This is a genomic window from uncultured Thiodictyon sp. (assembly GCF_903946935.1).
In the GTDB taxonomy this organism is placed as follows: Bacteria; Pseudomonadota; Gammaproteobacteria; order Chromatiales; family Chromatiaceae; genus Thiodictyon.
Genome location: NZ_CAJAXH010000203.1, coordinates 1 through 50,102, shown reverse-complemented (window position 1 = coordinate 50,102; position 50,102 = coordinate 1). Strand labels below are relative to the sequence as shown.

The 50,102-nt window shown below is 64.9% G+C and carries 40 protein-coding genes and 1 pseudogene; 24 read left to right on the top strand and 17 right to left on the bottom strand.

The genetic code is table 11. From position 1 onward, the window contains the following. The first annotated feature begins 448 nt into the window (after positions 1 to 448). The 3 genes from QZX93_RS17340 to lptF are packed head-to-tail and all read left to right on the top strand — an operon-like array spanning position 449 to position 2,596. Entirely contained in the window at positions 449 to 931 is a 483-nt protein-coding gene (locus tag QZX93_RS17340; protein ID WP_295392872.1) for a cyclic nucleotide-binding domain-containing protein, read from the top strand. 31 nt (positions 932 to 962) lie between these two features. Next, positions 963 to 1,445 carry a cyclic nucleotide-binding domain-containing protein gene (locus tag QZX93_RS17335; protein ID WP_295392873.1) on the top strand — a complete coding sequence of 161 codons (483 nt, stop codon included), beginning with the start codon at positions 963 to 965 and terminating at the stop codon, positions 1,443 to 1,445. 38 nt (positions 1,446 to 1,483) lie between these two features. Continuing rightward, positions 1,484 to 2,596, top strand: coding sequence for an LPS export ABC transporter permease LptF (gene lptF / locus QZX93_RS17330; RefSeq protein ID WP_295392874.1), 1,113 nt, complete (start codon positions 1,484 to 1,486; stop codon positions 2,594 to 2,596). A gap of 1,359 nt (positions 2,597 to 3,955) precedes the next feature. Here the strand turns inward: lptF and QZX93_RS17325 are convergent. The 7 genes and pseudogenes from QZX93_RS17325 to QZX93_RS17300 form a co-directional block, all read right to left on the bottom strand. Further along, complete coding sequence (locus QZX93_RS17325; RefSeq protein WP_295392875.1) at positions 3,956 to 5,197, bottom strand: DEAD/DEAH box helicase family protein; 1,242 nt, start codon at positions 5,195 to 5,197, stop codon at positions 3,956 to 3,958. Further along, complete coding sequence (locus QZX93_RS27445) at positions 5,187 to 5,930, bottom strand: N-6 DNA methylase (protein ID WP_366760612.1); 744 nt, start codon at positions 5,928 to 5,930, stop codon at positions 5,187 to 5,189. The genes QZX93_RS17325 and QZX93_RS27445 overlap by 11 nt, the downstream gene beginning before the upstream one ends. Next, positions 5,884 to 6,672, bottom strand: a pseudogene (locus tag QZX93_RS17320) (class I SAM-dependent DNA methyltransferase); the annotation flags it as partial. The gene QZX93_RS27445 and the pseudogene QZX93_RS17320, both read right to left, overlap by 47 nt. A gap of 179 nt (positions 6,673 to 6,851) precedes the next feature. Further along, positions 6,852 to 7,661 carry an ABC transporter permease subunit gene (locus tag QZX93_RS17315; RefSeq protein ID WP_295392877.1) on the bottom strand — a complete coding sequence of 270 codons (810 nt, stop codon included), beginning with the start codon at positions 7,659 to 7,661 and terminating at the stop codon, positions 6,852 to 6,854. Continuing rightward, complete coding sequence (locus QZX93_RS17310) at positions 7,658 to 8,566, bottom strand: ABC transporter permease subunit (RefSeq protein ID WP_295392878.1); 909 nt, start codon at positions 8,564 to 8,566, stop codon at positions 7,658 to 7,660. The genes QZX93_RS17315 and QZX93_RS17310 overlap by 4 nt, the downstream gene beginning before the upstream one ends. A 231-nt stretch (positions 8,567 to 8,797) precedes the next feature. Then, on the bottom strand, positions 8,798 to 9,931 hold the full coding sequence (locus tag QZX93_RS17305; RefSeq protein ID WP_295392879.1) for an ABC transporter ATP-binding protein: 1,134 nt from the start codon (positions 9,929 to 9,931) through the stop codon (positions 8,798 to 8,800). A 19-nt stretch (positions 9,932 to 9,950) separates the two neighbouring features. Next, positions 9,951 to 11,060: a polyamine ABC transporter substrate-binding protein gene (locus QZX93_RS17300; RefSeq protein WP_295392880.1), complete on the bottom strand. Its 1,110-nt coding sequence runs from the start codon at positions 11,058 to 11,060 to the stop codon at positions 9,951 to 9,953. An 815-nt stretch (positions 11,061 to 11,875) separates the two neighbouring features. On the opposite strand from QZX93_RS17300, the gene hisB reads away from it, so the two are divergent. The 9 genes from hisB (at position 11,876) to QZX93_RS17255 (ending at position 18,074) form a co-directional block, all read left to right on the top strand. Then, entirely contained in the window at positions 11,876 to 12,481 is a 606-nt protein-coding gene (gene hisB, locus QZX93_RS17295; protein ID WP_295392881.1) for an imidazoleglycerol-phosphate dehydratase HisB, read from the top strand. 179 nt (positions 12,482 to 12,660) lie between these two features. Next, entirely contained in the window at positions 12,661 to 13,413 is a 753-nt protein-coding gene (gene hisA / locus QZX93_RS17290; protein ID WP_295392882.1) for a 1-(5-phosphoribosyl)-5-[(5-phosphoribosylamino)methylideneamino]imidazole-4-carboxamide isomerase, read from the top strand. A 23-nt stretch (positions 13,414 to 13,436) separates the two neighbouring features. After that, positions 13,437 to 13,832, top strand: coding sequence for a phosphoribosyl-AMP cyclohydrolase (hisI, locus tag QZX93_RS17285; RefSeq protein ID WP_295392883.1), 396 nt, complete (start codon positions 13,437 to 13,439; stop codon positions 13,830 to 13,832). A 62-nt stretch (positions 13,833 to 13,894) separates the two neighbouring features. Beyond that, positions 13,895 to 14,464 (top strand): Uma2 family endonuclease, encoded by a 570-nt coding sequence (locus QZX93_RS17280; RefSeq protein ID WP_295392884.1) that lies wholly within the window; start codon positions 13,895 to 13,897, stop codon positions 14,462 to 14,464. 77 nt (positions 14,465 to 14,541) lie between these two features. After that, positions 14,542 to 14,868, top strand: a complete 327-nt coding sequence (locus QZX93_RS17275; protein WP_295392885.1) for a phosphoribosyl-ATP diphosphatase — start codon at positions 14,542 to 14,544, stop codon at positions 14,866 to 14,868. A gap of 169 nt (positions 14,869 to 15,037) precedes the next feature. Beyond that, positions 15,038 to 15,328: a twin-arginine translocase TatA/TatE family subunit gene (tatA, locus tag QZX93_RS17270; protein ID WP_295392886.1), complete on the top strand. Its 291-nt coding sequence runs from the start codon at positions 15,038 to 15,040 to the stop codon at positions 15,326 to 15,328. 70 nt (positions 15,329 to 15,398) lie between these two features. Further along, entirely contained in the window at positions 15,399 to 15,737 is a 339-nt protein-coding gene (gene tatB / locus QZX93_RS17265) for a Sec-independent protein translocase protein TatB (RefSeq protein ID WP_295392887.1), read from the top strand. Positions 15,738 to 15,857: 120 nt separating this feature from the next. Further along, a complete protein-coding gene (tatC, locus tag QZX93_RS17260; protein WP_295392888.1) occupies positions 15,858 to 16,937 on the top strand; it encodes a twin-arginine translocase subunit TatC in 1,080 nt (359 codons plus the stop codon). 156 nt (positions 16,938 to 17,093) lie between these two features. After that, entirely contained in the window at positions 17,094 to 18,074 is a 981-nt protein-coding gene (locus tag QZX93_RS17255; protein WP_295392889.1) for a LysR family transcriptional regulator, read from the top strand. A 43-nt stretch (positions 18,075 to 18,117) separates the two neighbouring features. On the opposite strand, the gene QZX93_RS17250 is transcribed toward QZX93_RS17255, so the two are convergent. Next, complete coding sequence (locus QZX93_RS17250; protein WP_295392890.1) at positions 18,118 to 18,678, bottom strand: cation:proton antiporter; 561 nt, start codon at positions 18,676 to 18,678, stop codon at positions 18,118 to 18,120. A gap of 305 nt (positions 18,679 to 18,983) precedes the next feature. Beyond that, entirely contained in the window at positions 18,984 to 19,439 is a 456-nt protein-coding gene (locus tag QZX93_RS17245) for a cache domain-containing protein (protein WP_295392891.1), read from the bottom strand. Between the two features lie 456 nt (positions 19,440 to 19,895). On the opposite strand from QZX93_RS17245, the gene QZX93_RS17240 reads away from it, so the two are divergent. The 3 genes from QZX93_RS17240 to QZX93_RS17230 all read left to right on the top strand — a co-directional run bounded on the left by QZX93_RS17240 (position 19,896) and on the right by QZX93_RS17230 (position 22,847). Beyond that, on the top strand, positions 19,896 to 21,368 hold the full coding sequence (locus tag QZX93_RS17240; RefSeq protein WP_295392892.1) for a hypothetical protein: 1,473 nt from the start codon (positions 19,896 to 19,898) through the stop codon (positions 21,366 to 21,368). A 62-nt stretch (positions 21,369 to 21,430) separates the two neighbouring features. Next, the gene (locus QZX93_RS17235; RefSeq protein WP_295392893.1) at positions 21,431 to 22,204 is read left to right on the top strand and encodes a c-type cytochrome; all 774 of its coding nucleotides are present in this window, start codon (positions 21,431 to 21,433) and stop codon (positions 22,202 to 22,204) included. A gap of 115 nt (positions 22,205 to 22,319) precedes the next feature. Then, a complete protein-coding gene (locus tag QZX93_RS17230; protein WP_295392894.1) occupies positions 22,320 to 22,847 on the top strand; it encodes a YceI family protein in 528 nt (175 codons plus the stop codon). A 286-nt stretch (positions 22,848 to 23,133) separates the two neighbouring features. Here QZX93_RS17230 and QZX93_RS17225 read toward each other — a convergent pair whose 3' ends face one another. Continuing rightward, the gene (locus QZX93_RS17225; protein ID WP_295392812.1) at positions 23,134 to 25,281 is read right to left on the bottom strand and encodes a M1 family aminopeptidase; all 2,148 of its coding nucleotides are present in this window, start codon (positions 25,279 to 25,281) and stop codon (positions 23,134 to 23,136) included. Positions 25,282 to 25,434: 153 nt separating this feature from the next. On the opposite strand from QZX93_RS17225, the gene QZX93_RS17220 reads away from it, so the two are divergent. Next, positions 25,435 to 26,595, top strand: coding sequence for a ChaN family lipoprotein (locus QZX93_RS17220; RefSeq protein WP_295392811.1), 1,161 nt, complete (start codon positions 25,435 to 25,437; stop codon positions 26,593 to 26,595). Here the strand turns inward: QZX93_RS17220 and QZX93_RS17215 are convergent, their stop codons facing one another. Next, a complete protein-coding gene (locus QZX93_RS17215; RefSeq protein WP_295392810.1) occupies positions 26,596 to 27,036 on the bottom strand; it encodes a YcgN family cysteine cluster protein in 441 nt (146 codons plus the stop codon). Between the two features lie 541 nt (positions 27,037 to 27,577). On the opposite strand from QZX93_RS17215, the gene QZX93_RS17210 reads away from it, so the two are divergent. Together QZX93_RS17210 and QZX93_RS17205 are read left to right on the top strand one after the other, a co-directional pair. After that, positions 27,578 to 28,699 (top strand): diguanylate cyclase, encoded by a 1,122-nt coding sequence (locus QZX93_RS17210; RefSeq protein WP_295392809.1) that lies wholly within the window; start codon positions 27,578 to 27,580, stop codon positions 28,697 to 28,699. A gap of 449 nt (positions 28,700 to 29,148) precedes the next feature. Beyond that, entirely contained in the window at positions 29,149 to 30,918 is a 1,770-nt protein-coding gene (locus tag QZX93_RS17205; protein WP_295392808.1) for a PAS domain-containing hybrid sensor histidine kinase/response regulator, read from the top strand. Positions 30,919 to 31,077: 159 nt separating this feature from the next. Here the strand turns inward: QZX93_RS17205 and QZX93_RS17200 are convergent, their stop codons facing one another. From QZX93_RS17200 to QZX93_RS17190, 3 genes are read right to left on the bottom strand one after another with little or no spacing between them, the layout of a single operon-like run. Then, positions 31,078 to 32,907: a hybrid sensor histidine kinase/response regulator gene (locus QZX93_RS17200; RefSeq protein ID WP_295392807.1), complete on the bottom strand. Its 1,830-nt coding sequence runs from the start codon at positions 32,905 to 32,907 to the stop codon at positions 31,078 to 31,080. Positions 32,908 to 32,938: 31 nt separating this feature from the next. After that, positions 32,939 to 33,400 carry a response regulator gene (locus QZX93_RS17195; RefSeq protein WP_295392806.1) on the bottom strand — a complete coding sequence of 154 codons (462 nt, stop codon included), beginning with the start codon at positions 33,398 to 33,400 and terminating at the stop codon, positions 32,939 to 32,941. Then, positions 33,397 to 35,700, bottom strand: a complete 2,304-nt coding sequence (locus QZX93_RS17190; protein ID WP_295392805.1) for an ATP-binding protein — start codon at positions 35,698 to 35,700, stop codon at positions 33,397 to 33,399. The genes QZX93_RS17195 and QZX93_RS17190 overlap by 4 nt, the downstream gene beginning before the upstream one ends. Positions 35,701 to 35,989: 289 nt before the next feature. Between QZX93_RS17190 and QZX93_RS17185 the strand changes: the two genes are divergently transcribed. Both QZX93_RS17185 and QZX93_RS17180 read left to right on the top strand, forming a co-directional pair. Further along, a complete protein-coding gene (locus QZX93_RS17185; RefSeq protein WP_295392804.1) occupies positions 35,990 to 37,132 on the top strand; it encodes a histidine kinase dimerization/phospho-acceptor domain-containing protein in 1,143 nt (380 codons plus the stop codon). Further along, positions 37,126 to 39,141: a CHASE domain-containing protein gene (locus QZX93_RS17180; RefSeq protein ID WP_295392803.1), complete on the top strand. Its 2,016-nt coding sequence runs from the start codon at positions 37,126 to 37,128 to the stop codon at positions 39,139 to 39,141. The genes QZX93_RS17185 and QZX93_RS17180 overlap by 7 nt, the downstream gene beginning before the upstream one ends. Positions 39,142 to 39,328: 187 nt before the next feature. Here QZX93_RS17180 and QZX93_RS17175 read toward each other — a convergent pair whose 3' ends face one another. From QZX93_RS17175 to QZX93_RS17165, 3 genes are read right to left on the bottom strand one after another with little or no spacing between them, the layout of a single operon-like run. Continuing rightward, positions 39,329 to 40,765 carry a sensor domain-containing diguanylate cyclase gene (locus QZX93_RS17175; protein ID WP_295392802.1) on the bottom strand — a complete coding sequence of 479 codons (1,437 nt, stop codon included), beginning with the start codon at positions 40,763 to 40,765 and terminating at the stop codon, positions 39,329 to 39,331. Positions 40,766 to 40,787: 22 nt separating this feature from the next. Continuing rightward, positions 40,788 to 41,237, bottom strand: coding sequence for a hypothetical protein (locus QZX93_RS17170; protein WP_295392801.1), 450 nt, complete (start codon positions 41,235 to 41,237; stop codon positions 40,788 to 40,790). A gap of 23 nt (positions 41,238 to 41,260) precedes the next feature. After that, the gene (locus QZX93_RS17165) at positions 41,261 to 41,926 is read right to left on the bottom strand and encodes a cobalamin-dependent protein (RefSeq protein ID WP_295392800.1); all 666 of its coding nucleotides are present in this window, start codon (positions 41,924 to 41,926) and stop codon (positions 41,261 to 41,263) included. 140 nt (positions 41,927 to 42,066) lie between these two features. Here QZX93_RS17165 and QZX93_RS17160 point away from each other — a divergent pair, with 140 nt between their 5' ends. The 4 genes from QZX93_RS17160 to QZX93_RS17145 all read left to right on the top strand — a co-directional run bounded on the left by QZX93_RS17160 (position 42,067) and on the right by QZX93_RS17145 (position 50,009). Beyond that, the gene (locus QZX93_RS17160) at positions 42,067 to 46,608 is read left to right on the top strand and encodes a CHASE domain-containing protein (RefSeq protein ID WP_295392799.1); all 4,542 of its coding nucleotides are present in this window, start codon (positions 42,067 to 42,069) and stop codon (positions 46,606 to 46,608) included. Positions 46,609 to 46,772: 164 nt separating this feature from the next. Continuing rightward, positions 46,773 to 47,261: a DUF2147 domain-containing protein gene (locus tag QZX93_RS17155; protein ID WP_295392798.1), complete on the top strand. Its 489-nt coding sequence runs from the start codon at positions 46,773 to 46,775 to the stop codon at positions 47,259 to 47,261. A 314-nt stretch (positions 47,262 to 47,575) separates the two neighbouring features. Next, a complete protein-coding gene (locus QZX93_RS17150; RefSeq protein ID WP_295392797.1) occupies positions 47,576 to 48,760 on the top strand; it encodes a Fic family protein in 1,185 nt (394 codons plus the stop codon). A gap of 838 nt (positions 48,761 to 49,598) precedes the next feature. Continuing rightward, a complete protein-coding gene (locus QZX93_RS17145; RefSeq protein WP_295392796.1) occupies positions 49,599 to 50,009 on the top strand; it encodes a formylglycine-generating enzyme family protein in 411 nt (136 codons plus the stop codon). Positions 50,010 to 50,102 lie beyond the last annotated feature (93 nt).

The following is a 50,102-nucleotide window of genomic DNA, read 5'->3' as shown; positions in this document are numbered from 1 at the left end:
GCCACCGCCTCGACCGCCCGCAGACGGTGCAGCGCCTTCTTCGTCATCTCGATGGTCTCCTCCGGCATCACGCCCCCTCGGTTGCCCAAAGGGGACATCTCTACATTGCACGGAGGGGACATTACTACTTTGGGTTAACAGTGCGCGACGCGCCCCTGGCCGAGCGACTCAAATTCTTGCAAAATGTGTCAGCAATAGGGAACTTTCACCGGCACTGCCGTCGACGGCGGCGGTGCGCTAAACTGCGGCGGCCACGGGGACCCGTGGTTACCGTGAAAGTCGCGCCGGGAGCGCGCTCCAATATGCCCTCCCCATTGGGGGAGGGCGGGGTGGGGGAACGGCTAAGGCGTCCGCCACTTTCATCTTTCGGGGTGCGCGGGCGCCATGGCCGTTAGCCGGATCGTCCGTCCGCCGTCTCCTTCCCGCTGCAACCACAGGCGACTGCTCGATGAATGAAGTGAACAAGTTGGAAACGCTCCAAAAATCGCTCCTGGCCGCCGATCTCGAGGAGGCCGACATGGCGGCACTCGCCGACCCGATGGGGGTGAGGACGGTGCCTGACGGTGAGATGCTGGTCGCCGAAGGGGGGGCGTGCCGGACACTGTTCGTTCTCGCCGCGGGCGCGCTGGATGTTTGCCGGGGGGCGGGCGGCACCGAGGAGATCATCTATCAGATGAAAGTGGGCGAGTGCGTCGGTGCCCGTGCCTTCGTCGACGGTTCGCCCTACATGATGGGGCTGCGTGCGGTAGGCGAGAGCAGCGTCCTGACCTTGGAGCCCGAGGCCTTCGAGGCGCTGGGCGAGCGCCATCCGCGGCTCATGTACCGGGTGATGCGTGCGCTCTTCCGTATCACCCACATCAACATGACACGGGTGTATTTCGAGGGTGCCGAGTTGCGTAATTATTTGTTGAAGACTGGCGGGCGCTATTGAGTGCCCGCTTGGAATAGCTGAGTACATACCGATGAATCAAGTAGATAAGCTGGAAGCGCTGCGCGCCTCCCACCTCGCCGCGGAGCTCGATGACACCGAGGCGCAGGCACTCGCCGGGCAGATGGGCGTCACTGCACTGAGCGACGGTGAGTTGTTGGTCTCCGAGGGGGACGACAGCCGCACGCTGTTCCTGGTCGCCGCGGGCGCAGTCAATGTTTCCCAGATCGTCGGCGGTCACGAGGAGGTGATCTATCAGATGCGCGCCGGTGAATTCGCCGGTACCCGGGCCTTCGTCGACGGTTCGCCGCGCAAGGCCGGGTTGCGCGCGGTCGGTGAGTGTACCGCTTTCACCCTTGAGCCTGCCGACTTTGAGTCGCTCGGCAAGCTTCATCCCATGCTGCTCTATCGGGTCATGCGCGCACTCTTTCGCATCACCCATACGAACCTGACGCGGGCCAACCAAGAGAGCACCCAACTGCGCAATTATATGCTCAGGACTGGCGGGCCCTATTGAGGGTTACTGGCCGCCCGGCCGCCCGGCGCCGCGCCCTTATGCTCCCGCTCGTCGACCGCTATCTGTTCAGCGAGGTCGCCAAGGCGCTATTGGCGATCTTGATCACGCTGATGTTGATCGTCACCAGCATGCTGTTTCTGCGGACCCTGGAAGAGGTGAGCCTGGGGGCGTTGAACGCCAACCTAGTGCTGCGGTTTCTGGGGTTGCAGCTGGTGCGCGATACCTCGACCCTGCTGCCGCCATCATTCTTTCTGGCCGCCCTCGGGGCGTTGACCCGGCTGGCCCGCGACAGCGAGTTGGTGGCGCTCAATGCCTGCGGCATCGGGCCGCGGCGCCTCTATCGGGCGCTCTTGCTGCTGGCGCTCCCGGTGGCCCTGGTCACCGGCTGGTTCGCCCTGATTCTGCAGCCCTGGGCGTCGGCTGGGATTGCCGAGATCCGACTCGCGCAGAAGGATCAGGCCACTCAGGTCGCCGGGTTGCAGGCCGGGCGCTTCTATGTAGAGGAGGACGGCCAGTCGATCATCTATGTCGGCTCCATCGCCAAGAGCCGGGAGCTCGAACGGGTGTTTATTCTGTCGCGACAGGGGAAAAAACCCATTTTAGTGGTAAGTGATAGCGGCCACCATCGGCTTGACCAGAAGACCGGCGACCATTTGATCACGCTCACCGATGGGCACCGTTTCGACGGCAATGCGGGTGAGGGCGATTACACGATCGGCCAATTCCGTGAATATCAGTTGCGGATCGACGGCCAGGGGCCGGAGCCGACCCAGGTGAAAAAGAATTCCACCACCCCGTCCCGGACCCTGTGGGCCTCCCCGGACCCGGCGGCCCAAGGCGAACTCCAGCACCGCATTGCCGCGCCGCTGGCGATCTTCACCCTCTTGCTGATTGCCGTTCCGCTAGTCGCTATCTCACCGCGGCAGAAGACTACCGGCCGTCTCGTGCTCGCCTTTCTGGCCTATTTCACCTTCTTCAACCTACAGCAGTTGGCGGAGACCTGGCTGGAGAACGGCACTACTCCGCTGTGGTTGACCAGCTTCTGGTATCAACTCCTGGTCGTGGCCCTGGTGTATCTGGTGATGCTGCCCGAGACGCCATGGTATCGGGGCCTGCGTGAGCGCTTCCGGCAGCGAGCCCCGACGGGGTGATCGCGGCCTGGGGCCGTCCCGGCGCCCGTAGGAGCGGCCCCCCGGCCGCGTCAAGGCCGATGGCTGCGGCGATGGCCCGCTCAGTAATATTGCCGGATATAGTTATACGCCTTCTCGAACAGCTCCTCGTCGGCGTGCAGCTTGTATTTGAACAGCGCCTTACGCAGCGCCTTCTTCACCTCGCGTTCGCCCGCCTGAGTGTCTTGCCAGCCGGGGAAGCGCACCAGGCGCACGATCTCATCGATATCGGTGACTACCCGCTCGACCATGATCGGCGTGTGCGCCGTCTTCACCTCGTTGAATAGCTCGGTCAGCGCCGCCTTGCCGCGATCCTCGTCCTGCGCGGCCGGTACCTCCTGCTCGGCCTGTAACAGCTCCCTGGCCAATTGCAGCAGTTGCTTCAGGAACTCCACGCTGTTCAGCGCCCCGGACTCGAAGCGGTCTTTCAATGCATCCAGGCGCTCAGAAAGCTGTTTGAACTTTGGATTCCCTTGATGCTTGCGCATCCGCCGATGCAGCTTGATCTCGATCTCTTTGGCGGTCTTGCGGTCGGGATTGGCGAGCACCGCCTCCAGCAAGTCCGCATCCAGCACCAGGGTGTCGAGGTCACCGCGGATCGCATCGACATGCACATTTTGATGGATCAGCTCGATCGTCTTGGCGCCCAGCGAATGCCAGATCAAGCGGCCGTGACCGCCGGCGGGCTGCACCGACTGATAGACCTGCGATAACCACTTGTAGTCGCTCTCGAAGGGGCCGAGCACGCTATCCGGTGACAGCGCCTCCCAAAGCCTGTTCAGCACGCTAAATTGTGCCGCAAACCGATCACGAGCCTCATTGTTGGGCAGGCACTGCTGTGCCGCAATCAGGCCCTCGTAACCCTGCTGGGAGCGATCGATGCAGGGGAGGAAGGCCAGACACCGCTGCATCGCCGCCGGCAGCTCAACTTTAAGCTCCTGGATGTTGCTGACCACCTGTTTGATGCCTTGGTCGCCGAACTCCAGCGCCGCCGCCACGTCATCGAAGATCCCCAGATAATCGACGATCAGTCCATGGGTTTTCTGCTCCGAATAGGTACGGTTCACCCGGCAGATGGCCTGCAACAGCGTGTGGTCGCGCAGCGGCTTATCGCGATACATGACCTGCAGGATCGGCGCATCGAAACCGGTGAGCAGTTTGGCCGTGACGATGATCAGCTTGAGCGGGTCGGCCGGGTCGCGGAGGCGGTCCAGCAGGCGTTCCTCCGCGTCCCGGCCGCGGTCATAAAGGGCATATTCCGGGTGCTCCTTCTTCTCGGTGGCCTGCACCGACATCACGATCTCGGACGCCTCCGGGGGCAACAGCCGGTCCAACTCGGCCTTATACAGCAGGCAGGACTCGCGATCGAAGGTCACGATCTGGCCCTTGAATCCATTGGGTTCGACCTTGCCCTGGAAGTGCGCGACCAGGTCCTCGCAGACGCGGCGGATACGCTCGGGCGTATTCACCAATACGGCCATCTTCGCCGCCGTCTTGGGCCAGGTTGTCGCGATCCAGGTCGGACAAGCCGCCGGTCAGCGCCTTGAATGCCGCATCGATGGCCGCCTTATCGATATGCAGGTCCACCAGGCGCGGCTCGAAATGCAGCTTGAGGGTCGAGCCGTCACGGATCGACTCCTCGAAGCCGTAGCGGCTCAAATAGCCCTTCTCATCCTCGTCCGCCCCGAAGGCGTAGAAGGTATTGCGGTCGGAGCGGTTGATCGGCGTGCCGGTGAGGCCGAACAGAAAGGCATTGGGCAGGGCCTCGCGCATCTTGCGGCCCAGGTCGCCCTCCTGGGTGCGGTGCGCCTCGTCCACCAGCGCGATGATATTGCCACGCTCGTTCAATGGGCCGCTTGCCTCGCCGAACTTGAAGATGGTCGTAATGATGATCTTGCGCACATCCTGCGCCAGCAGTTGTTGCAGCCGCTCGCGCGAATCGGCCTGCTCCAGATTCGGGATATCGGCGCGGGTGAAGTCACCGGTAATCTGGCTGTCGAGATCCACGCGGTCCACCACGATCAGGACGGTAGGGTTCTTGAGTCCCGGGTGCATTCGCAGTTTCTGCGCCGCGAACACCATCAGCAGCGACTTACCCGAGCCCTGGAAGTGCCAGATCAACCCCTTGCGGGGGAAGCCGGCGAGTACCCGATCAACAATCTTATTGGCCGCCTCGTATTGTTGATAGCGGCAGATGATCTTGATCCGGCGCTGCTTGCGGTCGGTGGCAAAGAGTGTGAAATTGCTCAGGATGTCCAGCAGCACCGCCGGGCGCAACATGCTCTGCGCCGAGCGCTTGAGCGTCTGCAACGGATGGTGCTGATCCTCTTGGCCCCTCCCCCCTTGTGGGGGAGGGTTGGGGAGGGGGGTATCATGCGCATGCCAAGGCCCCCAACCCTTCACCGGCAGCCCGATCGAACCATAATGATATTCCTTGCCCTCGGTGGCCACCGAGAACACATCTTTGGGGTTGAGGCCGTAAGCGGTTTCCGGCTCTTTGATCGCATTGGTTGGGACTGGCTGGACTGGGCCGGCGAGTAGGTCGCGGAGATAGGCTTCGACGGTGTTGGATTCAGTAAACATTGTTACCTCCAAGAAGCTTCTCTAGCGCCTGTTTTTTCAGTGCCAGATTAGCGTTTTGCCGATTTCTAACTTCATTAAGTGAGTTTCGTAAAGACGCTAGTTCATTGCTTGTCGCTATCTGGTCACTAATCGACATCGCCGGTATAAATATCTTTTTTAGGTCTGAGCCAGTAATGCCGGCTATAGTCGTGAAGCTCCTAATTCTAGTGATTTGCTGCGCTCCTTTTGGGCTCCGCAGCCATTCAAAGACAAATTTTGGTACTGCTTTTTCGGGGTCAAGCGTTACGCGAATAATAGATGACTCAAATATTACTGGCTCTGATAGGTCGCTCACCATTGAGCACTTTCCGGCTCCCTCGAGAACAATAGATCTTCGACCAAAAATCAGGTCGCATTGGTCTACCCAGTCCTGCTCGATCATTCGGGCGCGCATTGCCTGTTCCTCGTTGCGGAACAGTACACCATGCGGCCAGAGTACGGCGCACCGCCCCTTGGGCGTCAGGCTGGCCAGAATATGCTGCTGAAAGGCATAATCGGCCCGGCCCTGCGGCGGCGTGCCGAGAAAGTTGCGGCCCCATGGGTCCTGGGTCCAGGCGGCACGGTCCCATTGCTTGATCGAATAGGGCGGGTTGGCCAGGATCACGTCGAACGAACTGGCGCAGCCGGTCTCCGGCGCAATGACGCGGGTTGGCCAGGGTATCGCCCCGGATGATCTCAAAGTCTTCCACACCATGCAGGAAGAGGTTCATCCGGGCGATGGCCGAGGTCGTCAGGTTCTTCTCCTGTCCGTACAGCTTACCCCATAGCCGCTTCACGTCGCCGTGCCGATCCTTCACATGCGCCACGGCGGCGAGCAGCATGCCACCGGTGCCGCAGGCCGGGTCGTAGATGGTTTCGGTTTCGCGGGGGTCGAGCATATCGATCATCAGCCGCACCACGCTGCGCGGGGTGTAGAACTCACCGGCCTTCTTATTGGTGGCGTCGGCGAACTTCTTGATCAGATATTCGTAGGCATCGCCGAGCAGGTCGGAGGTCAGGTTACGATTGCCAAAAGGCAGTCGGGAGAAGTGTTCGATCAGGTCTTTCAGCAAGGCATCGGACAAACGATCCTTGTTCGACCACTGGGCGTCGCCGAAGACGCCATAGAGGCTATCGGGATTCGCCTTCTCGATCTCGCGTAGTGCCCGTTGCAATGCCGTCCCCACATTGCTCGCCTTGGCGCGGACCTCGTCCCAATGGCAGTCTTCTGGGATCTGGAAACGGTGCGATTCCGGGAACCAGGCCAGTTCTTCGTCGCCGCTGTCGGCGACCATGTCATCATATTCCTCGTCCCAGACGTCGCAGATGCGTTTGAAGAAGAGCAGCGGGAAGATGTAGGTCTTGAAATCCGCCGCATCCACCGGTCCGCGCAGGATGTTCGCGGACTCCCAGAGATGGCCTTCCAGTTGGCTCAAGTCGATCTGTTGTGCGGTCATTGTACTTTTCCTCGTCCCCCTGCTCCGCGATTGGGCCGGTATTCCATGGGGCGGTTTCCCGTAGCCTAGATGCAGCGCAGCGAAATCCAGGGTTCATTGTGCTTTGCCTTTCCCGCAAGTCCGTACCCGGATTGCGCTAGCGCTCCATCCGGGCTACGCCGGTCATGCGTCGTATGCTTTCAATGCCCCTTGGCCGCCGGCCGCTGTCGCAGCGAGAGCCCGGCGATGATGACTGCCACCGAGACGATCAGGACCACGATGGAGGCGAGTGCATTGATCTGGGGCGAGACGCCCATGCGGACGCTGGAGTAGACCACCATCGGCAGTGTGGTGGAGCCGGGGCCAGCGACGAAGGTCGAGATCACCAGGTCATCCAATGACAGGGTAAAGGCGAGCAGCCAGCCGGAGAGCAGCGCCGGGGCGATCAGCGGCAGGGTAATGCTCATATAGACCCGCAGGGGGCGGGCGCCCAGGTCCATGGCGGCCTCTTCCAGCGAGCGGTCCATTTGCGACAGGCGCGAACGTACCACCACCGCCACATAGGCCATGCTAAAGGTGATATGGGCGATGGTGATGGTGGTGAAGCCGCGCCCGTCCGGCCAGCCGATGGTCTGCTCCATGGTCACGAAGAGCAGCAGGAGCGACAGGCCGGTGATCACCTCGGGCATGACCAAGGGCGCGGTCAGCAGCAGTTGAAAGACCGTCCGCCCGCGAAACTTTCCGTGTCTTACCAATGCATTGGCCGCCAGGGTGCCGAGCACGACCGCAAAGCAGGCATTGGTGGCGGCGATGCGCACACTCAGCCACGCAGCGTCCAGCAATTGCTGATTCTGCATCAGCTCCAGATACCACTTGATCGAGAAGCCCGACCAGACCGTGACCAGCCGCGATTCGTTGAACGAATAGACGATGAGCAGCAGCACCGGGATATACAGAAAGGCGAAGCCCAGGCCCAAAAAGGTATAGAGCTTCCAGCGTCCGCGGTTCATAGTTCATCCCCTCCCATGCGGCTCTCCAGGCGCTGCATGAACACGAAAGGCACCACCAGCAGCCCGAGCAGACAGATGGCGAGTGCGGCGGCGAGCGGCCAGTCCTTATTGCCGAAGAACTCGGTCCACAGCATCTTGCCGATCATCAGGCTGTCGGGGCCACCCAACAGGTCCGGGATCACGAATTCGCCCACCACCGGGATGAAGACCAGCATGGAGCCGGCGACGATACCGGGCAACGACAGCGGTAGCGTGACCTTGAGGAAGGCCTTGAAGGGTCGGCAGCCCAGGTCCGCCGCCGCCTCCAACAGGCTGAAATCGAGCCGGGTCAGGTTGGCAAACAGCGGCAGGATCATGAAGGGCAGATAGGAATAGACCACCCCGATATAGATGGCGGTCTGGGTATGCAGTATGGTTAAAGGTTCATGGATGAGACCCAGCCACATCAGAAAATTATTGAGCAGCCCGTTGGGCTTGAGTATGCCGATCCAGGCATAGACACGGATCAGGAAGGAGGTCCAGAAGGGCAGGATGATCAACATCAACAGGATGACCCGGCGCCGCTCCGGCGAGGTGGCGATGGCATAGGCCATGGGGTAGCCGATCAGCAGGCATAGGACGGTGCAGACCAAGGCGATCCAGAGCGAATTGAGGAAGGCCGCCAGATAGAGTTCGTCGGTGAATACCGTCACGAAGTTCTGGAGATTGAGCTTGATCTGCAAGACCCCGTCGTCCACCCAAGACATGAGATCGGTATAGGGCGGCTGGGCGAGGGCCGTCTCCGCCATGCTGATATGCAAGACGATGGCGAAGGGCAGCAGGAAGAAGAGCCCCAGCCACAGATAGGGCGTGCCGATATTCAGTGCCCGCGACAGGTGCCGGTCGTGCAGATGGTGTTTAGTCATGAACACCATGCTATTACCCCCCGCCAGGAAGAGGGCTCACGCCAAGGCGCCAAGACGCCAAGAAGAGAATGACTACGGGTAGCCGCGGTCGCGGCTATTCCTGCATCCGTCCGGCTGTGGCGGCCAATGGGTATGCCTATAGGTTTCTGTCGCTTGCGCAATTTTTCTTCCCTTGGCGTCTTGGCGCCTTGGCGTGAGACTCTTCTTGTTGCATGTGGCGCGTGGTCCGTGTCATTCGGTCAGGACCACGCCGCTGGTCGGCGACCACTCCATCGCCACCTCCTGCCCCCAGGTCAAGGCCTGCTCGGTGCGTGGCTGGATATTGGTGAGGGTCATCTCCACCAGCAGCTCGGGGCTCACCCGCACCCGGTAGATCGACACGTCGCCCAAATAGGCGATGTCCTCCACCACCCCCTTGACCTGATTGACTCCGTCCTCCCGATAGGTCTGACAGATTTGGAGCTTTTCCGGTCGGATGGCCACCGTGACCGGGGTGCCGATGGCGTGGGGGTGGGAGCAGCGCATGTGCAGCCGCCGTCCCAGCTGGGTTTCCACCAACACCCGGTCGTCCTGAATCTCCGCCACCCGGCCATCGAACAGGTTGACCAACCCGATGAAGTCCGCAACAAAGCGGTATTCGGGATATTCATAGATGGTGGTTGGGGTGTCCACCTGGAGGATCTGCCCAGCATTCATAACGGCAATGCGGGTGGACATGGTCATCGCCTCTTCCTGATCGTGGGTCACGGTCACGAAGGTGATGCCGAGTCGCTCTTGCAGATTGACCAATTCAAACTGGGCACTCTCGCGCAGTCGCTTGTCGAGTGCGCCGAGCGGTTCGTCCAGTAGCAACAGCTTGGGGTGTTTGGCCAGCGTGCGGGCCAAGGCGGCCCGCTGGCGCTGGCCGCCGGAGAGTTGGTCCGGCTTGCGCTTGCGCAATTCGCCGATCTGCAACAGACCGAGCATCTCACCCACCCGTTCCGCGCGTTCCTTGCGCGGCATCCGGTCCTGTTTCAGACCAAATTCCACGTTCTGCTCCACCGTCATGTGGGGGAACAGGGCATAGGACTGGAACATCATATTGACCGGCCGGGAATAGGCCGGCAGATCGGTCACGTCCGCCCCGTCGATATAGATGCGCCCCGTGGTGGGGCGCTCCAGGCCGGCGAGCATCCGCAAGAGGGTGGACTTGCCGCAACCGGAACTCCCCAGGAGCGAGAAGAACTCGCCCTGAAAGATGTCCAGCGAGACATCATCGACCGCATAGACGTCATCGAATTTCTTGGTGACATGGTCGATGCGCACATAGGGCGCGGCCTTGGGGTCCTGCCAAGGCTCCAGCGTGCGCCGTTCGGGGTTCGTCATGTTGCTCTGGTCCCGCTGCTCAACGCTCGGCCTTGATGCGCGTCCACCGCTTATTCAGGTCGCGCTGCGCTTTGTCGGTCGGCGTCTTGAGTACGATGAATTTCTCCTTGACCGCAGCCGGGGGATAGATGCCGGGATCGGAGCGGACCGCCTCGGACACCAAGGGCGTGGCCGCGGTATTGGCGTTGGCATATTTTACGTGGTCGGTGATATGGGCGATCACGGCCGGCTGCAGGATGAATGCAATAAAGGCGTTGGCGGCGGCCGGATTGGGTGCGTCCTTGGGGATGGCCAGCACGTCGGTTGCCAGTACGGCGCCCTCCTTGGGGATGCGAAAGCCCACGGTGACGCCCTTGTTGGCCTCTTCCGCACGGCTCCTGGCCTGGAGTACATCGCCGGAATAGCCATGGGCAACACAGAGGTCGCCATTGGCCAAATCGCTGATATATTGGGACGAGTGGAAATAGCGCACGTTCTTGCGGGCGGCTCTTAAGACCTTTTCCGCGGCATCCAGGTCGGCGGCGGTGCGGCTGTTGGGGTCGCGGCCAAGATAGGCCAGCGCGGCGGCGAAGGCCTCGGTCGGGTCGTCCAGCATGCTGATGCCGCAGCCTTTGAGCTTTGCCGCCTGGGCGGGGTCGAAGAGGACGGCCCAGGTATCGGTCGGGGTGCCCTCGCCCAGGGCGGCCGTGACCTTGGTCACGTCGATCCCCAGTCCGGTGGTGCCCAGCAGATAGGGAACGAGATGGGCGTTGTCCGGGTCCAGTTCCTTCAGGCTCGCCATCACCGCCGGGTCGAGGTTGTCGAGCCCCGGCAGCTTGGACTTGTCGAGCGGTTGGTAGAGCCCGGCCTTGATCTGGCGGGCGCCGAAGGGCCGCGAGGTCGGGAACACCACGTCATAGCCGCTGCTGCCGGCGAACAGCTTGGCCTCCAGCACGTCGTTGTTGTCATAGAGATCCAGGACCGGCCGGATGCCGGTCTGCTTCTGGAACTCTTGCAGGGTGTCGGGCGCAAAATAGTCGTTCCAGTTGTAGATATGCACCGTCTCCTCGGCGTTGACGGGGGCGGTCAGTGACAACAGGCCTGCACACAGTGCAGGCAGGGCGAGGCGCAGGGCGTTGAACTTAGGCACCGGAGGTCTCCCAAGGCGAAGGGTTTAACGGGTGTTGTCGGCACTGACGCCCGGGGGTTTGGGTCGTGTGCGCGCACGGTCGCGATGCTACTGCAAAACCAGGCGCGGGAGTATCGCCCGAGGGACCATTTTCCGGTCTGCGGCGGCGCCCCGGTGTTGGCCGGTCCCGGACCTCGGTGCGAGGGGCGGCGTCTTGGCGGCGGGCGTCTCGCGGATGGTCGACAGGACGTTGACACCATTCGTCTGTCAGCCCGACGGGGATGGCGGCTCGCGATCAGCGCCGGAGCGAAATCAACCTTCATGGACGGCTCCATACGATCACGCGCGTAAAGCCATCCAGCTCGATGGATGCACCCGGGAACCAGAATTGAGGGGTTGCGCTGTACAGGAGGATTGCCGTTGGATTGGGGTGCCAGTGTCCGCGCACGGGGCCGCCTAGCAGCCTGTCGGACTTGATGGCGTAACCGATTGATTAAACAGGAAAACGACTTTTTGGCGCAAAAGAGGAAACTCTTTGCATTCAATCGGTTGCATCACTAAGTCCGACAGCCTGCTAGCTGGCGTTGAGTCAGCCATTGTTGCAAGGGCGGAAAGGTTTCCTCATCCAGGTCCTCAAGTCGTGCGGCATCATAGAGATCGCGTAGTCGGCGGGTGTCAAGGTCTGCGATGCTGGCGTCAAGTAGGGGTCTGAGGTCGAATGCTTGCTGTAATCCCGGGTGCCGGCAACCGGTCGGGTAGGGCCGCGCCCGCGACCTGTGGTTAAATAGCCGGTCTGCGCGCCCGCCGCGATCGCCTCAGGCCGAGCCCTAACATCCATGACAGCCGACACCAACCACCGCACCGCCCGGGTGGTACGCAACACCCTGGAGACCCGCATCCAGGTCAGCCTGGACCTGGACGGGACCGGCCGGTCCAGTTTCCAGACCGGGCTGCCCTTTCTGGACCACATGCTGGACCAGGTGGCGCGTCACGGGCTGATTGACCTGGAGGTGGCGGCCGAGGGCGATCTGCACATCGACGCCCATCACACCGCCGAAGATTTGGGCATCACCCTGGGTCAGGCCCTGAGTCAGGCGCTTGGCGACAAGAAGGGCATCCGCCGTTATGGGCACGCCTATGTGCCGCTGGACGAGGCCCTCTCACGGGTTGTCATCGATCTGTCCGGGCGCCCGGGGCTTGTGTTTCACTGCGACTTCACCCGCCCACTGATCGGTGCCTTTGACGTCGACCTGTTCCACGAGTTCTTCCAGGGCCTGGTCAACCATGCCGGGCTCACCCTGCACATCGACAACCTGCGCGGGACCAACGCGCACCACCAGGCCGAGACCATCTTCAAGGCCTTCGGTCGGGCGCTGCGGATGGCGGTGGAGCCGGACGCGCGCATGGGCGGTATCCTGCCGTCCACCAAGGGCGCGCTTTAGTCCTAACGGCTCACGCCAAGGCGCCAAGCACGCCAAGTGCCGACGATTTTTGTCGCGACTGAACTCACGGCGAAGGTCAGCTCCCAAGGGCGTATTTTCTTGGCGATCTTGGCGCCTTGGCGTGAGACGACATAAATGTCCGGGCGAGTCCCCGGCCCAGCGATTTTGAGGTAACTGCCTTGCTCCTGATTCCCGCCATCGATCTCAAGGACGGCCGCTGCGTGCGCCTGCGCCAGGGCCGCATGGAGGACGAAACCGTCTTCTCCGACGACCCGGTGGAGATGGCCGGGCGCTGGGTGGGGCAGGGCGCGCGGCGCCTGCACCTGGTGGACCTCAACGGCGCCTTTGCCGGTGAGCCGGTCAACGGCGCGGCCATCCGTGCCATCGCCGCGCGCTATCCGGACCTGCCGATTCAGGTCGGCGGCGGCATCCGCGACGAGGCGACCATTGCCGCCTACCTGGCCGCCGGGGTGAGCTTCTGCATCATCGGCACCCAGGCGGTGACCGAGCCCGCCTTTGTCGCGCGTGCCTGCCGTGCCTTCCCCGGTCACATCATCGTCGGGCTGGACGCCAAGGACGGTCAGGTGGCCATCAAGGGGTGGGCGGAGATTACCGAGCACCGGGTGGAGGAGCTGTCCAAGCGCTTCGAGGGCGATGGCGTCACGGCCATCGTCTACACCGACATCGGACGCGACGGCATGATGACTGGCCCCAACATCCCCGCCACCCGCGCGCTCGCCGCGGCGGTGGCGATCCCCATCATCGCCTCGGGCGGTATCACGGATTTGGATGATATCCGCGCCCTGGCGCAGGCCGCCCGGGTGGAGCACGGCCCTGGTATCACCGGCGCCATCACCGGCCGTGCCATCTACGAGGGCACGCTCGACTTCGCCGCCGGGCAGCGCCTGGCCGATCGACTGGCCGCCGCCTAATCCGTGAATCAGGGGCAACACCGATGAGCGACGCCTGGCTCGACAGTATCCAGTGGGACGCGCATGGCCTGGTGCCGGCTATTGCGCAGGAAACCGGCACCGGCACCATCCTGATGATGGCCTGGATGAACCGCGAAGCGCTGGCCCTGACGCGCGAAACCGGCCATGCCGTGTACTGGTCGCGCTCCCGCCGCACGCTCTGGCACAAGGGCGAGGAGTCCGGCCACCAGCAGGTGGTGCGCGCGTTGCGCATCGACTGCGACGCGGACGTGGTCCTGCTGGAGGTGGAGCAGAAGGGCGGCATCGCCTGCCACACCGGCCGGCACCATTGCTTCTTTCGGGAATTGGACGCCGCCGGCCAGTGGGTGGAGATCGCGCCGGTGCTCAAGGACCCGGACGCGATTTACCATAAGGTCTGAGCCAGCGGGGTGGATTATCGGCTAGTATCCGGTCAATCATCCCCCGCGCGTGACCGACACCCATGAGCGCCATTGCCCACACCCTCGCCCGCGTCCATCGTCTCAGCGTGGCGGACTACCACCGCATGGGCGAGACCGGCATCCTTGGGCCGGAACTGCGTACCGAGTTGATCGATGGGGAGATCATTGAGATGCCGCCGATCGGCCACCCCCATGCCGGGACCGTCAAGCTCCTCGCGAACCTCCTGAAGGAGGCGGTTGGCAGCGCTGCGATCCTGGCCGTTCAAGACCCGGTTTGGCTCGACGACCACTCCGAACCCCTGCCCGACATCGCGCTCCTGCGCCCCCGCCCGGACTATTACCGCAACGGACATCCTGGCCCGGCCGACGTGTTGCTGTTGATCGAGGTCGCCGACAGCAGCCTGCGCTACGACCGGGAGGTCAAGCTCCCCCGCTATGCCCGCGGCGGTATCCCCGAGGCCTGGCTGGTCGACTTGGGTGGCAATCGGCTCCACATCTACCGCGCTCCGGGTGCTAACGGCTATGCGGATGCGAGTCGACCCGCGGACCTCTCAAAGGTGCCGCTGCCCTTCGCTGGTGGGTTGGCCGTCGATCTCTCCGCGCTGTTCTGAGGCTCAGGCGTCGTTCAAGCGCTGGCGTTCGGGTTAGACTAGCAACCCCCGCCACTTGCCATTTGCCGCTGAATCACATGACCGATATCCTCGAACGCCTGGCCGACGTACTGGAGGCCCGCAAGCAGGCCGACCCGGACTCCTCTTATGTCGCCGGGCTCTATGCCAAGGGGCTGGACTCGATCCTGAAGAAGATCGCGGAGGAGGCGACCGAGACCGTCATGGCGGGCAAGGACGGGGAGGCGGACAAGATCGTCTACGAGGTGGCGGACCTGTGGTTTCACAGTCTGGTGTTGCTGGCCCATCAGGGGCTGCGGCCGGCGCGGGTGCTTGACGAGCTGGATCGGCGCTTCGGGCTGTCAGGGATTGCAGAGAAGGCCGCGCGGGGCGGCGAGGGCCACTGACCAAGGCGCCCGCCAGGTTCATCGCTCGGGGTGCTGCGGGCGCCCTGGCCGTTCGCCGGGCATACCGGCCCCGCGGCGATTTGGAGTATGATCGCGCACCTTCGGCGGGACTTGGGGCGTTAGCTCGGGACCGTCGGTCAATCAACCTGACTTTAGACCGGAGAAATCTATGGGCCTTGGTGGCATTAGTGTTTGGCAGATGCTGATCCTGCTGGCGGTCGTCGTGCTGGTGTTCGGCACTAAGAAATTGAAGAACGTCGGTCAAGACTTGGGCGACGCGGTCAAGAGTTTTCGCGGTGCCATGGCCGCTGGCGACAAGGGCGCCGAACCCTCAGACCCCGCGCAGATCGAGCCGGCCGCGCCGCGGCCGGTGGTCACGCCGTCCGCGCAGGCCAAGTCCCAGGCGGGCGCGGCGCCGGCTGCCGGGCGTGACCGCAAGACCGAGTGGCCCAACTCCTGAGCGGGTACTGGGACTGCGGCCCGACCGGTTTCCACACGCGTTCTGATCGGTACTCGCGCAGGGGTTCGCCATGTTCGATATAGGCTTCTCTGAGCTCGTGATGGTGGCGGTGGTCGCCTTGCTCGTGATCGGCCCGAAGGACCTGCCGCGCGTGGCGCGGATCGCCGGGCTTTGGGTCGGGCGGGCGCGCCGCAGCCTGGCCGTCGTCAAGGATGAGATCGACCGCGAGTTCAAGGCCCAGGAACTCAAGGAGATGCTGCAAAGGCAGGCGTTGAGCAACCCGGTCGAGCACATCATTGAAGAGACCCGCCCGCCGTTGCGGCCAGCGCCGGACCCGGCGCCGGAGCATCCCGCCTCGGGCGCCGATCTGAGTCCATCGCGGCCTGCTGCGGACGCCCGTAAGGGCTGAACACGCGCGCTTAACCTTGCCCACGAACGACGCCTGACGCGCGAGTCGGCAGGTGTTGTTCGCGCACTTAATCCAGGCGCCGCCCCCCGCGGACGCCCCCGACCAGCCCCGAGACCCGTCATGGCCCTGCCCATTGAGCCCGATGACCCGGGCGCCGAACAGCCCTTCATCTCCCACCTGATCGAACTGCGCGACCGGATGATCTGGATGCTGGTGGGCGTGGGTGTTGCCTTGGCGGTGACCTTCCCGTTCGCCAACGACATCTATACCTATGTGGCCACACCGCTGATCGCAAAGTTACCGCAGGGCAGCCACATGATCGCCACCCAGGTGATCTCGCCCTTCCTGGCGCCCTTCAAGCTGGCGCTGATGGCGGCGGTGTTCCTGGCCATGCCCTGGCTGCTCTATCAGCTCTGGGCCTTCGTCGCCCCCGGGCTCTACCGCCACGAGAAACGCCTGGCGGTGCCGCTACTGGTGGCCAGCGTCGTGTTGTTCTACGTCGGCATGGTCTTCGCCTACTATCTGGTGTTCCCGCTCATCTTCGGCTTCATGGCCGCGACCACCCCCGCGGGGGTCTCGATGATGACCGACATCACGGCCTACCTGGACTTTGTGTTGGCCCTGTTCTTCGCCTTCGGGCTGGCCTTCGAGGTCCCGGTGGCGACCATCCTGCTGGTGGCCATCGGGGTTACCACGCCCGCGGCCCTGGCCGCCAAGCGCCCCTATATCGTCGTCGGGGCCTTCCTGGTCGGGATGGTGCTGACGCCGCCCGACGTCTTCTCCCAGACCATGCTGGCGATCCCGATGTGGTTGCTGTTTGAGCTCGGGGTCTTGTTCTCCCGCGTCCTGGTGCGCGACCGGGCGGCCCGTGAGGCGGCCGCAGCCACGAACGCGGCGGCGCAGGACGCGGGCGCCAGTCTGGTCCCGCCGACGCCGGAGGCGGATGACTTTGGCCCCCCGCCGGGCTGGCGGCCGCCGAGCGATGCGCAGCACGAGTCCGAACTGGACCATGCCGATGCCGCGCTGGTGCCGCCGCGCGCGGCGCCGGATGCGGTCGATGACAAGATCCGCCGCGCCAACCGGTTACGCGAACTGGAGAACCCGCTCGCCGCCCGGAAGTTGCTCTACCAGGTCCTGGAGGAGGGCGACGCGGCCCAGCGCCAGGTGGCGCGTAACATACTCAACGAGATCGACAGTTAGGGTGGGGCGCCGGGACGTCGGAGCGCCCGGGGGCGTTGGCTGCCCGGGCGCCCATCCTGACGTGTAAAATGTCACTGGACTGTCACGGATTGCTTTTCTCAATGGATGCTATGGGCTAGTATCACCGCCACCACTTCGGACCGAGCGCAACGCACCATGGCCTCCGGATCTCAGATCCATTACAAGCAGAATCGATTAAAGCAACTCAGGGCCTTTTGTCACGCCGCCCGCACCGGCAGCGTCAGCGCCGCCGCGGACAAGATCTTCCTCAGTCAGCCGACCGTCTCCTTGCAGATCCAGGCCTTGGAGCGGGAGTTCGATACCGTACTCTTCGAGCGGCGCGGACCCAAGATCCGTCTGACACCCGAGGGGCAACTGCTGTTTGAGATGGCCGCCCCGCTGGTGGAGGGTATGGACCGGCTCCATGACGCCTTTGCCGTGCAGTGCGGGCGGGTCGATCAGGGCGCGCTCAATATCGCTGCCGGCGAGTCGACCATCCTCTATATCCTGCCGGAGCCGGTGCGCAGCTTTGTCCAGCAGTACCCTGGCATCGAGCTTAAGCTGCACAACGTGACCGGGCGCGACGGGCTCGCCATGTTGCGCTCCGATGAGGTCGATATGGCCGTGGGCTCGATGTTGGAGGTCCCGGACGACATCAACTACCGGCCCTTCGTGACCTATAGCCCGACCCTGATCACCCCGCTCGACCACCCCTTGGCGGGGCGTGAGTCGGTCACCCTGGCGGACATCGCGCCCTTCGAGATGATCCTGCCGCCGCGCCATCTCAGCACCTGGCGCATGGTGGATATGGTGTTCAAGCAACACAACCTGGCCTATCGGGTTACCCTGGAGGCCGGCGGTTGGGAGGTCATCAAGAAATATGTCGAGTTGGGTATGGGTATCTCCATCGTCACCGATGTGTGTCTGACCGGGGATGAGAAGCTGGCTCGGGTGCCGCTCAATCAGTATTTCCCCAAGCGCAGCTACGGCATCGTGCAGCGGCGCGGCAAGTTCCTCTCACCCCAGACCAAGGTCTTCATGAAGATCCTGGACAAGGCCTTTGCCGACCGGGTGGTGGAGCCCCTGCCGCAACAGTCGGGCGAACATCCGGTCTGGGACGATGCGATGCTCGGGTGATCTATGATTTGCGTTCATTTGCGGATGAATATTTTTTCTGTCGCTAATCGCGGCGCAGGGCGTCGGTGGCTTGAGCAGGAGTGCGGCGGCGGCGAGTAACAGTGCAGGGATCGGCACGTCCGGGGCCATCGCCAGATTGAACTGGGTACCCACCGCAAAGAAAATAGAGTACCAGGAAGAAGTCCCGTACCGGGCGCAGGCTGTCGGCGATATATTGCGCAATCGGGCTGGAGGCCATGGCAATGCCGACGATCAGCGACGCGGTGGGCGTAAAGCCGACCAGCCGCGCGATACCCCCGCCGATGAGCAGGAGCGCCGCCGTGCTGCCTAGGGTCACCAGGGTGGTGCGACGCAGGCTGCGGACCAGGTCCTGGGGGGTGAGATCGAGCCCCAGCAGGAATAGCAGGAACATGATCCCCACCTGGGCCGAGTCGGCCACCGGGGAGGTGCTGCCCACCAGATTGAGCCCCCAGGGGCCGAATAGGATGCCCAAGGCGATATAGGCCACCAGCAGCGACTGGCGGGCGGCCAGCGCGGCGGTGGCGAGGATCGCCGCCCCGGTGAATACCAAGAAGAAGGTGAAGATGATCGGATTTTGGCTCATGGTTGCCTGCTCGTCCGAATATCTCACGCCAAGGCGCCAAGCCCGCCAAGAAACACAACAGGGTAACTGAAGTGACCCGATATCCCGCCGGATGCATCCCCCTGCGCCGACCGCGCATTGAAGAAACTTGGCGAGCTTGGCGCCTTGGCGTGACCGCTACTCTTTCTGGGGGGTGTCGACTAATGGACTGTTTTATCTGGGATCTTGGCGCCTTGGCGCGAGACTCGTGAGACATCCGGGCGAGCGCGCCCGAGACGACAGGCGCTCGCGGTGAGTCCATTCACCGGAAGTGTTCGCCGCGCTGGCTATTTGTAGGCGCCGACCCCGCAGAAGAAGCCTTCCTTGTTGGACATCACATAGCTGGTCTTGGCCTTGATCTCGTCCGTGCCCGGGTAGGGCCATTGGTAGTCCACCCAGCCCTCGCCCGAGGTCTTGACCTTCGCAATCATATCCTTGAACAGGGTGTCGCCGTATTTGTTGAAGTCGAGTAGGTTCTTGCCGACCAACTCGGGCTTGACCGCGTGCGAGAGCATGACACCGTTCATATCCATGCAGAAGACATAGAGGTCTTTCGGCTTGTACTCGGCGGTGGAGAAGGCGGCGAAGGCCTTGTCCTTGCCCTCGGTGTCGACTGCCTTCTGGGCCTTCTGGGAGAGTGCCTTGGCCTCGTCCGGGGTGGCCGTATCGGCCGCCCAGGCGGGGGCGGCTGCCAGTACGCCGCTGCCGGCGACGATGGCGAGTGCGATCAGGGTCTTTTTCATTAAGGTTTCTCCTCGTTCTGTCGATGATGATGAGGCGCATAGACGATAGCCTAACCCGGGCGCTCGCGCTAGACCCGATCGTCTCAGGCGTGCGGCTCACGCTGACTCAGCGCGCCTGTGAGGTGCCTGACTCGATGGTAATTGGGTGTATTAGCGAATGCGAATATTAGGTTGTGATGATTGCGAGTGCCCGGGCTGGGATGGGCAAGCCCTTGACTCGATTGTTAAGCAAATTAATATTTACGGCCTGTTTCATCCATGTTAACTTTCGTCCACCTGTCCCCGTCAATGTTGACTATAGTAGATGGGTATCGGCGCCGTGGCGGTTGGCCTGTGTCTGCTGTGTGGAGAAGGCCCTCAGGCAGCAGACCCCCAACCTCGGCTTGGTGGGCGATTGATATGTCAGCCTACGGCAATAATGGCTATAACGAATCTAAGCACTCTGGAGGACCTTCAATGGGCTTATCCCGCACCCTTTTCAAACGAGCGTGTTTCAGGCCGCGGCCGATACTCAAGGCCGCGGCCGCACTCGCGCTCTTTCTACCGACCGTCAGCCAGGCCCTGCCGATCTTTGCCAGACAGACTGGCAACAATTGCGTGGCCTGCCATGCCGGCGGTCAGTTTCCGGAATTGACGGCCTATGGTCGCATGTTCAAGGCGACCGGTTATACCATGGGTAAGCGCGTTGCGCTCCCATTGGCGGTAATGGCGCAGGCCAATATGACCGATACCAATAAGGCCAATGGTCCGACGCGTGGGCTCGACTTTCCCAAGAATGGCCAACCGATGTTTCAGATCCTGAGCCTCTTCGCCGGCGGCAAGATCCTCGACAACCTCGGTTTGTTCGCGCAGGTGACTTACGACTTCTACAATCACCGGAAAAATACTGCGGCCGCTCCGGTGGACGGTCCCGGGACCGGAGGCTGGGTCGGGCGTTTCACGGTCGACAATATCGACCTGCGCCTGGCCGATCGCATCGTCAGCCCGAACCAGGACCTCATCTACGGGATGAGCTTAAACAACAGTCCGACCGTCGAGGACCTCTGGAACAGTACCCCAACCTGGGGTTTCCCCTACCTGGCCAGTACCATCGCCATCGCGCAGCAAGTCGCCCCCTTGGTCAACGGTCTCGGGCAACAGGTGGCGGGGCTGACGGCCTACGGCTATTGGAAGCAGACCGTCTATGCGGCGGTCGGCGCCTATACTGCCGCCAATGGCGCGCTCTCGGTTTTTAGTCAGGGTGTCGATAGGACCGCTCGTACCCAGATTGCCGGGACCGCCCCCTATTGGCGGCTGGCGTTGACCCATGCCTCCGGGCCGCACGATTTCATGATCGGCACCTACGGGATGATTGCCAATGCCTATCCCGACCCGATGAATATGAAGGGCCCGACCACCGCCTATAGCGATATCGCGATCGACGCCCAGTATCAATATATCCTCGATCCGCATGCGATCACGATGCAGTTCAACTATACCACCGAGAGCGTGCGCTGGGACGGTGCAACCTGGGCCAATTGGGTCGCCGCGCCGGACCCCACGCTGGTGTCGCATCGCTCCGCCCGGCTCAATCAGCTCAATCTGAAGGGTACCTATGCCTATGATGCCGGTAAGTGGGGCACCTTCTCCGGGACCCTCAACTATTTCCAGGTCGATGGTCAGCGCGATATCAATTGGGGTCTGGGCGGCTTCTTCGATCCCGTCACCAACACCAATTCGGCCACGCCGATCACCGGCTCTCGGGCCAACGACCCGGGTACGCGCGGCTGGATCGCCGAACTGTCCTGGAAGCCGGTCCAGTATGTGCGTCTGGGCGTTCAGTATTGGCTTTACAACACCTTCAACGGTGCGTCCAGGAACTATGACGGCAATGGGCGTCGGGCATCGGACAACAATACGGTGTTCGTCTATCTGTGGGGTATCTACTGATGGCCGGGCAAACACTGAGACCCCATCGTCCCTGTTTGCGCCCGACTGCGCCGGAGCCCTCTATGAAGCCTTTACTCTTGGTTATCGCGGTGGTGGCCATGGCGACCTCCGTGGGTTGTGTGAATCTCAAGCGCTCGCGCGACCTGGGCAATCCGAATATTGCACCCGAGGTCACGGCGGTCCAGGTCTGCTCCAATTGCCACGGGGTAGATGGCAACTCCAAGTCGCCGAACTTCCCGCGCCTGGCCGGGCAAAAAAAGGACTATCTGGTGACCCAATTACTGAATTTCCAGAGCCATGCCCGTTCCGATCAGGCCGCGCGCGACTATATGTGGGGTGTGGCCGGTTTCTCTGGGTGTAATTCGGGTAGCTACTGGGATAGGGTCTTTAAGTGTCCGGGCGGCCAGGGTCGTTCTTTGGACAGCTTCTGGGGTGGCGTGATCGGGGCGCACGGTCTGACCAAGGACCAGATCGACGGCTTGGCCGACTATTTCAGTCAACAGCCGGTCATCAAGCACTCGGGCCTCCCGGACTTTCAGGAGATGTTCATGGGGCGGGCCAAGCGGGAGCAGTCGCTCGCCGCGGGTAAGGCGATCTATGAGAATGGCATTGCGGAGAAAAAGATACCGGCCTGTCATGTCTGCCACGGCCCCGATGCCCATGGCCTCGCGGCTTTTCCGCGCACGGCCAGCCAGCACAGCGCTTACATAGAGAAGCAGCTCGCCATCTTTAAGTCGAACGTCGGCCGCCCGCATACGCCGATGGAGCAGGTCGCCCGCGACATCTCCAAGAAGGAGATGCGCGACGTGGCGCTTTATCTGGAAAGCCTGCCATAACGGGCTGGACATCGAGTTCATTGGTCGCGGTCTGCACTGGGCAGCCGCGGCCTTTTTTTCACAATGCGACGCAACTTCAATCGAGGACGCATCGATGAATAACACTTTGGCCGCCGTGGCCCTGGCCGGCGCTCTGGCGGTTCCGGCAGTCTCTGCCGAGACCTACACCATCGACCCGGAATATACCGCCCCGTCTTTTGAAATCAGCCACATGGCGACGACGACCCTGCATGGTCGGTTCAACAAGACCGAGGGTAAGATCGTCCTGGATCGGGCCAATCACCGGGGCTCGATCGACGCGACTATCTATACCAATACCTTGGATATGAGCTCGCCAGCCTGGACCGCCCATATGCTGGAACCGGAGTTGTTCAATGTCGAGAAATATCCGGTCGCGACCTTCCACTCCGATAACCTGGTGTTTAGCGGTGGGGTGCCGGTGGCGGCCAAGGGGGAGCTGACGATCGTCGGCATGCCGGTGCCGATCACGTTAAAGATCACTGGCTTTCGCTGCGTCAAGGAGAGGTGTTTCGCTAACGCGACGACCACGTTGCAGCGCTCCAGGTTTGGCATGACCAAATACACCGAGGAAGTCAGCGACGAAATCAACGTGCAAGTGCCGGTTGCGGCATTCAAGAACTGAGGCCGGCGTCGCGGCCGGGGGCCGCTCCTACACCCGTAGGAGCGGCCCCCGGCCGCGACTTGCGCCGTGGCAGAGATTAATCCAAAAGGAGCGGTTTGGCCGCAAATGAACGCAAAGAAACGCAAAATAAAGCGGTAGATTATTGGTTTTACTCGGGCAAACTCGGCGCACCCGCCGGGTACCCGGCTTGCTTCAGCGAGCAACCGCTTACCTATTGTATTTATTTGCGCTCGTTTGCGTTCATTTGCGGCTAATCTTTCTTAGCGTGATTCCCGCGGGTCCTTGATCATTGCCGCTGGACCTCGACCAGACTGGGGCGTGGCACCGGCGCGAGCAGCGGCCGCGAGTCGCCGAACCAATGCACCAGGGGTGAGTCGCCGGACGGCCATTGCCCCTTGACTCGATTGTCCGGCGCCGCGCCCACGAAGACCAAATAGCCGTACTTGCCATAATGGGGAACCTTGCGGGCGAGTCCGGGCAGGGCGGCGGGGTCGTCGGTGGCCAACAGGCCCTGCGGCGCCCCGTCCGTCATGCGGGTGAGGACCAGGCTGGTTGCGGCATCGCTAGCGACCGCACTCCCGGCGATGTGCGCGCTGTGCCCCGCCGGGTCCAGGCTGAAGTCCTGGGTGCCGGACGCGAAGTCATGGATGAAGCGATTCTCCCAGCCCAGCAGCCATATCGCCCGCTCTGGCGGGAGCGCGCCCAGGTCCTGGTCGAGCGCCACCTGCCAGCCCGGGTGTCCCGCCTGCCAGGCCGTGGCCAGGTCGCGATAGGCGGCCAGCAGTTTGGGTTCAGCCTTGCTCGGGAGCAGGATGAGGCCTTCCTCGGCGCCGAATAGCCCGCCGAGCGCCACCGGCGATTCTCCCGGTTCCAGGGTGCGGAAGCAATCGAACTCGGGGTCGATTGCCAGGCGCACCGGCGCCGACTGTAATTCGATGGCGAAGGGTCCCTCACGCCCCGTGAGTTCCACCAGGGTCCGTTGGGGCGGCCCCGCCAACTGATGGACCACTACCGGCACCGTCAGCGGGAAGGGCGCCTCGCGCTGGGTCTGCATGACCCGGCCGCTCACCTGATAGCCGGTGGGCGTGCGTTCGGCCTGCACCGCGGCCAGGGCGAGCCGCACCGCCCCGGTGCGCGTGGTCCAGGCCGTGAAATAGTCCTTGAGGTCGCGGCCACTGGCCGACGCGAAGGCGCGGCGCAGGTCCGCGTAGCCGGCGGCCCGAAAGCGGTTGTCGGCATAGAAGCGCTTGAGCCCCTGGACAAAGGCCGCGTCGCCCAGTTGTACGCGCAGGTTGTGAAAGAACATGGCCGACTTGCCATAGCCGATCGCCTGGCTGGCCTCGCCGTGGCGGGCGCGAAAGGCCGTGAGCGGGAAATCCGCCGCGGTATGCACAAAGTCCGCGTAGGTCTGTAGCGTGTCGCGGCGGTAGTCGGCGCCCTGGCCCGCGCGCTCCTTCATCAGATGGTCCGCCAGATAGGTGGTCAACCCCTCGCACCAGTTCCCGGTACGTTCCTCGACAAAGACGCCGTTGCCCCACCAGTTGTGCAGGACCTCGTGTGGATAGGAGGTCGTGACGATGAATGGCAGTCGCAGCACCTTTGGCCCCAGCAGGGTGAATGAGGGCATGCCATAGCCACTCTCCCAGAAGTTTTCGACCAGGGCGAACTTGGCGTAGGCATAGGGGCCGATCAGCCGGCTGTAGAGGTCCAGATACTCATTGGTTGCTGCAAGATAACGCGCGGCCAGGGGTTGATCGGGCTCGCGCAGCCAGACCTGAGCCCGGCCCTCTGAGTCGCGATACAGCGTAAAGGGGGCGGCGACCAGATAGATATCGTCCTGGGGCTGGGTCTCGGTCCAGGTGGAACCCGCGAACCCCGCGCGCTCCGGTCCGGCCCCTTGCGAGACGGCCCGCCAGCCCGGGGGCAGGGTTACGCGCAGGTCGAAGCGTTGCAGGGTGCCGGGGACGCGCGGATACCAGCCGCTGCCGCCGTCCAGGAAGACCCCGTCCGGGCCGATGGTGCCGAGGCTCCCCTGGCGTTCCCGGCCCATGCCCTCGCGAACGGCCGCCAGGCCGTGACGGATCGTCCCGCCGTAGGCCAGGGTCACCGTGCCCTTGGCGGCGGGTGCCAGGTGCAGCCGCAGGACCGCCAGATGCGTGTCCTCGGGCTGGGGCTCCAGCGGCTCCAGGGTGGCGTCCGCGGACAGCACCCGCGGGGCGAGACCCGCATGGAGTACCAGATCGACCGCGTCCAGTCCTGGCGGCAGGGTGAGCTGGTCGGTCACGCTCAGGGTCCCGGCCGCGGGGTCGAGCGTGACCTCCATGGCGTGGTCTACGACCGGCGTCTCGGCCGGGAGCGCGCGCGGCTGGAACAGGGCCAGGGGGAAGGCGGCAATCAGGGCGAGCACAGGGGCGGGCGGCAGAAATGCATGCATGGTGGCTGGTCCGGGTGTGGTGCGTGCGGCGACGTTGGCGGCGGTCGGCGATATTGGGCCATAATCCGGCCTGTGTGACCGTTCTGTCACCGCAATGATGCCGCCCATCGCGGGCCAATACTAGCGAGGATTGCCGTGGCCGCCGACCGATGCATGCCCCCCACCGCCCTGGCCGTCGCGCTGGGTCTGCTGTCCGCAACCCTGCCCTGGGTTGGCGCGAGCGCCGACACGCCCGCCGGGCCGGCCGCCGCGGCGCCAATCGAGGCCCCCACGCGGGTCTTAGACACGCGCGCCCTCACCGATTTGGACCAGCTGCTTGATACCATCGCCGAGCGGCGGGTGGTCTTCGTCGGCGAGCATCACGACCGCGCCGCGGATCACCGCAACCAGCTCAAGGTCATTGAGGGTCTGCACCAACGGGGCGTGCAGCTCGCTATCGGCATGGAATTTTTCCAACAGCCCTATCAGGCGCCGCTCGACGCCTATATCGCAGGCGAGATCGACGAGGCGCAGATGCTGCGCCAGACCCAATATTTCGACCGTTGGCGCTTCGACTACCGACTCTACCGGCCCATTCTGCGCTTCGCCCGGGAGCACCACATCCCGGTGATCGCCCTGAACCTGGAGACCGAACTGACCCGCCGGGTGGGGGATGTGGGCAGCGCGGGTCTGACCCCGGCGGAGCGCGCGCGTCTGCCTGCTGCCATCGACCGCACGGACCCGGCCTATGAGGCGCGGATCAAGGCCGTGTTCGCCCAACACCCCATGCCGGACAAGAGGTCTTTCGAGCGTTTCATGGAAGTCCAGTTGCTGTGGGACGAGGGCATGGCGGAGCGCGCCGCCCGTTATCTCACTGAGAACCCGCAGCAGACCCTGGTGGTCCTGGCCGGTGCCGGTCATATCGAGTATGGCCAGGGCATCCCTAAGCGACTGTTGCGCCGGGCGCCGGTGTCCGCCGTCACCCTGCTCAACGCGGGCGATGGCGAACTGGACCCGGCGGCGGCGGACTATCTGCTCTTCACCCGGCCGGTGGAGCTGCCGGCGGCCGGGATGCTCGGCGTGCAACTGGGTGAGCCGGGCGAGGAGCCTGGCCCGCCGGTCGTCGACTTTGGGCCACACAGTGGCGCCCAGGCGGCCGGCCTCGCCATGGGCGACCGGATTGTGCGCGTCGCCGATCAGGCGGTGGCGGGCTATGCCGATATCCGCATCGCGCTACTCGACCGCCAGCCGGGGGAGCGTCTCCCGGTCGAGGTGCGGCGCCTGCGTATCGGCGGCGGGGATGAGTCGCTCACCTTCGAGGTTGAGCTTCATTAGCTACTTGATCCAATCGATCAGATTCATCAGCGGGTCCTCCCCGGTCTCTGGCCCGATGACCCGGCCGCGCACGCTTTGGCCGGCCTTCGCCACCGACTCCGGGTTACCGGTGATCAGCGGGTGCCACCGCGGTAGCGGTCGGCCCTCGGTCAAGCGGCGGTAGGCGCAGGTCGTGGGCAGCCACTTTGGGGGATCGAGCTCCGCCATGGTCAGGGTGATGCAGTCCAGCACCTGTCGCGCGCGGTTGGGGTAGTCCCGGCAGCGGCAGGTGTCGATATCGAGCAGGGTGCAGGCCACCCGCGAGTAGACGATCTCCCCGGTGTCCTCCGCCTCGAACTTTTCCAGACAGCACTTGCCGCAGCCGTCGCACAGCGACTCCCACTGTTCGGCGGTCATCTGCGTCAGCGGGGTGGTTTCCCAGAAGGGGGCGTCTTGGCTCATCGGTGGCGGTCTCGGTGCGGGCGGACCCTGCATCTTGCCCGAGTCGCGGCAGGAATTGAACCTGGGAGCGCCGACATTCTGTCGGCCAACCGCCGCCGGCGGTTCGCGGTGACTCGCAAAGGGTCTTGTTTTCGCGAGGACCCAACGGCGCTTCGCGCCGTCGCCGACAGAATGTCGGCGCTCCCAGGCTGGCGGGGGTTGGTGTCTGCGAATACTTGCCCAGCCTCACTGGGGTGCGGCGGTCCCGGAGCCGCAGCGCTTCGCGCCGCATGAATCAGTGGCCGGAACGATGACCGACGCAGAAAGCTGCTTGCTGTCTGGCCGCGTTTTTCAACACGCCGCGTAGCGACGTACGTCCAGGGCCGCCGCCAGCAAGGGTTGGGACTGCACCACGGGGCCTGGCCCACCGGCAGCGACCGAGCTGACTGTTTGCTGACAATTCCGCTCAGGTCTTGTCCAGCCGCCCGCCCTTAGGCTGTCCCCCAAGATCGCGATCAAGCGCGGCATGCTCACCCGAACAGAGCGTCAGGAGGATCAGTCAATGTATGTCGATTCAATGCGTGACCGCGATGCCCCCAGTGTCCTGAAAGAGCGCATCCCGTGGGCGGACAACCCTGTTGTCGGTGCGACACGCACCAAGGGCGCGCGCGGCAATCGGGTGCCGCAACCGTTGGCGGCGACCGATGCCGATTGCAGTTCTTGCCACTACCGCGCCTTCTTCCAGTCGCTGGTCGACGCCATCCCGGACCCCACCTTGGTCTGCGACCATGACGGCATCGTGCGCTGGATCAACCAGGACGCCAGGCGGTTCCCGCTGCTGGCGCAGCTTGCGGTGGACGCGCCCCTGCGGCTCACCCCGGGGGTGACTGCGCCCGACTTGGGGGAGTCGGACCCGCTGGTCCTGGTGGCGCATCTGCGGACCCGGGTCGCCGCCGATGATATCCCAGTGCTGCTGCTGCTTCACCGCCTGGACCCCGCCGGCGGCGATCTCTACGCGGAGCTGCATGCCAGGGCGCTACGCGGGTTGGCAGACAGCAACGTGGGTATGATTCTGCGCCTGCAAGACGTGACGACCCGGGAGCTGGAGCGGCGCCATTTGCGCCGCCAGGTGACTCATTATGGTGAACTGGCCCATCGTGACAGCCTCACCGGCATCGCCAACCGACGCCAGTTTGAAAAGAGCCTGCGTCGTGCCATCAGCGACGCGAGCCGAACCGGTGAACGCCTGGCGGTCGTCTTCCTGGATCTCGACGGCTTCAAGGCCATCAACGACACCCGCGGTCACGCGGCCGGCGATCAGGTGCTGTGCCAGGTGGCCGCGCGCCTGCAAGGACTGGTGCGTCGCCCGGATCTGGTCGCGCGGCTGGGCGGGGATGAGTTCGCGCTCTTGGTGCGCGATACGTCCGGGCAGGCCGGGGGGCTCGAACTGGGCGAGCGCCTGCTGGCGGCGCTCTGTGTACCCATGGCGCTGGCCGACGGCATGGCTGCCATCGCGGCCAGTATCGGCGTCAGCCTGTTTCCGGAGCATGGGTGCGATGGCACGACCCTAATGCACCGGGCGGACGGGGCGATGTACGCGGTGAAGCGTCGCGGCAAGCGCGGCGTGTCGATCGCGCCGATGAGCGCCGCCCCGGAACTGAACGCGGGCAAGCCGGATTGCTGATCCTGGAAAGAGCGGTTCTCACGCCAAGGCGCCAAGGCGCCAAGCTCGCCAAGTTTTTTCAAAATGTTATCGGCGTTCGGCGACTCACCCGCCGGGTGATGCCGATGCTGCCCCCATCTCTTTGTTTTTATTGCGTCTTGGCGCCTTGGCGTGAGCAATTGACAACGCGAACCCAGGGCGTTGCCCTGGGCTGGTCTGTTCGACCCCGTCGGCGGCGGCTGGGGCCGAAGTTCCTGTCCTGTCCAAGACGCTTGGCATAGAATGGACCGGCCGCCCCTTCCAGGCGAGCGGTCCCGCCGCTCGCCTAGGTATCGCAAGGATGTCGCCACGGGCCGGACATAGCACCGCGATCGGCAGGTTTATCCGATCATGCATCGACTCCCACCCCTTCACCCACGCCTCCATCCCTCCATCCCTCCCTCCCGCCCTCCCCCCTCTAGGAGCCTCCGGTGTCTACTTTGAACGACGCCCCCGATCATGTGCTGACCGACCTGCTCGCACACCTGCGTCGCGAGGGCGCCGATCCGGCCGATGTGGTGCAGGAGCTTCAGGTTCATCAGATCGAGCTGGAACTCCAGAACCGGGAACTGCGCGCCGCCCAGCAGGCACTGGAGGAGTCGCGCGACCGCTATGTGGACCTCTATGATTTCGCGCCGGTCGCCTATGCCTCGCTCACCCGCGAGGGTCGGATCACCCAGATGAACCTGACCGCCGCCGCCTTGTTGGGCGTGGAGCGGGGGCGGGGGCCGGACCTGTTCCTGAGCACACGCCTGGCCGACGCGGATGCCCGCGTCCTGGTGAGCAGCCTGGGGCGGGTGCTCGCGAGCGGCGAGGAGGAGACCATCGAGGTCGGTCTGGGCCGCCCGCCGGCCCCCCGGCGCGACCTGCAACTGATGATCAGGCGCGAGCATGCGGGCGCGGACGGGGGGCCCCCCACCGCGCGCGCGATCCTGTTGGACATCACCGCGCGGCGCCAGACCGAGGCGGAACTGGCCCAGTATCGGCAAGACCTGGAGTCCTTGGTGGCGGCGCGCACCGCGGCGCTCCTCGTCGCCAAGGAGGCCGCCGAGGCGGCCAACCAGGCCAAGAGCGCCTTCCTCGCCAACATGAGTCACGAGCTGCGCACCCCCATGAACGCGATCATGGGTATGAATAGCCTGGCCCAGCTACGCGCCACCGATCCCAAACAGATCGATCAGCTGCACAAGGCCAACCGGGCGGCCCAGCACCTGCTTACCCTGATCAACGACATCCTTGACATCTCCAAGATCGAGGCCGACCGTCTCACCTTGGGGGCCGCGACCTTCAACCTGGACACGGTGTTGGCGGACCTGACCAATCTGATCGGCCACGACGTGGCCGAAAAGGCGCTGGAACTGGCGATCGACATCCGCCCAGCGCTCGCGCACCGGGCGCTGCAAGGCGACGCCGGGCGTCTCGGACAGATCCTGCTCAACCTCGCCGGCAATGCCATCAAGTTCACCGCGCATGGGTCCATCATGCTGCGCGTGAGGCTGATTGAGGAGACCGCCACGCAGGTGGTCCTGCGCTTCGAGGTGCAGGATACCGGCATCGGCATCGCCGCCGCGGATCAGCCCCGGCTCTTCACCGCCTTCGAGCAGGCCGATAACTCGCCGACCCGCCAGTACGGCGGCACCGGTCTGGGACTGGCGATCAGCCAGCGGCTGGCCCAGCTCATGGGCGGCACCCTGGGGGTCGACAGCCAACTCGGGACCGGGAGTACCTTCTGGTTTACCGTCCGTCTGGCCAAGGGTGAGGAGGTGGCGGCGGCGCCCGCGCACCGGTCCGAGCGCTCTGCTTATGACCAACTGCGGACCCGTCGTACCCGTGCCCGCGTCCTGCTGGTGGAGGATGAACCGGTCAATCAGGAGGTGATGCAGGAGCTGGTGGCCGATTTGGGGTTGCAGGTCGATATGGCCGCCGACGGGGCGCAGGCCGTGGGGATGGCGCGGCGCACCGACTACGACCTGATCCTGATGGATGTGCAATTGCCCGTGATGGATGGGCTTGCGGCGTCTCAAGGTATCCGCCAGTTGCCCAATGGCGCGCGGGTGCCGATCATCGCCACCACCGCCAGCGTATTCACCGAGGACCGGGCGCGCTGCCTGGCGGCGGGCATGACCGACTTCCTCACCAAGCCGGTCGACCCGGATGTGTTGTATACGACCTTGCTCAAGTACCTGCCGTCGGGCGACTGACGATCCTGTACAGGGCCAGGGTCACGCCAAGACGCAAGAAGAAACAAAGAGATGTGCGCAGCATCGGCATCACCCTGTGGCTGAGTCGCCGAACGCCAATAACGTCTTGAAAAACCTTGGCGAGCTTGGCGCCTTGGCGTGACAACTACTCTTTCTAGGTTAATCCGTCCAATCGCCGGGCAGTGCGAGCGCGCGCGCCAGACGGCACAGCCCGGCGTGCGCCCGCGTGAAGTCATAGCAGGCGATGGCGCGCCCGATCTCGTTGGCCGCGGACGCGTGTTCGCTGCCGGCCATGGCCCGCTCCAGCCCCGCCACGCGCTCGATCGCCGCCGTGTCGTGATCCGCCAGCAGCCGGGCGAGGTCGCGAAACAGGCGATGTCGCCAGTTGCCGGCGGGGTCGGGGGCCGGGGTGGCCGCCGCCGTAGTGTCCAGTCGGGCGAGCCCCGCCAGCACCCGCTCGAGCTCTCCATCCAGGCTCGCGAGCCGCTGGGCGATCGCCTCCGGTTGGCCGTGCCGGGTGGCCTCCTCCAGGGCGGCGGCCAGGTCGCCCAACGCCGCGGCCCCCAGGGTTCGGGCGCCGCCCTTGAGGCTATGGGCCAGGCGGGTCGCCGTGGTCCAGTCACCAACGCCTTGGGCCGCCCCAAACCGCTCCCGGAAGCCATCCGCCCGACTGTCGCGCAAGCGCGTCAACAGCGTCACAAAAAAGGCCGGCTGCCCGCCGGTCTGCGCGAGTCCGGTGGCGGTGTCGATACCCGCTAACTCGGGTAGCGCCGGGTCCGGCCGCGGGGTCTCGGGGGCCGCCGACAGGGTGCGCGTCGCGCCGCGCGGACGGACCCACTGCACCAAGGCCGCATACAGCTCGCCCAAGTCCACCGGCTTGGCCAAGAAGCCGTTCATCCCCGCCGCCAGGCATTGCTCCCGGTCACCGGCCATCGTATTGGCGGTCAGCGCGAGGATGGGCAGGTCCCGGTAAGCCGCCTGGGCGCGCAGTCGCCGGGTTGCCTCGAAGCCATCCATGACCGGCATCTGGCAGTCCATCAGCACACAGTCCGGTATCGCCCGCGCCACCGCGCGTAGCGCCTCCTGGCCATTCACTGCCAGGCGCACCCGCAGACCGGCCTGCTCCAAGAGCTCGCGCATCACCTCCTGATTGAGCTCGGCGTCTTCCACCAGCAGGATGTCCGCCCCGCCCAGCTGGGCCAGGGCGCCGCGCCCCAGGCGCTGTGGACGCAGCGCCGCCGGGGCCGCAGTGTGGGGTGCAAAGCAGGCGGTGAAGGTGAAGGTACAGCCGTGCCCGAGGGCGCTCTCCAGCCAGATCCCCCCGCCCATCAGTTCCACCAGACGCCGGCTGATGGCGAGCCCCAGACCGGTCCCGCCATAGGTCCGGGTGGCCGAGGCGTCGGCCTGGGTGAAGGGCTCGAACAGGCGCGCCTGGTCGTGCGGGGCGATGCCGATGCCCTCGTCGGAGACTGCAAAGCGCAGCGTCACCCGGGTGTCCGCCCGGTCGCCGGCCGGCGGGTCGGCGACGACACTCACCAGCACCCGGCCCCGCTGGGAGAACTTGATGGCGTTAGCGACCAGATTGGTCAGGACCTGGCCGAGGCGCTGGGCATCGCCCAGGAAGGCCCGTTCGGCCAGCTCGGGTGCGACTTCGGCCGCCAACGTGAGACCCTTCTCCACTTGCGCACCCAGGCGCAGGATCCTCTTGCTATCGACCTGACCGGCGGTTCCGGTGACTACCACGACCGGGCAGTAGGGCAAGTCCGGACCACCCAGGGCCGCCAAGATCTCCGGGGCCTCATAGTCCGGCAGGCGATAATCGAGCAGCACGCAATCCGGTGGCCCCGCCGGGTCTTGCAGACAGGCGCGCAGCCCGGCCGCCCCGGTCGCCGCCTCGGTCAAGTGGAAGGCCCGTGGCGCGCCGGCCAGCAAGTGCCGGATCACCTGCCGGTCCTCCGGGCTGTCGTCGATGATCAATAGGCGCAGCATCTCAACTCGCGTCCGACAGTTTCTTGTGCGTTCACGGCCCGTCGGTCGGCGGGAGCGTGACGGTGGCCAGCCAATAGTGGATCAGGCCGAGCAGCTTTTCTACATAGTGTTCGATCTTCAACGGCTTGCAGAGATATCCGGCGGCCCCGAGACGATAGCAGGCGGCGATATCCCGGGGGTTGCTGGAGGTCGACAGGACCACGATGGGGACCGCCGGCGGGCGTTCGCTCGAGCGCACTGCCGTCAGTAAATCGATGCCGTTCATGCCCAGCAGATTCAGATCGAGCAGCACCACGCAGGGCAGTGAGTGCCCCTGAGTGGACACTGGCTGATCGGGCGACGGGGGCGCCGGACACAACTGCAACAGCGCCTCCTCGGCGCGGACGCAGCGGATGATCTCGCCGCTGAAGCCGGCCTTCTCCAAGGCCCAGGAGGTGACCTCGAAATCCTCGTCCGAATCCTCGACGATCATGACAGGGCGCGTTTGGTTCATTGGTCTAGGTCCACGGTGGCAGGATCGGCGGCCAGGGTAAAATAGAAGGTCGATCCCTGGCCCGGCACGGACTCAACCCAGATGCGTCCGCCGTGGCGTTTGACCACCTTCTGCGCGATGGTCAATCCGACCCCGGCGCCGCCGCCATAGTCGTCACGCCCATGCAGTCGGCGAAAGAGCGCAAAGATGAGCGCACGTTGGGCCGGGGCGATGCCGATGCCGTTGTCACGCACGAAGAACACCGGTGGGGTGCGGTCCGCCAGGCAACCGATGTCGATCCGCTTTTCGGCCTGGTCGTTGTACTTGATCGCGTTGACGATCAGGTTTTGGAAGACCACGGACACGCGCGCCCGATCGCAGGCCACGGCCGGCAGGTCCGGCTGGATGCCGATCGCGATCTGCTCGCCGGAGAAGATCGCTTGGATGATCTCGGCGGTTTCCGCTACTAAGGCACCGATCGGGCAGGCCTCCAACTCGGGCGCGTTGCGCAAGACCCGCGCATAGCGCAGCAAGGATTCCAACAAATAGTCCATACGACCGGTCAGGCGCAGGATCGTCGCGAGCCGCTGCCGGCCCCGGTCGGACAAGTGCGCGGCGTCTTCCATCTTCAATAGATCGGCGAAATTGTGTATGCCTCGTAGCGGTTCACGCAGGTCGTGCGAGGCGGCATAGGCAAAGGCATCGAGATCCAGGTTGCTGCGCTCCAGCTCCGCGTTCATTCGCTCCAAGACCCGGGTGCGCTCGGCCATCGCATCGAAGATCGCCTGCCGTAAGCGTTTTGCATAATCGCGTTCACAGTCCAGCCAGGGGCGCGACTGGCCCCGGACGGTCTCTTTCCAGACGGCGAACGAGGTGCGTGGACGCAGGCGAATTTCCCGGTCTTGGGTGTCGATCTCGACCGGTTTATTGGGATCGCCGGCCCAATGGATCTGCGCCAGTGCCTCCGGGCGAAACCAGATCGCCAGATCCGCATCCGCGCGGGCGAGTCGAATGCTCAGGACCCCGCTGGCCTCGGCACTAAACGCTGCCGCCGGCGGGAACGCTTGGGCCAGATGGTGGGTAGAAAAAACCACCTCATCCTGCTGGGCCAGCCAGTCCGCGATCAGTCTGACCTGTCCCGCCGATGGGGTGTTGCCGAGCAGGGTCGCCTTCCCGTCGATGATCAGCGCCGCCCCATCGGCATCGATCGCCGCCAGCAGGTTGGTGTCGCCCGCAACCAGCGCCGCGTGATAGGGCTCGCTCGCCGCCATCGCGTCGGCGAGTTGGTGCAACACCCGATCGAGCCGCGCCCGGTAGGCGGCATGGTCCAGGTCCTCCCGATGGCCCATGAGTTGCGAGGCGACCTGGGTCAGCAATTCGATCGGCACCCGCTGTTCGTAAGTGAGATAGCGCGGTGTACTGTGCTGCATACAGGAGATCAGGCCCCAGAGCGCGCCGTCCTTGAGCAAGGGCATGACCAGGGTGGCCTTGGCCCCCATGTTGCGTAGATAATCGCTATACATCACCGAGACGCTACGCAGAAACGAATAGCTCAGATCGACCGGCTGCCCGCCGGTTGCCGGCAGTGACTGCGGGAGTAGTGGCACCGGCACATAATCCACGTCCGGGAGGTGGCGCAGCGCACTGAGCGCAAACATCCGCCGGGCCGGCGCGGGGATGTCGCTGGCCGGGTAATGCAGGCCCAGATAGGCATCGAGCTGCGGGGCGCGCACCTCCGCCACGACCTCCCCGCTGCCGTCCTGGTCGAAGCGATAGGCCATGACCCGCTCAAAACCGCTCAGTGTGCGTATCCGCTCCACCAGGACCGCGAGCAAGCTGTTAAGCGAGGGGGTACGCTGTAACTGCCCGACCATGTCGGGCAAGCCGAAGAGTATCTCACTGCGCATGCGCTCGCTCGCGTCGCTCCCCCGCTCCAGTTCCAATAGCACCAGGCCATCGTTGCGATGACCGAACAGGTGCAGGCGCCGATCCGGCAGGTAGAGCAGATGGGCGAGCGCATCGGTCGGATCGGCCGCGTCGAGCCGGGTGCGCAGCGTGCGCGCGTCTGCCTCGCCTAACAGTTGATCGAGCGTTTGCCCAATCACGGGTGCGTCCGGCAGGTCCAGAAAACCGGCGGCGTTGGCACTCGCCTGGATCGCCAACAACGTCGGCTCGGCCAGCACCAGCAGCGCCCCGTGGGGCTGGATGGTCGTGACCAGGTGGATCGGCTCGCGATCGCAATTGGAAAGGTCCAGCGTCTGCGCCGTGACCTCGCCGGGATCGGTCGCGGCGGCGCCGCTGTTGGGCGATGGTTCAAGCATCGTGCATTGCCTCTGGGTGCGTGGTTCAGCCCGGGAACCGGTCGATTGCGGCCACCTGGATCTGGGGGTGACGGCGCCGAATACACTGACGCGGCCAAGTATAACCAGGTTATCGTCGCCGCGGGCGGCGTCGGGCTGGGCGAAGACCTGGAGATCCTCCAGCCGGTGCCGGGCGGTCTGCGCCAGCGCCCGGGCGTCCGCAGCGCGAGTCAGGCGAGCGGCGATAGACCCAGGCGTCCGGTCGCCCTATGCTGATACACCCACCGCACTCCCAATCCATGGAGTCACCATGCCTTCCCTCAGCGACCAGACCGACCGCACACGCACTGGTTTGCTCATCGTGATAGGCATCGCGTTGCTGCTGCCGATCGGTGCGCCGGCACAAAAGCGCGTGCTGCGTGTCATCGGTGACGAAAACTTCCCGCCCTCTCTGTTTCTCGACGCGGCAGGCCAGGAGGAGGGCTTACTGGTCGATGTCTGGAGGCTCTGGGAGCCCGCCGATTATGAGCGTTACGTGTACTATGCGCTACCGGGCGTCGGCGGCGTGGTCTGGGACGGGGTCGCGCTCGACGTCACCGACGCGCGCGACGCCGAGGCGAAGCTCCAGCAGAGCGAGGAGCGCTTCCGCCGCAAGGATGGGGCGTCCTATCCGATCGAGATGACGGTCTATCTGCACCCTTGCGCCAGCGGGGATTGGTTCATCAGCTTTTTTGAAGACATCACCGCACGTAAGGCGGCAGAGGCGGCGTTGATCGTCGCCAAGGACGCGGCGGAGGCGGCCAACCGGGCGAAGAGCGCCTTTCTGGCCAACATGAGCCACGAGATCCGCACGCCGATGAACGCCATCCTCGGATTCGCCTATCTGCTGGAGAACGAGATCGTCGCACCCAAGCCGCGCGAGTGGCTGGTCAAGGTTACGAGCGCCGCCCAGAACCTTTTGAATCTACTCAATGATATCCTCGACCTCTCCAAGATCGAGGCCGAACGCATCGTCGCCTTGACCGCCAATGCCATCGAGGATGATCGGCAAGCCTGTCTGGCGGCGGGGATGAATGACCATATCCCCAAACCGGTGAACCCGGGCCGGCTCTACGGTCTGCTGTTGCAGTGGCTGCCGCGCGGCGCCGCACCGGCGGCGGATGCGGCCAGCGCTCAGGGTCAGGGAGCGGGTTTGCTCCGGGATGGCGTCGCACCCGCGGGCGCGACCACGCCACCCCTCACCCACGCCGAGCAGGCAGCCGCTCGCGCCCTCCTGGAGCGTATCGAACAACTCCTGATCCACGGCGACCTCGCGGTCAAGGAGACCCTACGCCGGGAACACGCCAGCCTCAGGGCGCTGCTGGGGGATGCCGCACACATCCTGACGCAGCAGGTCGCTGCCTTCGATTTCGAGGCCGCGCTGCTGACCTTACGGGAGGCCTCAACATGGTGACAGCCGAGGGTGGTCGCCCCCCGACCCTGCGGGGTTGGCGGGCGTGGGGGCTGCGCCTGTTGCCCTGGCTGATCATGGGGGCAACGCTTGCCATCACCGGGCTGCTATGGCTGGAAGGGCGCAACCAGCAAATGGAGCATGTGCGCCGCGATGTCAGCCAGGAGGTGGCCAAGGTGCGCACCCGCATCGAGGGCCGTCTTCAGGCCAACGCGCAGATCCTGCGCGGGGTGGCCGGGCTCTTTGCGGTTAGCGATCGCATCGACCGCGAACAGTTTCGCGACTATGTGGAGTCGCTGCGTTTGGCGGCCCGCTACCCGGGGATTCAGGGGGTCGGTTTCGCGCGCCTGATCGTGCCGCAGGACCTGGCGGCCTTTGTTCAGGAGGTCCGGGCGGAGGGCTTTCCAGACTATGAGGTGCATCCGCCCGGCGAGCGGGCGAGCTATACCGCTATCGTCTATCTGGAACCCTTCGACTGGCGCAATCAACGCGCCTTTGGCTATGACATGTTGTCTGAGCCGGTGCGCCGGGCCGCCATGGTGCGTGCCTGGGAGCAGGGGCAGTTGAGCATTTCAGGCAAGGTCAGGCTGCTTCAGGAGACCGAGCAGGATGTGCAGGCCGGTTTTCTGATCTATCTCCCGGTCTATCGGCGCGGCCTGCCCCATAATACGGATGCGGAGCGCCGTGCCAATCTGCTGGGCTGGGTCTATTCACCGCTGCGCATGCAAAACCTGATGCAGAGCTTCCTGCAACGCGACTACCCGGAATTGGCGCAACGGCTCGGCATCGCCATCTATGACGGAACGGCAACGACCGCCGATGGGCTAATGTTCGCCTCACAGTCGCGCCTCGCCGTGTCGGCGGGGCGCTTCCAGGAGACCCTGCCAATCGACCTCAGCGGTCATCGCTGGACGCTGCATGCCCAGACCCTGCCGGCCTTCGATCGTCAGGTCCAGCGCTTCACCGAGCGGGATTGGATCGTCCTCGGGGTCGGCGGTGCGCTGAGTATCGCCCTGTCGCTGCTCGCCTGGGTGCTCATCAAGACCCATATACGGGTCGCTGCGGCCCTGTGCGAGACGCGGCTGGCGCATTGTGAATTGCTGGAGAGCCAGGAGCGCCTGCGGCTTATTTTCGACGCCTCCGAGGTGGCTATTTTTCTCACCGATTTAGAGGGCTGTATCACTCAGGCCAATGAGCGTATGGCCGAGATGTTCAATTGCCCCATGGGGCAGTTGATCGGCAGCGACTATGTCAGTCACATTCACCCCGCCGAGCGCGCGATCGGTCGGCAGCGGATGCGCGAATTGCTGGCCCAGCAGACCGCCGAGGTCAAGTTGGAGCGACGCTATTGGCGCGAGGATGGGAGCGAATTCTGGGGCCTGCTTGACGGACACCTGGTGCGGGATGGGCAGGGTCAGCCGATCGGTTTGATCGGGGTGATCGCCGATACCACGCAGCGCAAGGAGGCCGAGGCGCGGATCCAATTCCTGGCGCATCACGATTATCTGACCGGTCTACCGAATCGCGCACTGTTTGTCGAACAGATGGAACAGGCCCTGGCCCTGGCGCAGCGCTATCGCCGCCAACTGGGGTTGCTCTTTCTGGACCTGGATGGGTTCAAGCCCATCAACGACCAATATGGCCATCACGTGGGCGATGAGGTGCTGCGCGAGGTGGCCGCGCGGCTGCGCGATAAGGTCCGGGCGTCCGATACCGTGTGCCGGCAGGGCGGCGACGAATTCGTGATTCTGGTGCCTGAGTGTCCCGGCCGGCACCAGCTCGAACAACTGGCCCAGGTCCTGGTGGGGGTGGTGGGCGAGCCCTATGAGGTCTTGGGGGCGACCCTGAGTGTCACCGTGAGTATTGGGATCGCCATCTATCCGGACCACGGCGAGCAGGTCGATGACCTGCTGCGCAGTGCGGATGCCGCCATGTATCTGGCCAAGGCCGCCGGCCCTGGTCAGGCGCGCTTCGCCGATGGGCAGGTGAATGTCACTGGCCCGGCAGGCTGATCAACCTAGAAAGAGCAGTTGTCACGCCAAGGCGCCAAGCTCGCCAAGGCTTTTCAGTACGTTATCAGCGTTGCGCCAGTCACCCGGAGGGTAATCTGGAGAGCGACTCTACCCGATTGTATTTCTTGGCGAGCTTGGCGCCTTGGCGTGAGCAATTCCCGGGTTTAGGATCAACCCCGTCGCGGCCTCAGTCTACTGGGTCGCCGTGCGGTGGGGGCCTCACATGGGCCTGGTGGCCCGGCACCGGGTTGACGCGGCCTGGCAGCGGGTGGGGGTGAGCATGGGTGCGCTTGACCGCGTACATGGCGAGATCGGCCCGGTGCAGCAGGTCCTCGGCGGTCTCGCCGGCCACGGGGCCGATGGCGATGCCGATACTGGCGCCCACGCTGAGGCTTAAGCCATTGAGCCACAGCGGCCGGTCCAGGCCGGCCAGGACCTTGTGGGCCACCTGCTCCGCTTGCCCGGCGGACCGCACATCGCGCAGCACCACCACAAACTCATCCCCGCCGAGCCGCGCCACGCTGTCGGTATCGCGCACGCTGCGCTTGAGCCGGCGGGCGACGGTCTGGAGCACGGTGTCGCCGGTGGCGTGTCCATGGGTGTCGTTGATCGGCTTGAAGCGGTCGAGGTCGATGAACAGCACCCCCACCAAGGTATCGCGGCGCTGGGCATCGCGCAGGGCCTCGGATAGCCGGTCGAACAGCAGGACACGATTGGGCAGGCCGGTGAGTGCGTCGTGCTCGGCCTGGAATTGCGCCTGCTCCAGGGCCCGGATCTCGGCGCCGATGTCGTTATAGACGGCGATATAAAGCCCCTCGTCGGCGCTGTCGCGCAGGCTGGAGATAGACAGGCGCTGCACATAGACCTCGCCGTTCTTGCGCCGGTTCCACAGGTTTCCCTGCCAGCGCCCGTCGGTTGCCAAGCGTTGGCGCAGGTCGGCATAGAACGGCGGCGGGTGGTGGCCCGAGGCCAGCAGCTTGGGGGTGCGCCCAAGGACCTCCGCCGGATCGTAGCCGGTGATCCGGCTGAAGGCCGGATTGACCGCGCGGATGTGGGCGCGAAGATCGGTCACCATCACCGGGTCGGCGAGGTGTTCGACGATGCGCCGAAAGCGCTGTTCGCTGTCGCGCAGGGTCTTGACCTGTTCTTCCAGTTCGATCAGCGTCTGTGCCAGACGGGCGTTCTTCTGGAGCAGGCCCCGCTGTAGATTGTTGATTTCCTGATTGGTGCGAGAGGTCTCACGCTCCAACCGGTCGAGTTCGAGCACGTCGTATTCGCCGACGATCAAGACCTCTCCACCCTTGCGATAGGCCTGGGCGCGCAGGGTGCGGCTCATCCGGTAGCCATCGCCCACCGTCAGCCAGCCGCTGAAGACCAGGCCCCCGGTGCGTGGTGCGAGCAGGTCGTCAAAGCTGGGGTTGACCAGATAGTCGCGCCGCGCCCGCGGCGGCGTGTCGCCGCCCAGTACCGCGCGCATGCCCCGGTTGAGATAGAGTGGCTGGCCCTCAATGGTAAAGCGCCCGACCGCCAGGGCGGTGCTCGCCTCCTGCGCCTGCCCGAGTTCGGCGCGCCAGGTGTCGCCCGGCCCCTGGGTGCAATCGTCGAGTGGGGTCGCGGCGGGCATGACGTGACGCTCCGGCGCTCGCCTAGCCCTGCGCGGCCGCGGGCTCGGTCAAGGCCGCGAAAGCGGGGCAATGATCGCTTAGCCAGCGATAGAGCGGGGCGAGCTCGGCGTGGGCCGACGGCGTGAGCCGCTGCTGCATCGCGACCTGCCAGGCGGCGAGTTCGATCGGCCAGTAGGCGCTCTGGAAGCCGCGGGCACGGTAGCTGCGGAACACCCACAGCACCGACTCGGTGAGTACCACTGGGTCATAGTGCCGCAGCAGCGCGGCGATGAACTCGGCATGGTGGCGGTGGTTATCGCGCATCAAGGCGCGGTTGTCGGGACCGATCAGGTCAGCGAGATCGGGCCGCGCCAGTAGGCTGCGATCGACGTCCACCACCAGTGCATCCCGGGCGGCGGCGTAGGCGTCGGCCGTGCCGGGCGAGCAGGCGGGGAGGGCGCGGGCGCTGTCAATCAATTGCTCAAGGGTCATGCGGGGCCTGCCGGGTTGGGGCGTCAATGCAGACTGGTTACGAAACGTTCGAGCGTGTCGAGGTTGGCCGTGTAATGGACCTTGGGGTCGGTGCTCAGGGTGGCTCCGACCTGCCGTAACCCCTGGCCGCCGATCAGCACCGGCAGGTCCGGGTGGGCGCAGCGCAGCCGCGCGAGCGCGTCGAGCAACGTGCCCAGATGGGCGTAGACGCTGAGCGAGAGACCGACCGCGTCGGGGTGCAGGTCCAGCACCGTGCGCAACAGCTCGGCGGTCGGGGTGTCGGCGCCCAGATAGAGCGCCTCCCAGCCGTGCATCTCGAACACATCGCAGACCATCTTGGCGCCGACCTGATGCAGTTCGCCCTCCACCGACCCGACAATGATTCGTCGCCCGCGGCGGTGCGGCGCGATGACCCGCGGATACAGTCGATTGAGCAGGCCCTCGACGATGGCCGTGGCCAGACGCTCGTTGCCGACCGAGATCCGGTTGTACTGCCACTCCTCGCCCACCTGGTAGAGCGCGCGCTGGAACAGTTGCTGGTAGAGCGCCAGGATCGGCACCCGCGCGCCCAGGCACTGCTCGGTTAGGGCCTCGCACTCACGCCGGTCGCCGGCCAGCAGGGCGGCGAGAAATCCGGGGTAAAGCCCCGCCAGGGTCTGGTCGGGTGAGTTGAGGGTTTCGGTGGCCATTGAGAGAGTCATTGGGGAGACACCAAGCGCGCCTAACGTCCGCCGATCGGTGGGCGTCGCCAGCGGCCCCCGGGGAGCGTATCTTAGCCGATGTGTGACTGTAAATTTATCGTTAAACCAAGAATTACACAAACCGATCGATGACGCACCTCCCAACCAATCCGTCCGCGGCGGCGGGCCACCTGCGGCCCCCGCGGCCCCCGCTGGCCGTGCAGGCCATCCTAACCCGGGGCGCGTGGCGCCAGGCCTGGCCGGCCGGGGCGGTGCTCGCGGCTGCCCTGGCGCTGACCCTGACGGCGACCCTCTACACCCGGGCCGAGGTGCAGTTCCAGGAGCGCCGCGACCTGGCCGCGATCGGTGCCGAGCTCGTGGCCAAGATCGATGCGCGCCTGCACGCCCACGCCCAGGTCCTGCGCAGCGGGGCGGCCTATGTTGCGGTCGCCGGCGAGGTCAGCCGGGCGCAGTGGCAGACCTTTGTTGAGCGCAGCCGGATCCATCTCAACCTGCCGGGGATTCAGGGCATCGGCTTCGCGCTAATGATCGCGCCCGACCAACTGTCCCAGCACGAGGCGGAGGTCCGCGCCCAGGGCTTCCCGGACTATCGGGTGTGGCCCGCGGGCCGCCGCGACCCCTATTCGGCGATCGTCTATCTGGAGCCCTTCGCCGGGCGCAATCTGCGCGCCTTCGGCTATGACATGCTGTCCGAGCCGGTGCGCCGCGCCGCCATGGAGCGCGCGCGCGACGAGGACCGGGCGGTGCTCTCCGGCAAGGTCCATCTGGTGCAGGAGACCGCGCGGGACGTCCAGGCCGGGACCCTGATGTATGTCCCGGTCTACCGCCTGGGGCGGCCGACCGGCACCGTGGCTGAACGTCGCGCCGCCCTGCTCGGCTGGGTCTACAGTCCCTATCGGATGGACGACCTGATGTTCGGGATCCTGGCGGGTTGGGACCTGGATGACGGCCAGCGTGTGCGCCTCGCGGTCTATGAGGGCGATCGGCCCTCCGACGACACCCTGCTGTTCGACAGTCAGCCGGGGGCCGCCGCGCCAGCGGCCGACGCGCTACGCCTGCCGATCCTGTTCAATGGGTCGCGCTGGACCCTGATCCTCGCGCGCTCCGGCCCGCTGGCGGGCGAGGACCCGCGGGTCTGGCTGGTCGGCGGCGGTGGGAGTGTCATCGGCGTGCTGCTCGCGGCCCTGGTGCTGGCGCTCTTGAACACGCGCCGCCAGGCCACCCGGTTGGCCGCGGAGTTGGCCGCGCGCCAGCGGGCGGAGGCGGCGCGGCGCGGGGCCGAGCGCCAATACCGCGAGATCTTCGAGGCCTCGCCGGTGGGGCTCTTTCAGACCACCCCGCGGGGGCGTTGCATCAATGCGAATCCGATCTGTGTCCGGATGTTCGGTTTCGCCAGCCTCGATGAGTTCGTGGCGAACGGCGCCGACATCGGCCCCCGCTTCTATGCCGATGCGCAGGACCGGGTGCGCCTGGTCCGTCTGGTGGCCGAGCAGGGCCAGGTGCAGGGTTACGAGGTGCGGTTGCGCCGCCGCGATGGGGAGGTCTTCTGGGCTAGCATCGACCTCTCGGTGGTGCCGGCCGAGGCCGGTGGCGAGCTCCACTATCAGGGGGCGGTCAGCGACATCGACGACCGCAAACAGGCGCAGTTGTCGCTCGCGATCGCCCTGACCAAGTACCTGACGCTGTTCGAGAATCTGCCGCTCGGCCTGACCGTGACCGACGCCGCCGGCGAGATCCTCGAGGCCAACCCGCTCGCCGAGACCCTGCTCGGACTCCCCAGCGCGCAGCCGCGCCAACGCGAGCTCGACAGCCCGGCCCGGCGGCTCGTGCGGCTCGACGGCACGCCCATGCCGAGCCTTGAGTACCCCAGTGTGCGGGCGCTCCAGACCGGTCAGGGGGTGCATCGTGCGGAGATGGGGGTGGTCCGGCCGGACGGAGAGGTGACCTGGATCGAGGTGACCGCCGCCCCCCTGCCGTTGCCGGGCTATGGCGTAGTCGTCGCCTATGGCGACATCACCGAGCGCCTGGCGGCCCAGGCGGCGCTGCGCGAGAGCGAGCGCGACTACCGCGGTCTGGTCGATAACCTGGATGCCGGGGTGGTCGTGCATGGACCGGACACCGCGATCCGCTTGGCCAATGCCATGGCCTCGCGCTTGCTGGGCCTGAGCCTGGCGCAGCTCTATGGCAAGGCGGCGATCGACCCGGCCTGGTGCTTTATCCGCGAGGACGGTACGCGGATGCCCTTGGCCGAGTATCCGGTCAATTGCGCCTTGGCGGCCGGCGCCTTGGTGCGCAATCTGAACCTTGGTATCCTGCGGCCCGATCGCCAGGCGCCGATCTGGGTCCAATGCGAGGCCCACCCGCTGCGCGACGACCAGGGTGCGATCGCGCAGGTCGTCGTGACCTTTTTCGACATCACGGCGCGCGTGCAGGCGGAGACCCAGTTGCAGGCGCGCGAGTCGCTGCTGCGGGCGGTCGTCGACAACGTGCCGTTCGAGTTCTGGGCGCGCGACTGCGATGGGCGTTGCTTCATGGAAAACGCCCGCCTGGTCGCGCACTGGGGCAGCATCCTGGGCCGCTGCCAGGAGGATACCGGGTTGAGCCCGGCGGAGTTGGCGATCTGGCAGGCCAATAACGTCCGTGCCCTGGCCGGGGAGGTGGTGGACGAGGAGGTGACCTATTGCGTCAACGATGAGCCGCACACCTTCCAGAACATCATTGCGCCGATCCGTAGCGGGGATACGATCCGGGGCATCCTGGGGGTCAATATCGATATCACCGAGCGCAAGCGGGCGGTGGATACCCTGGTGAAGAGTCAGGCGTTGCTCAATGAGATGGGGCGGATCGCGGGTATCGGCGGTTGGGACTTGGACCTGGCCACCGGTCGCGTGACCTGGACCGAGACGGTGTATCGCATTCACGAAGTGCCCATGACCTTCAGTCCCACCCTGGACAACGCTATTGCATTCTATGCCCCGGCGTCCCGCCCACTGATCGAGGCCGCCGTGCAGGCGGCGATTGCGGCGGGGCAGCCCTTTGACCTGGAGGCCGAGTTCATGACCGCCAAGGGTCAACATCGCTGGGTCCACGTCATCGGCAGGCCGGAGGCGGAACACGGCCAGACCGTTGCGCTCTCGGGCGTCTTTCAGGACATCAGCGCCCGTAAGGAGGCGGAACTGGAGCTTGACCGCTATCGCCATCACCTGGAAACCCTGGTGGATTCGCGCACCCAGGAGCTGCGCGAGGCGCGCGACGCGGCCGAGGCGGCCAATCGGGCCAAGAGCGCCTTCCTGGCCAATATGAGTCACGAGATCCGCACCCCCATGAACGCGATCATCGGGCTGAATCACCTGCTGCGCCGCGAGCTCCCCGACCCCAAGTCGCAGGATCGGCTGTCAAAGGTGGGGGCGGCCGCCCGGCACCTGCTGGGTATTCTCAATAATGTGCTGGATCTGTCCAAGATCGAGGCCGGCCGGGTGTCACTGGAGACGATCGACTTTGCCCTGAATCAGGTCCTGGACGGCACCCTGTCGCTGTTCGGCGAGCGGGCGGCGGAGCAGGGGTTGGGGTTTAGCGTCGCCATCGAGCCCGGCGTCCCGTCGCGCCTGCACGGCGACCCGCTGCGTCTGGGGCAGATGGTGGCGAACTATGTGTCGAATGCGCTCAAGTTCTCCGCGCGGGGCGAGGTCCGGATAAGGGCCTGGGTGGCGGGGGCGGACGCCGCCGGGGTGCTGCTGCGCCTCGAGGTGAGGGATGAGGGCATCGGTTTGACGCCGCAGCAGCAGGCGCGGCTGTTTCAGCCCTTCGTCCAGGCGGACAACTCGATCACCCGCGAATATGGCGGCACCGGTCTGGGCCTGGTCATCGTCGCGCGCCTGGCGGCCCTGATGGGCGGCGAGGTGGGGGTGTTGAGCCGCCCCGGCGAGGGCAGTACCTTCTGGTTCACCGCCCGCCTGGGGCGGGTGGCGGGTGCGACCGAGTCGGCCCCGGCGCCGCCGTACCCGGTGGGGAGCGCCGAACGGACCCTGGCCAGGTACCGCGGCACCCGCGTGCTGTTGGTCGAGGACGAGCCGGTCAATCAGGCGGTGACCTGCGACCTGCTGGGCGATCTGGGGCTGGTGGTGGACGTGGTCGACAACGGCCGCGCGGCCGTGGAGCGGGTGCCGGAGGGCGACTATGCGCTGGTGCTGATGGACGTGCAGATGCCGATCATGGATGGGCTGGCGGCCACCCGGGCGATCCGTGCCTTGCCCGGCAAGGCGTCCTTGCCGATCCTGGCGATGACCGCGAGCGCCTTTGCCGACGACCGCCAGCGCTGTCTGGAGGCCGGGATGAACGACCATATCGCCAAGCCGGTGGAGCCGGAGCGGCTCTATGAGACGCTGGTGCGCTGGTTGCCGCCGCTACGTGACGTGCGGCCGGACGCGCCGGTGCAATCCGGCCCGGCGCCGGAGTCGGCCGCGCCGGATGGGGCGCAGGTGCGGGCGGTGTTGGGCGAGTTGGAGGCGCTGCTGGCGCAGGACGACACGCGGGCCGCGGCCATCTGGTTCGAGCACGCGTCCCTGATCACGGTCGCGCTGGGTCCGCGCGGGACCCAACTGGGCCGCGAGATCGAGCGTTTCGACTACGAGGAGGCGCTTGAGACCCTGCGCGGGTATCTGGCGGGGTGAGCCCACGTGACTCCCCAGGCCGGACGGGGCATTCGCCCCGGCCGCAACGGTTTGGCTGCCGCAGTAGCCTCTGACCTTGGTGTTGTCCGCCCGGCCCCAAACGCCCGGGACGCGGCTTCAAACCCCGTCCAGCCATAGAAAGAAATCGATTCGGAGAACCTGCAATGACCCGTCGCTACTGCCTGTTACTCGTCTGTCTCGCCCTCGGCCTGCCCAGCGCGGCCGCCTTGGCGGCCCCCACCCCGGTGGGCTACTGGCTCGTCCAGGAAGGGACCTCCGTCGTCCAGATCGAGGAGTCCGGCGGGAAGCTGGGCGGGCGGATCGTCTGGCTGAAGGAACCCAACTACCCGGCGGGCAGCAAGCAGGGGCCGGCCGGCCAGCCGAAGGTGGATGCGCACAACCCGGACGCCGCCAAGCGTGACCGCAAGTTGCTGGGCCTGCCCATCGTCTGGGGCCTCTCGCCGCCCGACGCCAAGGGCGTGTGCGACGGCGGGCAGGTCTATGACCCGCGCAACGGCAAGACCTACTCCGGCACCATCACCATGGCGGGCAAGGACCGGCTGGAGTTGCGCGGTTACATTATGGTGAGCCTGATCGGGCGGAGCAGCACCTGGACGCGGGTGGACCCGGGCAAGTATGGGCTGAAGCCCTGAGTGCGGCGGCGGTGCGGGGGTCTTGATCATCATTCCTGCCGGCGGCGATCGGTCCGCACAGCGGACCCTACGGCGTCCGCCGTGCCCGTCGGGTCCGCTGTGCCCGTAGGGTCCGCTGTGCGGACCAGCGACCTTGCGGTTAGTGCGGTGGCAGGGGTTATGACCAAGGCTAGTGCGGGACTGGTGCGACGCTCCATCGACTGGACATTTTTCCGGACAATTCTTCGCGCGGTGGTTCCAGTAATCAATCGCAATCAGTAATATGCGATCATCTCTCGCCGGACATTTTTCCGGACCAGGAGACCAGATCGCCGATGCCCGAGTTCGCTGACCACCGCCTGACCGTCGAGACCGCCCGTTTCGGCCCCTTCGCCTTCCAGTTGGGCGTCGATGCCGCCGCGGTCGAGACCGCCTTGCTGCGCGTCAGCGATGCACAGCAGCGTTTCCAGGCGTCGCCGCTGTCTCAGGTCGCCAGCCAATTGGAGCGGGAGGTGGTGGCTACCAGCATCTTCGGCACCAACAGCATCGAGGGCGGCACCCTCTCGGAGGAAGCGACCCAACAGGCCCTCGACCTGGACCCGACCATGGTCCAGGACATCGAGCAGCGGCGCGTACTCAACCTCAAGGCCGCCTACGACCTCGCCAGCCGGGCGGTGGCGGCACCCGACTGGCGCCTGGACCTGCCCTTCATCCGGTCCGTTCATGCCGCTGTCACCGGTCGCTTGCCGCACCAGTACAACCAGCCCGGTGTGCTGCGGGACAACCCCAAGACCATCGTCACCCAGGTCGGGGATCAGAACCACGGCGGGCGCTACAAACCGCCCCAATTCGGCGGCGACGTGCGCCTGCTGCTCGACTCGCTACTGCGTTGGCACCAGGAATTGCTCGATCTCAAGGTCCCCGTCCTGATCCGCGCGCCGCTCGTCCATTATTATTACGAGCAGATTCACCCCTTCTGGGACGGCAACGGCCGCGTCGGGCGCGTCATCGAGGCCAGCCTGCTGCTGCACGAGGGTTTCAGGTATGCCCCATTCGCCCAGGCGCGCTATTACCTCGACCAGATCGACCGCTATTTCACCCTGTTCAACACCTGCCGCAAGGCAGCGGACAAGGGCGCGCCCCATCCCAACACCGACTTCGTGCGCTTCTTCCTGGACGGCCTGCTGATCAGCCTCAACACCCTGCACGACCGGGTCAATCGCCTGGTGGAAGTTCGGCTGTTTGAGAGTGACTTGAAGCGCCGGTATGACCAGAAGCAGATCAACGCGCGTCAATACGCCATCGCCACCCAGGTGCTCGGCGCCCGCGGTCCGCTGCCGTTGGCGGAGCTGCGTCGCGCGCCCTGGTACCTTGGGCTCTATACGCAACTCACCGACAAGACCAAGCAGCGCGACCTGCAAGGGCTGAGGGAGCAGGGGTTAGTGGTGTTTGGCAAGAGCAATCAGCTGCGGGCGGGCGTTGGGGCTCAGGACGCGCACGACCATCAGTCAAAGCGCTAGCACTACAAGGGGCGAACAGGTCATTCGGGTGGCTCGGACCCGTTCTACTGCAACGGTGTCGGCAGGACGATGCATCTGGAGCATTGACAAGCTGCGTAAAATTTGATCGACTGATGTTCCAGATCACGTTGAGCACCGAATCAACGAGGTCCAGAATGTGTCACTACCATGATTAATAAGACCGACTGCGACAGGGATTGAACTGATGTTGGTATGCAGACATTGTGACCAGTCACTGGGTTGGGTGATCGCGTATTGTCCATTTTGCGGCAAGCATCAGCCGACTGATGTCGCGGCAGAGTCGCCGGCACCGGAGATGGTGCCGGCCCAGGCGGCGCCGGCTGATTTAGTCGAAACCCGGCAGGAAGGAGCTCCGACGGTGGGGGTCGACCTGCGGGACATGCAGTCCATCGCTGCGGGCCAGTCCGTGCTACCCCTGGACCCGGTCCCCGTGGGAGCGGCGTCCCGCCGCGAAGACCCCGCGCCAAGACCGGAGCGCGCTGTTGCACCGGAGTCCCTACCAGGCGGTAGCCCCGCTCATCGATCCGACACAAAAAACGAAGAACACGGCGGGCGGCGCTGATGGTGGCCGACGGTACTCACTGGTCTGACGGTGCTGGGCCTTGCTCTCTGGTACCAGTTCACCCCGGGCCGCAACAGCGTAATTCCGAAACCCCAGACCGCGGCCGTGAGCCAACCGATCAATCATGCGCCCACCCCAGCGGCGACACCAGTCATCGTTCAGCCCTCCTCGGAACCCCAACACGCATCATCAGCACAAATTGCCGATTCTTCTGCCGGGAAGGATCAGAATGGGGGGTTGAATCTAGACCCGCCCATGGTCTACATTCCCGTCGGCAGCTTTTTGATGGGCTGCCAGCCGGCCGAAAAGGACTGCTTTCCCGACGAGAAGCCAGCCCATCAGGTCCAAATCCCCGCCTTTGAGATAGGCAAATACGAAGTAACCTTTGACGAATGGGACACCTGCGTGGCCGACGGCGGTTGTACCCAGAAACCCGGCGACGCGGGCCGGGGTCGGGGCCGACGCCCGGTCATCAATGTCTCTTGGGACGATGCCCAGCAGTATGTGACCTGGCTGAGCCGTAAGACCGGTAAGCCCTATCGCCTGCCCAGCGAGGCCGAATGGGAATATGCCGCCCGCGCGGGGACCCAGACCGCCTGGTCGTTCGGCGATGATGAAAAGGCCCTAGTACCGCAGGATGAAAGTGCTCGGACCATGTCAAGCTAGGCTGCCAACGGCTTGCCTTGGTAGGTCCAGCGGAATGGTTTGGCCATTGTCTTGTTGAAATAGTCGATGAAGTTTTTGATTTTCTGGCAAAGG

What these genes read in the sequence shown, in the direction of transcription:
- QZX93_RS17340 (WP_295392872.1), top strand. Translation starts at nt 449, where the DNA reads ATGAATGAAGTGAACAAGTTGGAAACGCTCCAAAAATCGCTCCTGGCC.
- QZX93_RS17335 (WP_295392873.1), top strand. Translation starts at nt 963, where the DNA reads ATGAATCAAGTAGATAAGCTGGAAGCGCTGCGCGCCTCCCACCTCGCC.
- lptF (WP_295392874.1), top strand. Translation starts at nt 1,484, where the DNA reads ATGCTCCCGCTCGTCGACCGCTATCTGTTCAGCGAGGTCGCCAAGGCG.
- QZX93_RS17325 (WP_295392875.1), bottom strand. Translation starts at nt 5,197, where the DNA reads ATGTTTACTGAATCCAACACCGTCGAAGCCTATCTCCGCGACCTACTC.
- QZX93_RS27445 (WP_366760612.1), bottom strand. Translation starts at nt 5,930, where the DNA reads ATGGTGTGGAAGACTTTGAGATCATCCGGGGCGATACCCTGGCCAACC.
- QZX93_RS17315 (WP_295392877.1), bottom strand. Translation starts at nt 7,661, where the DNA reads ATGAACCGCGGACGCTGGAAGCTCTATACCTTTTTGGGCCTGGGCTTC.
- QZX93_RS17310 (WP_295392878.1), bottom strand. Translation starts at nt 8,566, where the DNA reads ATGACTAAACACCATCTGCACGACCGGCACCTGTCGCGGGCACTGAAT.
- QZX93_RS17305 (WP_295392879.1), bottom strand. Translation starts at nt 9,931, where the DNA reads ATGACGAACCCCGAACGGCGCACGCTGGAGCCTTGGCAGGACCCCAAG.
- hisB (WP_295392881.1), top strand. Translation starts at nt 11,876, where the DNA reads ATGACAGCCGACACCAACCACCGCACCGCCCGGGTGGTACGCAACACC.
- hisI (WP_295392883.1), top strand. Translation starts at nt 13,437, where the DNA reads ATGAGCGACGCCTGGCTCGACAGTATCCAGTGGGACGCGCATGGCCTG.
- QZX93_RS17280 (WP_295392884.1), top strand. Translation starts at nt 13,895, where the DNA reads ATGAGCGCCATTGCCCACACCCTCGCCCGCGTCCATCGTCTCAGCGTG.
- QZX93_RS17275 (WP_295392885.1), top strand. Translation starts at nt 14,542, where the DNA reads ATGACCGATATCCTCGAACGCCTGGCCGACGTACTGGAGGCCCGCAAG.
- tatA (WP_295392886.1), top strand. Translation starts at nt 15,038, where the DNA reads ATGGGCCTTGGTGGCATTAGTGTTTGGCAGATGCTGATCCTGCTGGCG.
- tatB (WP_295392887.1), top strand. Translation starts at nt 15,399, where the DNA reads ATGTTCGATATAGGCTTCTCTGAGCTCGTGATGGTGGCGGTGGTCGCC.
- tatC (WP_295392888.1), top strand. Translation starts at nt 15,858, where the DNA reads ATGGCCCTGCCCATTGAGCCCGATGACCCGGGCGCCGAACAGCCCTTC.
- QZX93_RS17255 (WP_295392889.1), top strand. Translation starts at nt 17,094, where the DNA reads ATGGCCTCCGGATCTCAGATCCATTACAAGCAGAATCGATTAAAGCAA.
- QZX93_RS17250 (WP_295392890.1), bottom strand. Translation starts at nt 18,678, where the DNA reads ATGAGCCAAAATCCGATCATCTTCACCTTCTTCTTGGTATTCACCGGG.
- QZX93_RS17245 (WP_295392891.1), bottom strand. Translation starts at nt 19,439, where the DNA reads ATGAAAAAGACCCTGATCGCACTCGCCATCGTCGCCGGCAGCGGCGTA.
- QZX93_RS17240 (WP_295392892.1), top strand. Translation starts at nt 19,896, where the DNA reads ATGGGCTTATCCCGCACCCTTTTCAAACGAGCGTGTTTCAGGCCGCGG.
- QZX93_RS17235 (WP_295392893.1), top strand. Translation starts at nt 21,431, where the DNA reads ATGAAGCCTTTACTCTTGGTTATCGCGGTGGTGGCCATGGCGACCTCC.
- QZX93_RS17225 (WP_295392812.1), bottom strand. Translation starts at nt 25,281, where the DNA reads ATGCATGCATTTCTGCCGCCCGCCCCTGTGCTCGCCCTGATTGCCGCC.
- QZX93_RS17220 (WP_295392811.1), top strand. Translation starts at nt 25,435, where the DNA reads ATGCCCCCCACCGCCCTGGCCGTCGCGCTGGGTCTGCTGTCCGCAACC.
- QZX93_RS17215 (WP_295392810.1), bottom strand. Translation starts at nt 27,036, where the DNA reads ATGAGCCAAGACGCCCCCTTCTGGGAAACCACCCCGCTGACGCAGATG.
- QZX93_RS17210 (WP_295392809.1), top strand. Translation starts at nt 27,578, where the DNA reads ATGTATGTCGATTCAATGCGTGACCGCGATGCCCCCAGTGTCCTGAAA.
- QZX93_RS17200 (WP_295392807.1), bottom strand. Translation starts at nt 32,907, where the DNA reads ATGCTGCGCCTATTGATCATCGACGACAGCCCGGAGGACCGGCAGGTG.
- QZX93_RS17195 (WP_295392806.1), bottom strand. Translation starts at nt 33,400, where the DNA reads ATGAACCAAACGCGCCCTGTCATGATCGTCGAGGATTCGGACGAGGAT.
- QZX93_RS17190 (WP_295392805.1), bottom strand. Translation starts at nt 35,700, where the DNA reads ATGCTTGAACCATCGCCCAACAGCGGCGCCGCCGCGACCGATCCCGGC.
- QZX93_RS17185 (WP_295392804.1), top strand. Translation starts at nt 35,990, where the DNA reads ATGCCTTCCCTCAGCGACCAGACCGACCGCACACGCACTGGTTTGCTC.
- QZX93_RS17180 (WP_295392803.1), top strand. Translation starts at nt 37,126, where the DNA reads ATGGTGACAGCCGAGGGTGGTCGCCCCCCGACCCTGCGGGGTTGGCGG.
- QZX93_RS17175 (WP_295392802.1), bottom strand. Translation starts at nt 40,765, where the DNA reads ATGCCCGCCGCGACCCCACTCGACGATTGCACCCAGGGGCCGGGCGAC.
- QZX93_RS17170 (WP_295392801.1), bottom strand. Translation starts at nt 41,237, where the DNA reads ATGACCCTTGAGCAATTGATTGACAGCGCCCGCGCCCTCCCCGCCTGC.
- QZX93_RS17165 (WP_295392800.1), bottom strand. Translation starts at nt 41,926, where the DNA reads ATGGCCACCGAAACCCTCAACTCACCCGACCAGACCCTGGCGGGGCTT.
- QZX93_RS17160 (WP_295392799.1), top strand. Translation starts at nt 42,067, where the DNA reads ATGACGCACCTCCCAACCAATCCGTCCGCGGCGGCGGGCCACCTGCGG.
- QZX93_RS17155 (WP_295392798.1), top strand. Translation starts at nt 46,773, where the DNA reads ATGACCCGTCGCTACTGCCTGTTACTCGTCTGTCTCGCCCTCGGCCTG.
- QZX93_RS17150 (WP_295392797.1), top strand. Translation starts at nt 47,576, where the DNA reads ATGCCCGAGTTCGCTGACCACCGCCTGACCGTCGAGACCGCCCGTTTC.
- QZX93_RS17145 (WP_295392796.1), top strand. Translation starts at nt 49,599, where the DNA reads ATGGTCTACATTCCCGTCGGCAGCTTTTTGATGGGCTGCCAGCCGGCC.